Source organism: Streptomyces sp. NPDC003023 (assembly GCF_042888225.1).
Taxonomy (GTDB): Bacteria; Actinomycetota; Actinomycetes; order Streptomycetales; family Streptomycetaceae; genus Streptomyces.
On record NZ_JBIAPL010000015.1, the window covers coordinates 57,144 to 114,648 of the forward strand.

The 57,505-nt window shown below is 71.2% G+C and carries 50 protein-coding genes, 1 tRNA gene and 1 riboswitch (2 of these 52 only partly in view); of the genes, 33 read left to right on the forward strand and 18 right to left on the reverse strand.

What is annotated here, in order from left to right:
- The 11 genes from ACFYV1_RS32190 to ACFYV1_RS32240 all read left to right on the forward strand — a co-directional run.
- On the forward strand, positions 1–7,891 hold the 3' portion of the coding sequence (locus tag ACFYV1_RS32190) for a LamG-like jellyroll fold domain-containing protein (RefSeq protein ID WP_389399176.1). It extends 1,790 nt beyond the left edge of the window; 7,891 of the gene's 9,681 nt are visible here — the last part of the coding sequence; its start codon lies off the left edge, out of view; it ends in the stop codon at positions 7,889–7,891.
- Between the two features lie 12 nt (positions 7,892–7,903).
- Positions 7,904–8,194, forward strand: a complete 291-nt coding sequence (locus ACFYV1_RS32195) for a hypothetical protein (protein WP_389399177.1) — start codon at positions 7,904–7,906, stop codon at positions 8,192–8,194.
- 159 nt (positions 8,195–8,353) lie between these two features.
- Positions 8,354–9,004 carry a SurA N-terminal domain-containing protein gene (locus tag ACFYV1_RS32200; protein WP_389399178.1) on the forward strand — a complete coding sequence of 217 codons (651 nt, stop codon included), beginning with the start codon at positions 8,354–8,356 and terminating at the stop codon, positions 9,002–9,004.
- Positions 9,005–9,024: 20 nt separating this feature from the next.
- Positions 9,025–10,029, forward strand: coding sequence for a nucleoside triphosphate pyrophosphohydrolase (locus ACFYV1_RS32205; RefSeq protein ID WP_389399179.1), 1,005 nt, complete (start codon positions 9,025–9,027; stop codon positions 10,027–10,029).
- Positions 10,026–11,279, forward strand: coding sequence for a cytochrome P450 (locus tag ACFYV1_RS32210; protein WP_389399180.1), 1,254 nt, complete (start codon positions 10,026–10,028; stop codon positions 11,277–11,279). The genes ACFYV1_RS32205 and ACFYV1_RS32210 overlap by 4 nt, the downstream gene beginning before the upstream one ends.
- Before the next feature lie 207 nt (positions 11,280–11,486).
- Positions 11,487–12,425: a transglycosylase family protein gene (locus ACFYV1_RS32215; RefSeq protein WP_389399181.1), complete on the forward strand. Its 939-nt coding sequence runs from the start codon at positions 11,487–11,489 to the stop codon at positions 12,423–12,425.
- A gap of 270 nt (positions 12,426–12,695) precedes the next feature.
- Positions 12,696–12,874, forward strand: a riboswitch (cyclic di-AMP (ydaO/yuaA leader).
- A gap of 3 nt (positions 12,875–12,877) precedes the next feature.
- A complete protein-coding gene (locus ACFYV1_RS32220) occupies positions 12,878–13,540 on the forward strand; it encodes a transglycosylase family protein (protein WP_389399182.1) in 663 nt (220 codons plus the stop codon).
- 313 nt (positions 13,541–13,853) lie between these two features.
- Positions 13,854–15,140: a phosphopyruvate hydratase gene (gene eno, locus ACFYV1_RS32225; RefSeq protein WP_389399183.1), complete on the forward strand. Its 1,287-nt coding sequence runs from the start codon at positions 13,854–13,856 to the stop codon at positions 15,138–15,140.
- 100 nt (positions 15,141–15,240) lie between these two features.
- Positions 15,241–15,720 carry a septum formation initiator family protein gene (locus tag ACFYV1_RS32230; protein ID WP_389399184.1) on the forward strand — a complete coding sequence of 160 codons (480 nt, stop codon included), beginning with the start codon at positions 15,241–15,243 and terminating at the stop codon, positions 15,718–15,720.
- Positions 15,721–15,739: 19 nt separating this feature from the next.
- Complete coding sequence (locus tag ACFYV1_RS32235; protein WP_389399185.1) at positions 15,740–16,276, forward strand: DUF501 domain-containing protein; 537 nt, start codon at positions 15,740–15,742, stop codon at positions 16,274–16,276.
- Entirely contained in the window at positions 16,273–17,202 is a 930-nt protein-coding gene (locus ACFYV1_RS32240; RefSeq protein ID WP_389399186.1) for an exopolyphosphatase, read from the forward strand. Before ACFYV1_RS32235 ends, ACFYV1_RS32240 begins: the two co-directional genes overlap by 4 nt.
- A 17-nt stretch (positions 17,203–17,219) precedes the next feature.
- Here ACFYV1_RS32240 and ACFYV1_RS32245 read toward each other — a convergent pair whose 3' ends face one another.
- A complete protein-coding gene (locus ACFYV1_RS32245; RefSeq protein ID WP_389399187.1) occupies positions 17,220–18,026 on the reverse strand; it encodes a VOC family protein in 807 nt (268 codons plus the stop codon).
- A 110-nt stretch (positions 18,027–18,136) separates the two neighbouring features.
- A complete protein-coding gene (locus tag ACFYV1_RS32250) occupies positions 18,137–18,487 on the reverse strand; it encodes a winged helix-turn-helix transcriptional regulator (protein ID WP_389399188.1) in 351 nt (116 codons plus the stop codon).
- Between the two features lie 96 nt (positions 18,488–18,583).
- Between ACFYV1_RS32250 and ACFYV1_RS32255 the strand changes: the two genes are divergently transcribed.
- Positions 18,584–19,465 carry an NAD(P)-dependent oxidoreductase gene (locus ACFYV1_RS32255; protein WP_389399189.1) on the forward strand — a complete coding sequence of 294 codons (882 nt, stop codon included), beginning with the start codon at positions 18,584–18,586 and terminating at the stop codon, positions 19,463–19,465.
- Positions 19,466–19,560: 95 nt separating this feature from the next.
- Here the strand turns inward: ACFYV1_RS32255 and ACFYV1_RS32260 are convergent, their stop codons facing one another.
- Positions 19,561–20,724 (reverse strand): S8 family peptidase, encoded by a 1,164-nt coding sequence (locus ACFYV1_RS32260; protein ID WP_389399190.1) that lies wholly within the window; start codon positions 20,722–20,724, stop codon positions 19,561–19,563.
- A gap of 359 nt (positions 20,725–21,083) precedes the next feature.
- Between ACFYV1_RS32260 and ACFYV1_RS32265 the strand changes: the two genes are divergently transcribed.
- From ACFYV1_RS32265 to ACFYV1_RS32275, 3 genes are all read left to right on the forward strand, one after another.
- Positions 21,084–22,160 (forward strand): LuxR C-terminal-related transcriptional regulator, encoded by a 1,077-nt coding sequence (locus ACFYV1_RS32265; protein ID WP_389399191.1) that lies wholly within the window; start codon positions 21,084–21,086, stop codon positions 22,158–22,160.
- A 349-nt stretch (positions 22,161–22,509) separates the two neighbouring features.
- Positions 22,510–23,889, forward strand: a complete 1,380-nt coding sequence (locus ACFYV1_RS32270) for an NAD(P)/FAD-dependent oxidoreductase (protein WP_389399192.1) — start codon at positions 22,510–22,512, stop codon at positions 23,887–23,889.
- A gap of 570 nt (positions 23,890–24,459) precedes the next feature.
- Positions 24,460–25,749 carry a class I SAM-dependent methyltransferase gene (locus tag ACFYV1_RS32275; RefSeq protein WP_389399193.1) on the forward strand — a complete coding sequence of 430 codons (1,290 nt, stop codon included), beginning with the start codon at positions 24,460–24,462 and terminating at the stop codon, positions 25,747–25,749.
- 79 nt (positions 25,750–25,828) lie between these two features.
- Here ACFYV1_RS32275 and ACFYV1_RS32280 read toward each other — a convergent pair whose 3' ends face one another.
- Entirely contained in the window at positions 25,829–28,366 is a 2,538-nt protein-coding gene (locus ACFYV1_RS32280; protein WP_389399194.1) for an ABC transporter permease, read from the reverse strand.
- 114 nt (positions 28,367–28,480) lie between these two features.
- On the reverse strand, positions 28,481–29,251 hold the full coding sequence (locus ACFYV1_RS32285; protein ID WP_389399195.1) for an ABC transporter ATP-binding protein: 771 nt from the start codon (positions 29,249–29,251) through the stop codon (positions 28,481–28,483).
- 363 nt (positions 29,252–29,614) lie between these two features.
- Here ACFYV1_RS32285 and ACFYV1_RS32290 point away from each other — a divergent pair.
- A tRNA-Leu gene (locus ACFYV1_RS32290) sits at positions 29,615–29,696 on the forward strand.
- A gap of 165 nt (positions 29,697–29,861) precedes the next feature.
- A complete protein-coding gene (locus ACFYV1_RS32295) occupies positions 29,862–30,734 on the forward strand; it encodes a Bax inhibitor-1/YccA family protein (protein WP_389399196.1) in 873 nt (290 codons plus the stop codon).
- Between the two features lie 98 nt (positions 30,735–30,832).
- Here the strand turns inward: ACFYV1_RS32295 and ACFYV1_RS32300 are convergent, their stop codons facing one another.
- Entirely contained in the window at positions 30,833–31,063 is a 231-nt protein-coding gene (locus ACFYV1_RS32300; RefSeq protein WP_389399197.1) for a DUF4287 domain-containing protein, read from the reverse strand.
- A 98-nt stretch (positions 31,064–31,161) separates the two neighbouring features.
- On the opposite strand from ACFYV1_RS32300, the gene ACFYV1_RS32305 reads away from it, so the two are divergent.
- On the forward strand, positions 31,162–31,485 hold the full coding sequence (locus ACFYV1_RS32305) for a hypothetical protein (protein WP_389399198.1): 324 nt from the start codon (positions 31,162–31,164) through the stop codon (positions 31,483–31,485).
- Positions 31,486–31,549: 64 nt separating this feature from the next.
- Here ACFYV1_RS32305 and ACFYV1_RS32310 read toward each other — a convergent pair whose 3' ends face one another.
- The 3 genes from ACFYV1_RS32310 to ACFYV1_RS32320 form a co-directional block, all read right to left on the reverse strand.
- Positions 31,550–32,413, reverse strand: coding sequence for a hypothetical protein (locus tag ACFYV1_RS32310; protein WP_389399272.1), 864 nt, complete (start codon positions 32,411–32,413; stop codon positions 31,550–31,552).
- Positions 32,414–32,797: 384 nt separating this feature from the next.
- Positions 32,798–34,018: an acetyl-CoA C-acetyltransferase gene (locus ACFYV1_RS32315; RefSeq protein WP_389399199.1), complete on the reverse strand. Its 1,221-nt coding sequence runs from the start codon at positions 34,016–34,018 to the stop codon at positions 32,798–32,800.
- A 191-nt stretch (positions 34,019–34,209) separates the two neighbouring features.
- Entirely contained in the window at positions 34,210–35,220 is a 1,011-nt protein-coding gene (locus ACFYV1_RS32320; protein WP_389399273.1) for an SGNH/GDSL hydrolase family protein, read from the reverse strand.
- Positions 35,221–35,401: 181 nt separating this feature from the next.
- On the opposite strand from ACFYV1_RS32320, the gene ACFYV1_RS32325 reads away from it, so the two are divergent.
- Positions 35,402–36,787 (forward strand): cystathionine beta-synthase, encoded by a 1,386-nt coding sequence (locus ACFYV1_RS32325; RefSeq protein WP_389399200.1) that lies wholly within the window; start codon positions 35,402–35,404, stop codon positions 36,785–36,787.
- Positions 36,788–37,179: 392 nt separating this feature from the next.
- Here ACFYV1_RS32325 and ACFYV1_RS32330 read toward each other — a convergent pair whose 3' ends face one another.
- Entirely contained in the window at positions 37,180–37,599 is a 420-nt protein-coding gene (locus ACFYV1_RS32330; protein WP_389399201.1) for a hypothetical protein, read from the reverse strand.
- A gap of 147 nt (positions 37,600–37,746) precedes the next feature.
- Here ACFYV1_RS32330 and ACFYV1_RS32335 point away from each other — a divergent pair, with 147 nt between their 5' ends.
- From ACFYV1_RS32335 to ACFYV1_RS32345, 3 genes are all read left to right on the forward strand, one after another.
- On the forward strand, positions 37,747–38,145 hold the full coding sequence (locus ACFYV1_RS32335; RefSeq protein WP_389399202.1) for a glyoxalase: 399 nt from the start codon (positions 37,747–37,749) through the stop codon (positions 38,143–38,145).
- A gap of 83 nt (positions 38,146–38,228) precedes the next feature.
- Positions 38,229–39,065: a MurR/RpiR family transcriptional regulator gene (locus tag ACFYV1_RS32340; RefSeq protein ID WP_389399203.1), complete on the forward strand. Its 837-nt coding sequence runs from the start codon at positions 38,229–38,231 to the stop codon at positions 39,063–39,065.
- 102 nt (positions 39,066–39,167) lie between these two features.
- Positions 39,168–39,728 (forward strand): hypothetical protein, encoded by a 561-nt coding sequence (locus ACFYV1_RS32345; RefSeq protein WP_389399204.1) that lies wholly within the window; start codon positions 39,168–39,170, stop codon positions 39,726–39,728.
- 10 nt (positions 39,729–39,738) lie between these two features.
- Here ACFYV1_RS32345 and ACFYV1_RS32350 read toward each other — a convergent pair whose 3' ends face one another.
- The 6 genes from ACFYV1_RS32350 to ACFYV1_RS32375 form a co-directional block, all read right to left on the reverse strand.
- Positions 39,739–40,110 (reverse strand): hypothetical protein, encoded by a 372-nt coding sequence (locus ACFYV1_RS32350; protein WP_389399205.1) that lies wholly within the window; start codon positions 40,108–40,110, stop codon positions 39,739–39,741.
- 133 nt (positions 40,111–40,243) lie between these two features.
- Positions 40,244–40,630, reverse strand: a complete 387-nt coding sequence (locus ACFYV1_RS32355; protein WP_389399206.1) for a roadblock/LC7 domain-containing protein — start codon at positions 40,628–40,630, stop codon at positions 40,244–40,246.
- Positions 40,631–40,709: 79 nt separating this feature from the next.
- Positions 40,710–41,483, reverse strand: coding sequence for a transcriptional regulator (locus ACFYV1_RS32360; protein ID WP_389399207.1), 774 nt, complete (start codon positions 41,481–41,483; stop codon positions 40,710–40,712).
- Positions 41,480–41,890 (reverse strand): hypothetical protein, encoded by a 411-nt coding sequence (locus tag ACFYV1_RS32365; RefSeq protein WP_389399208.1) that lies wholly within the window; start codon positions 41,888–41,890, stop codon positions 41,480–41,482. Before ACFYV1_RS32365 ends, ACFYV1_RS32360 begins: the two co-directional genes overlap by 4 nt.
- 138 nt (positions 41,891–42,028) lie before the next feature.
- Positions 42,029–43,408, reverse strand: a complete 1,380-nt coding sequence (locus ACFYV1_RS32370; protein WP_389399209.1) for an APC family permease — start codon at positions 43,406–43,408, stop codon at positions 42,029–42,031.
- 213 nt (positions 43,409–43,621) lie between these two features.
- Positions 43,622–44,938, reverse strand: a complete 1,317-nt coding sequence (locus ACFYV1_RS32375; RefSeq protein ID WP_389399210.1) for a diaminopimelate decarboxylase — start codon at positions 44,936–44,938, stop codon at positions 43,622–43,624.
- 109 nt (positions 44,939–45,047) lie between these two features.
- On the opposite strand from ACFYV1_RS32375, the gene hutU reads away from it, so the two are divergent.
- The 4 genes from hutU (at position 45,048) to hutI (ending at position 50,666) form a co-directional block, all read left to right on the forward strand.
- The gene (gene hutU / locus ACFYV1_RS32380) at positions 45,048–46,709 is read left to right on the forward strand and encodes a urocanate hydratase (protein WP_389399211.1); all 1,662 of its coding nucleotides are present in this window, start codon (positions 45,048–45,050) and stop codon (positions 46,707–46,709) included.
- Between the two features lie 122 nt (positions 46,710–46,831).
- Positions 46,832–48,022 carry an allantoate amidohydrolase gene (locus tag ACFYV1_RS32385; RefSeq protein WP_389399274.1) on the forward strand — a complete coding sequence of 397 codons (1,191 nt, stop codon included), beginning with the start codon at positions 46,832–46,834 and terminating at the stop codon, positions 48,020–48,022.
- Positions 48,013–49,401, forward strand: coding sequence for a formimidoylglutamate deiminase (locus tag ACFYV1_RS32390; protein ID WP_389399212.1), 1,389 nt, complete (start codon positions 48,013–48,015; stop codon positions 49,399–49,401). The genes ACFYV1_RS32385 and ACFYV1_RS32390 overlap by 10 nt, the downstream gene beginning before the upstream one ends.
- Positions 49,402–49,418: 17 nt before the next feature.
- On the forward strand, positions 49,419–50,666 hold the full coding sequence (hutI, locus tag ACFYV1_RS32395; RefSeq protein ID WP_389399213.1) for an imidazolonepropionase: 1,248 nt from the start codon (positions 49,419–49,421) through the stop codon (positions 50,664–50,666).
- 410 nt (positions 50,667–51,076) lie between these two features.
- On the opposite strand, the gene ACFYV1_RS32400 is transcribed toward hutI, so the two are convergent.
- Positions 51,077–51,949, reverse strand: coding sequence for an NAD(P)H-binding protein (locus tag ACFYV1_RS32400; protein ID WP_389399214.1), 873 nt, complete (start codon positions 51,947–51,949; stop codon positions 51,077–51,079).
- Positions 51,950–52,049: 100 nt separating this feature from the next.
- Here ACFYV1_RS32400 and ACFYV1_RS32405 point away from each other — a divergent pair, with 100 nt between their 5' ends.
- On the forward strand, positions 52,050–52,187 hold the full coding sequence (locus tag ACFYV1_RS32405) for a hypothetical protein (protein WP_389399215.1): 138 nt from the start codon (positions 52,050–52,052) through the stop codon (positions 52,185–52,187).
- Positions 52,188–52,243: 56 nt separating this feature from the next.
- Here ACFYV1_RS32405 and ACFYV1_RS32410 read toward each other — a convergent pair whose 3' ends face one another.
- Positions 52,244–53,137, reverse strand: coding sequence for an RNA polymerase sigma factor SigF (locus ACFYV1_RS32410; protein WP_389399216.1), 894 nt, complete (start codon positions 53,135–53,137; stop codon positions 52,244–52,246).
- A gap of 317 nt (positions 53,138–53,454) precedes the next feature.
- Here ACFYV1_RS32410 and ACFYV1_RS32415 point away from each other — a divergent pair, with 317 nt between their 5' ends.
- The 6 genes from ACFYV1_RS32415 to ACFYV1_RS32440 all read left to right on the forward strand — a co-directional run.
- The gene (locus ACFYV1_RS32415; RefSeq protein WP_389399275.1) at positions 53,455–53,823 is read left to right on the forward strand and encodes an STAS domain-containing protein; all 369 of its coding nucleotides are present in this window, start codon (positions 53,455–53,457) and stop codon (positions 53,821–53,823) included.
- 171 nt (positions 53,824–53,994) lie between these two features.
- A complete protein-coding gene (locus ACFYV1_RS32420) occupies positions 53,995–54,507 on the forward strand; it encodes an ATP-binding protein (protein WP_389399217.1) in 513 nt (170 codons plus the stop codon).
- A gap of 131 nt (positions 54,508–54,638) precedes the next feature.
- Complete coding sequence (locus ACFYV1_RS32425; protein ID WP_389399218.1) at positions 54,639–55,319, forward strand: peptidase; 681 nt, start codon at positions 54,639–54,641, stop codon at positions 55,317–55,319.
- Between the two features lie 2 nt (positions 55,320–55,321).
- Positions 55,322–56,083, forward strand: a complete 762-nt coding sequence (locus ACFYV1_RS32430; RefSeq protein ID WP_389399219.1) for a hypothetical protein — start codon at positions 55,322–55,324, stop codon at positions 56,081–56,083.
- 2 nt (positions 56,084–56,085) lie between these two features.
- Positions 56,086–57,201, forward strand: a complete 1,116-nt coding sequence (locus ACFYV1_RS32435; RefSeq protein WP_389399220.1) for a hypothetical protein — start codon at positions 56,086–56,088, stop codon at positions 57,199–57,201.
- Positions 57,202–57,215: 14 nt separating this feature from the next.
- Positions 57,216–57,505, forward strand: the 5' end (the start) of a protein-coding gene (locus ACFYV1_RS32440) for a hypothetical protein (protein ID WP_389399221.1). It continues 1,114 nt past the right edge of the window; 290 of the gene's 1,404 nt are visible here — the first part of the coding sequence; the start codon lies at positions 57,216–57,218; its stop codon lies off the right edge, out of view.

Consider the following 57,505-nt stretch of genomic DNA (forward strand, 5'->3'; position numbering starts at 1 on the left):
TACGTACCTGCTCGACTTCACCATGGTGCGCACCGGCGGCAAGGTCTTCACCGACGAGCAGGTGCCGCCCGGCCGGCTCACGCTCCAGGTCTTCGACATCGCCCCGGTGGTGAAGGAGCAGTTCCCGCCCAACGGTTACCAGGCGCAGACCCTCACCCCGCAGCTGTGGGCGAGCGGCGTCGACATCGACGCCCCGCCCGGCTCCACACTCCAGTACAAGTTCGAGATCTGCGAGGCGGACAAGGACGGCAGGCCGACCGGCTGCACCACATCCGCCTACCAGACCTCCTCGGCCCATCCGGTCCCCGCGGGGCGGCTGAAGTGGGGCACCACGTACCTGTGGCGCGCCTTCGTCAAGGACGCCACCAACGAGGTGCCCACCGCCCAGGTCGCCCTGGTCGCCGCCGTGCCGCAGCCCGAGATCACCTCCCGCCTGTCCGATGCGCCGGGCAAGGAGTTCGACCCGAACGTCGGCAACTTCACGTCCGCCGCGATCGACGCCTCCCTCACCACGGTCGGCCCGGACATGACCCTGGTGCGCACCTACAACAGCCTCGACCCGCGGCGCGACCTCGCGTTCGGAGCCGGCTGGACCACGCGGTACGACATGCGGCTCACCCCCGACGACGACGGCTCCGGCAACGTCGTCATCCGGTATCCCGACGGGCAGGACGTCCGCTTCGGCAAGAACCCGGACGGCGGCTTCGCCCCGCCGTCCGGCCGGTTCGCGAAGCTGACCCATGACGCGACCGCGGGCACCTACCGCCTCCAGGACAAGTCCGGCACGAGCTACGACTTCTCCACCAGCGGCCTCCTGGTGAAGATCACCGACAACTCGTCCAACGTCGTCACCCACACATACTCCGGCGGCCGGATCCAGAGCGCGAGCCATGCCCGCAGCGGCCGCTCACTCACCTTCACCTGGACCGGCTCCCATGTCACCAAGGTGTCCACGAACGCGATTGACGGCGCCCCGCTGAGCTGGACCTACACCTACACGGGCGACGTACTCGACAGCGTCTGCGACCCGCACTCCGGCTGCACGCGGTACGGCTACGGCACGGGCAGCCACTACGCCACCACCGTCCTCGACTCCCGGCCCCAGTCGTACTGGAAGCTGGGCGAGGACGAGGGCACGGCCGCGAACAGCGCCATCGAGGCCAACCTCGGCAAGGACCGCGGCACCCACAGCGCCGTGACACTCGGCGCGGCCGGCGCGATCACCGGCGACCCGGGCACCGCCGCCACCTTCAACGGCACCACCTCCCGGGTCGACCTGCCGTCCGGCACCCTCAAGAAGAGCAGGGACGCGGCCGTCGAGGTCTGGTTCAAGACGCCCGCCACCGGGGCCGGCGGTCCGCTGATCGGCTACCAGAACAAGGCCTGGGGCACCGCGCCCGGCACCGGTGTCCCCATGCTGTACGTCGGCAACGACGGCAAGCTGCGCGGCCAGTTCTGGACCGGATCCGTCTCACCGATCACCGACATCACCAAGAACGTCAACGACGGCAACTGGCACCACGCCGTGCTCTCCGTGTCCGGCTCCACGCAGAGCCTCTACCTCGACGGCAGGCTGTCCGGAACCCTGACCGGCAAGCAGCTCACCGGCACCGACCTCACCCACAACCAGATCGGCGCCGCGCACGCCTCCACACCGGCCTCCTGGCCCGGCTGGGGCACGACCGGGGCCCGCTCCTTCGCGGGCACCATCGACGACGTGGCCGTCTACCACCACCCCCTCGGCCCGGCCGCGGTCACCGCCCACCACCGCGAGGGCACCCGCGCGGCCACCCCCCTGACCAGGACCACCCTGCCGTCCGGCCGGATCGCCTCCGAGGTCTCCTACGACACGGCCCGCGACCGGGTGAAGGAGTACACCGACCGCAACGGCGGCACCTGGCAGATCGGCACGCCCGCCGTCTTCGGCGACGACAACGACCTGCGCCGCACCGTCGAGGTCCACGACCCGGTCGATTCCCCGTACTTCTACGAGTACGACGGCCTGACCGGGTGGATGCTGCGCTACGGCGAGCCCATGGCGCTCGGCGCCCGCGAGCCCGAGCCCTCGCCCAGCCCCTCCGGCAGCGAGCCGCCCGGCGAGGTGTGCACCGAACCCGACCCGGGCGACCCGGCGTTCTGCACCAACCCCCCTGGCGACGGGGGCGGCGAACCCGACTTCATCCGGCACCCCGCCGACGGCGTCGCCATCCGGCTCTTCGAGTACGACGACAACGGCTTCCAGACCGGGATCATCAGCGAGAACGGCGACAAGGTCACCCTCGGTCACGACGACCGCGGCAATGTCACCAGCCGGACGACCTGCCGGGCCGCCGGGGACTGCCAGACCTCGTACACCACCTACCCGACCCCGGCCGGCGACTTCGACCTGAGGGCCGACCAGCCGACCGAGACCCGCGACGGACGCTCGTCGGGACCGACGGACAACAGGTACCGCACCCAGTACCAGTACAACGCCGACGGTCAGTTGACCGTCCAGACGGCGCCCGACGGCGGAACCGTCAGGAACGCGTACACCACGGGCGCGGAACCCGCCCTGGACGGCGGAAACACCCCGACCGGACTCCCGCTGTCCACCACCGACCCACGCGGCAAGATCACCCGGTACCAGTACTTCAGGTCCGGTGACCTGGCCCGCATCACCGAACCGTCCGGCCTGGTCACGAAGTTCACCTACGACGCCCTCGGCCGCAAACTCACCGAGACCACCGTCTCCGACGCACAGCCCGCCGGAGTCACCACGACCTTCGCCTACGACAAGCTGTCCCGGCTCGTGTCCACCACCGACCCGGCCACCACCAACGCCGTGACCAGCGCCCGGCACCAGCAGAGGACCGTCACGTCCTACGACGCCGACGGCACCACGGTCGGCACCGAGGTCTCCGACATCCTCGGCGGGGACCTCCCGCGGACGATGACGTTCGAGATCGACGGCCACGGCCGCCCGGAGAAGGCGATCGACGCCGAAGGCAACGAGACCAGCTACACCTACGACGCTCTGGGCAACCGGACGTCGATGGTCGACGCCAACGGAAACCACTTCGACTACCTCTACACAGCGCGCAACATGATGGCCGAGACCCGGCTGCGCGACTGGGAGGACGACGGCGGCGACGAGGACCACACGGTGCTCCAGTCGTACGCCTACGACATGGGCGGCCGCCTGGTGCGGCACACCGACTCCATGGGCCGAAGCCTCGTCTACGAGTACTACGGTGACGACCTGGTCAAGTCCATCACCCTCAAGGACTTCCACAACCCGGACGGCACCACGCGCGACATCGTCATCGAGTCCAACACCTTCGACGGCGCGGGCAACGTCCTCACCGAGCGCACGTCAGGCGGCGCGCTGCTCACCGAGTACACCTACGACGCCGTCGGCCGTGTGAAGAGCGAGGTCACGGACCCCGCCGGGCTCGCCCGCCGCACCACCTACACCTACGACCTCGCCGGCAACGTGGACACCGTCGCCTCCAGCGGCGCGCCTTCCAACGTGCCATGGCCCACCGGCGTCACCCCGGAGACGGTCCGCTACCTGTACGACAACGCGGGTAACGCGGAGAAGGAGATCGTCCAGAACGGCACAGAGACCAGCACCACCGTCTACGCCTACGACCAGCGCGGCCTGGTGAAGTCCCGCACCGAGCCCGGCGGACACGTCACCGACTACACGTACGACGAGATCGGCCGGTCCGTGTCCGCTCTCGCGCCGCAGGTGCGGACCGAGTCGAACGGCGCCGCTCCGGTGGCCTCCCGGCCCACCACCTGGACCGGGTACGACACGTTCGGCGCGGTCACCGAGTCCGTCGACGCGCTGGGCAACACCAACCGCACCACCTACGACCGGCTCGGCCGGGTGCGCACCTCCAGCGCACCGTCGTACACCGCGCCGGGCTCCGACACGACCGTCGCCCCGACCGTCAGCAACACCTACGACCCGCTCGGCAACGTGACCGAGTCCACCGACCCGCTGGGCCGGGTCACCAAGTACACCTACGACCGCCAGAACCGGCTGATGGCCAAGGACGTACCGGTCGGCACCGGCGACGCCCGCGCGCAGTGGAAGTACACCTACACCCGCACCGGCAAGATCCTCTCCGCCACCGATCCGAACGGCGCCCGCGCCGAGACCACCTACGACGACCTGGACCGCCCGGTCACCAGCACCCGGATCGAGCGGAAGCCCCTGCCCGCGGCCTTCACCACCCGCAACGAGTACGACGACGCGGGCAACGTCGTGAAGCAGACCGCGCCCGGCGGCGGCGTCTCCACCTTCACCTACGACGCGCTCGGGCAGCTGCTGCGGATGACCGACGCCGGCGGTGTCGTCGACCAGTTCGGCTACGACATGAGCGGCCGTGAGGTCCGCCGCACCGACGGCCTCGGCCGCACGTCGGCCAAGGTGTACGACGCGATGGGCAGGCTGCTCCAGGACACCGACCTCGACGCCGCGGGCAGCCAGCTGCGGAAGGTCGCCTACGGGTACGACGAGGCCGGGAACCTCACCTCGTCCACCGACCCGCTCGGCCGCACCACCACCTACGCCTACGACGCGCTGCGCCGGCTCACCGGCCAGACCGAGCCCGTCTCCGACACGAAGTCGATCACCACGTCCTTCGGCTACGACGCGCTCGGCAACCGCACGCGCTACACCGACGGCCGCGGCAACAGCACGATCTACACCACCAACACCCTCGGCCTGCCCGAGTCGGTGATCGAACCGGCCACCGAACGCGACCCGGCCCCCGGGGACCGCACCTGGACCAGCGGCTACAACGCCATGGGACAGGTGGAGAAACTGACCGCGCCGGGCGGTGTGGTGCGCACCCGCGAGTACGACAGGGCCGGACAGCTCGTCCGCGAGACCGGGACCGGCGCCGAGGTCGCCACCCCTGAGAAGACCTTCGGATACGACCAGGCCGGCCGGCTGACCCGGGCCACCTCCCCCGAGGGCGACGACGTCTACGAGTACGACGACCGCGGACTGCTGCTGCGGGCGAGCGGCCCGTCGGGCGAAGCCACCTACGAGTACAACAACGACGGTCAGCTCACCAGCCGCACCGACGCCGCGGGCACCGCGAGCTTCGGATACGCCAGGCAGCAGCTCACCTCCGCCACCGACCCGCTGACCGGAGCCGCCCAGAACTACCGCTACGACGGCGCCGGCGCGGTCAAGCAGATCGACTACGGGGCGGGCCAGCGGCGGACGTTCGCCTACGACGACCTGGGACGGCTCGACAGCGACACCGTCAGCGCCTCCGGCGGCACCACGATCGCCTCGACCGACTACGGGTACGACTCCGACGACCACCTGAAGTCCAAGACGACGACGGGCGTCGCAGACGCCGGCGAGAACACGTACGGCTACGACGACGCCGGCCGACTCACCTCCTGGACCGGCCCCGACGGCACCACCACCGGATACGAGTGGGACGACAGCGGCAACCGGATCCGCAACGGCGACAAGACATCCACCTTCGACGAGCGCAACCGGCTGCTGTCCGACGGCGACTACACCTACGACCACACCCCGCGCGGCACACTCGCCACACGGACCAGCTCGGGTCTGACGGAACAGTTCACCTTCGACGCCTTCGACCGCCTCACCAAGGCGGGCGAGTCGGGCACGGCGTACACGTACGACTCCCTCGACCGCGTCGCCACCCGCAACACGGCGGACTTCACCTACGCGGGCTTCGCCCCCGACCCGGTCAAGGACAACAACTCCACCTACGGACGGGGCGCGGCGGACGAACTGCTGTCCGTCGCCGAGGGCACGGGACCGGCGCAGCTGACGGTCACCGACAAGCACGGCGACGTCGTCGGCGACATGTCCGCCACCGACGGCACGGCCACCGCCCTCACCTCGTCCGCGTCCTTCGACCCCTTCGGCCAGGTCGCCGAGGGCTCCGGCACGGCGGGCAACGCGGGCTACCAGGGCGACTGGACCGACCCGGACACCGACCAGGTCAACATGGGCGCGCGCTGGTACGACCCGGCGACCGGTGCCTTCGACTCCCGCGACTCCTACACCTACGCGTCCGGCGCCTCGATCCTCGCCAACCGGTACACGTACGGCGCCGGTTCACCGATGGACTACAGCGACCCGGACGGCCACTGGCCGAGCTGCGACTGGTGCAAGAAGAAGTGGAACGGCTTCGTCAAGAAGGTCAAGCAGAACAAGTACGTCCGGGCGACGGTCAAGACCGCGAAGAAGGTCGTCAGCGCGGTCTCCTACGCGGTCCGCCACCCGCGCGCGGCCTTCAACCGAGCCCTCGACTTCGTCGGCCGGGCAGCCAACTACATCTACCGGAAGTCCGGCCTGAAGACGGTCGTCGACGCCGTGGTGCGGGTCACGGTCCGGGCAGCCGCGGGGGCCACGCGCGCGGTGGGCGAATGGGCCAGGCAGAAAGCCGCGGAGGCCCGCCGGATCTACTACGAGGCCAAGGCGACCGTGACGCGCAAGGCCCGTGAGGCAGCCGCGTACGTCGCCAAGCACAACCCGATCCCGGACATCGTCGCCGCGGCCAAACCTCTGATAGCCGTCGCCAAGGCGGTCGTCACCGCCGACCCCAACCTCCCGGCGATCATCGTCGGCGCGGCCCGTGACGTGATCGCCGACGTGGCGAAGGCGACGGACGCGATCCGCGAAGCCGTCGTCGAACAGGTCGGCGCGGTCGTCGAGACGGTCAGCGAGGCCGTCGACTGGGGCGCCGTCTGGGACGGCGTCAAGACCGTCGGCAACGTCGTCGCCGAGGTCACCGGCTACAACGACATCAAGAACTGCGTCACCAAGGGCGACATGGAGGCCTGCGCCTGGGCCGTCGCGACGGTCGCGGGCGCGGCACTCGGCGGCGTCGGCGCGGGCGCGGTCCGAGCGGCCAAGGCCGGCCGGATGGCGGCCAAGGCGGCCAAGTACGCGGACGACATCGGGAAGGCGGCGAACCGTGTCGACGACACGGTCGACCGCGTCGAGTCGGCCGTGGAATGCGCCACCCTCGCCTCCGACCTGCTGGGCAACAGCTTCGTGCCGGGCACAGAGGTCGTCATGGCCGACGGCAGCCGCAAACCGATCGAGAAGGTCGAAGCCGGCGACGAGGTGCTGGCCACCGACCCGACGACGGGCGAGACGTCCGGTCAGGAGGTCACCGCGACGATCAAGGGCAAGGGCCAGAAGAAGCTGGTCCGCCTCACCATCGACACGGACGGCGACCGCGGCGAAGCCACCGACACCATCACCGCGACCGACGGCCACCCCTTCTGGGTGCCCTCGCTGAACAAGTGGCTCGAGGCCGGCGAACTGAAGCCCGGCCAGTGGCTCCGGACCGGCAGCGGCAGCTGGGTCCAGATCGACTCGGTCCGCGCCTGGACGCAAGCCGCGACGGTCCACAACCTGAGCGTCGACTCCGCCCACACCTTCGTGGTCGCCTCGGGCGCGGCGACGGCCCTCGTCCACAACTGCGGCACCGGCAAGGGTGCGTCGGCCGATCTCCTGGGTTACGCGGACTTCCTGCGCCCGCACGGTGGCAAGAAGGGCGTCAAGTTCGTGGCCAAGTACACATCGCCTTCGGGACGCAGCTACTTCGGCTACAACAAGCACGGGTTGAAGGCAGAGCCTGGTGGCCGCCTGGATCGAGCCTTCGCCATGTTGGGCAAGCGCGGTCACGACAATTGCGCCGAGGCGATGTGTTTGATCCTCGCCGAGAAGGCCGAAGGCCCGGGCGGACTGCTCGGGGGGAAGATGGAGGCGGTCAGGGTACGAGGCCTGAAATCCGGTGGGGACGCACACGGGTCCGAGGCCACCCCCTGCCGAGAGAGCTGCATGCCACGCCTGGACTCGATGGCGATCGACTATCGGGACGAAGTGCCGTAGGGAGGGGCCCGAGTGACGAAATGGACCGGTATCCGGGACGAACAGGCGTTCCGGGAGGCAGCACGCCGCGTCGTCGACCTGGTGCTGACGGACGACGACGTCTACCTCGACGCTCTTCCTGACGCTGTGGAGATCGAGATCGTGACGCCCCTGTCCATGGTCGCGGACGTCCTGGAGGACGGACACACCTTGGACGAGCTGCGCTCGGCAGTCCGTGTCTTTCTGAGTGCCGCCGCCGCGGTGGCATCCCAGATGCCGAACGATCTGGCAGAGATGGTCAGCGACCTGAGGACAGCGAGGTGACCCGGGGTGGGGCGGTGCTGCGGTCCGGCACCACTCCCACCGCATCCGGACCGTTCGGCGAATCGTTTGGCGAATCAGTGGCCCACACCACTGAGACTGCCTAACATCGATCACCGCAAGGCCTTGTGCACCGAAGCACAATCACGCCAGGAGGCTCCTTTGCACCGCCGTCGTCGCACCGCGCTCACCGTCTCCGCCGCGCTCATCGCCGCCGCGCCGCTCCTCGCCGCCTGCGGCAGTCAGGCCCACCCGGGGGCCGCCGCGGTTGTCGGCGGAGAGCGGATCGAGGTGTCCGCCGTCCAGGCGAAGGTCCAGGACGTGCGCGACGCGCAGCAGGCCTCGCCGCAGTCCGCGCAGTTGATCAGGGACACCGGACAGCTCGGCCGCGCCAAGCTGTACGACCTGATCGTCGACCGTGTCGTGCAGCGCGCGGCCGACGACGCCGGGGTGAGCGTCAACCGCCGGGAGATCCAGGACGAGCGCGGCAAGCTGGTGGAGCAGGCGATGGGCGAGGAGCAGCTCGCCGCCATGTACCTCCAGCAGCGTGGCATCGCCCCGGACCAGCTCGACGCCGCCGTGCGCCGCGACATCCTGGTCGGCAAGATCGCGACGGCGATCGGCGCGGAGAACAGCCCCGAGGGCCAGCAGAAGCTGAACGAGACGTTCACCGCCGCGGCCAAGTCCCTGGACATCGACGTGAACCCGCGTTACGGCGCCTGGGACGACCAGAAGCTCGAGCTCGGTGCGTACAAGGCGCCCTGGATCACACAGGTGTCCCAGGGCGAGGAGCCCGCCCCGGCCGGTGCGTAGCGCGCTGTAGGTTCGGGGGTGTGACCACTGAAGCACCCGCCGCCGGCCGTATCGTCCTGCTCACCGCCAGCCACCGCGTGGCGCCCGGACTGCTGTCCTGGCCCGCGTGGCGGACGCTGCACGCCGCGGACCGGGTGGTGTGCGGCGACGCCGCCCACCGGCAGCTGTCGTACCTCCGTGACGCGGGTATCACCGTGGAGCACGCGGAGCCTGGCGCGCAGGAGCTCGTGGACTACTGCGCGGAGGGCGGCCGCACGGTCGTGGTGCTGGCCTCGGGGGAGGGCGAGACGACACTGACCGACGGCCTGGCCCGCCTCGGCGGCTCCGGCCGGGTGCGGATGCCGGACCTGGAACTGCTTCCCGGCGCGTACGACCTGCCGGGAGCCCGGCTGCTCGACCTCGTGGAGGTCATGGACCGCATCCGGCGCGCCTGCCCCTGGTCGTCGCAGCAGACGCACAAGGGCCTGGCCAAGTACGCCATCGAGGAGGCGTACGAGCTCGTCGAGGCCATCGAGGACGGTGACCGCGACGAGCTGCGCGAGGAGCTGGGCGATGTGCTGCTCCAGGTCGTCTTCCACGCGCGCATCGCGGAGGAGGGCCGCCCGGAGGACGGGGCGGAGCCGTTCTCGGTCGACGACGTGGCGGGCACGATCGTGGAGAAGCTGATCCACCGGCACCCGCACGTCTTCGGCGAGGAGACCGCCTCCACACCCGAGGAGGTCAAGGCGCACTGGCTGCGCACCAAGGCGATCGAGAAGCAGCGCGAGTCGGTGACCGACGGCGTCCCGCTCGGCCAGCCGGGCCTCGCCCTCGCGGCGAAGCTCGCGTCCCGGGTCCGTACGGCGGCCTTGGACGTCCCCCTCCCCAAGGGCGGGGGCATCGGTTACGAGCTGCTCGCCCTCGCCGCCCGCGCGGAGGCGGACGGCGTCGACCCCGAGGCGGCGCTGCGGGCCGCGGCCCGCGCGTACCGTGACGCGATCCGGGCGACGGAGCGGCAGGACGCGGCCGGTAACGTCGAGGGGTGAACGCCCCGAACGACCCGAACCCGGCCCCCGAACTCTTCACCTGGGAGTTCGCGACCGACCCGTATCCCGCCTACGCCTGGCTGCGCGAGCACTCGCCCGTGCACCGGACCCGGCTCCCCAGCGGGGTGGAGGCGTGGCTGGTGACCCGTTACGCCGACGCCCGGCAGGCGCTGGCCGACCAGCGGCTGTCGAAGAACCCGGCGCACCACGCCGAACCCGCGCACGCCAAGGGCAAGACGGGCATTCCCGGCGAGCGCAAGGCAGAGCTGATGACGCATCTGCTGAACATCGACCCGCCGGACCACACCCGGCTGCGCCGGCTCGTCTCCAAGGCGTTCACGCCACGCCGGGTGGCCGAGTTCGCGCCGCGCGTGCAGGAGCTGACGGACCGGCTCATCGACTCCTTCGCGGAGAAGGGGACCGCGGACCTGATCCACGAGTTCGCCTTCCCGCTCCCCATCTACGCGATCTGCGACATGCTCGGCGTCCCGCCGGAGGACCAGGACGACTTCCGCGACTGGGCGGGCATGATGATCCGGCACGGCGGCGGGCCGCGCGGCGGGGTCGCCCGCTCCGTGAAGAAGATGCGGGGATACCTCGCGGAGCTGATCCACCGCAAGCGGGAGCAGCCCGGCGACGACCTCATCTCCGGCCTCATCAAGGCGTCCGACCACGGCGAGCACCTCACGGAGAACGAGGCCGCCGCGATGGCCTTCATCCTTCTCTTCGCCGGCTTCGAGACCACCGTCAATCTCATCGGCAACGGTGTCTACGCGCTGCTGCGCAACCCGGAGCAGCGTGAGCGCCTGCAGACGTCGCTGGCCGCGGGGGAGCACGGGCTGCTGGAGACGGGTGTCGAGGAACTGCTCCGCTACGACGGGCCGGTGGAGCTCGCGACCTGGCGGTTCGCCACCGAGCCGCTCACCGTCGGCGGGCAGCGGATCGCGGCCGGCGATCCCGTGCTCGTCGTGCTCGCCGCCGCCGACCGTGATCCGGAGCGCTTCGACGCGCCGGACACGCTCGATCTGTCACGGAGCGACAACCAGCATCTGGGGTACGGGCACGGGATCCACTACTGCCTCGGCGCACCGCTCGCCAGGCTCGAGGGGCAGACCGCGCTGGCCACTCTGCTCCGCAGAATGCCGGACTTGCGGCTTGCGGGTGATCCGGCCGATTTGAGGTGGCGTGGGGGGCTCATCATGCGCGGATTGCGCACTCTGCCCGTTGAGTTCACCATCCAAACAAACTGACGCCTCGTCAATTCTGTGACTTTCACGTGATCTCCGCTGCATCGACTTGTGACTCGCGTTCGAATGCGACTACGTTCACCGTCGACTCGGCAGGCGTCAGCAGGCCGACGGGTCCACCGCTGTCACGTGAAAGGCAACCGCATGCTCTCCGGGAACGGACGACACCGCCGACCCCGCCAGGCTCCGGCCCTCATCGTCGCGGCAGGGGTGACCGGTTCGGCAATCGCCATTCCGCTGCTCGGCGCGGGTGCGGCATCCGCGGCGGACGCCAGCACCTGGGACCGCGTCGCGGAGTGCGAGAGCGGAGGGGCCTGGAGCGCCGACTTCGGCAACGGCTTCTACGGCGGACTCCAGTTCTCGCAGGAGACCTGGTCCGCCTACGGCGGCACCGCGTACGCGCCCAGCGCCGACCTCGCGAGCCGCTCGCAGCAGATAGCGGTCGCCGAGAAGGTGCTCGCCGCCGAGGGGCCCGCGGCGTGGCCCGCCTGCGGACCGCTCGCGGGGCTGCAGGACGACGGCATGGACACCGGTGTCGACCCCGGCATCCTCCCCCTGCCGCAGGAGAGCGACGCGCCGTCCGGCGAGCCGTCGACGGACCCGTCGCCGACGGCCGGGCCGACCGGCACGGAGGACGGCGGGACCGCCGACGACACCGCGGACACGTCGGGCGAATCCGGCACTCCGGACGCGGACGCCTCGCAGCCGTCCGATGACGCCACCGCCGAGCCGGCGCCCAAGGATGGCGACGCGGCCGCCCCGGTCGAGCCCACCGCTCCCGGCGCGGACGACGGCACCTCGGGGACGGCGCCTGCGGACGAGGCGACGGACGAGGTGACGGACGGCACCGGCAGGCACCGCGGCGCACCGGCCGGGGACGAGACGGAAACCGGCAATGCGGGCGAAGAGCGCGACAACGGTCGTCATGCCTCACGCAGTGACAGTTCCGGGCGCACCGGGGTGGACGGGGTGACGGATCCCGGTGTCTACACCGTTCAGCCCGGCGACAACCTGTGCGACATCGCCGCCGAGAACGGGGTGACCGGAGGCTGGCCGGCCCTGTACGAGGCGAACGAGGCGACGGTCGGCGCCGACCCCGACCTCATCCTGCCCGGTCAGAGCCTCGATCTGGGTCTGAACCAGGGATAGTTCGCGGGTGGTTTGATCGCCATATGTCCGTTCTGTTCGAGTGAGACAAGGGTCTCTTTGTCTCAACTGGAGCAAATCGCCCGGCGAATTCGGCCACTCCGCCCCCCACCTGCGAAAACGGACATCTTGGAGTGTCCGGTTCGAGTACTTTCTCCCCGATGTTCGACTTTGAACATCGGGGAGCGGTGCGTTTACGGTCTGAACCGCTCGCCACCGCGGGCACCGTCGACCGATACGCCGAATCCTGCCGTCGGTCGGGGGGAACACTCGTCGCTCAGAGCGCCGAAGGCAGGAGCGGGGGACCCAAGGTAAGCGCCGGCGCCGGACGTTCGGATCGAGAAGACCGAAGCACCGGAACCGGCTGGGGGTTAAGTCGCGCGGGACCGCGCGGCCGGGCACTCACGGCCCGAACCCGACAGCTCACCTCGCAGGCGTCGGTGAGGAGAAGTTCCATGCTGCGTTCCACCGGCAAGGCCAAGCACCGCCGCCCGTCCAGGATCACCCGTCTCGTCGCGCTCGCCGGTGTCGCCGGCGCCGCGATCGCCGCCCCGGTCCTCGGTGCCGGCTCCGCGTCCGCCGCGACCGTCTCCGAATGGGACGCGGTCGCCCAGTGCGAGTCCGGCGGCAACTGGTCCATCAACACCGGCAACGGCTACTACGGCGGCCTGCAGTTCTCCAGCTCGACCTGGGCCGCGTTCGGTGGCACCGCGTACGCCTCGAACGCCCACCTGGCGTCCAAGGCGCAGCAGATCGAGATAGCCGAGAAGGTCCTGGCGGGCCAGGGCAAGGGCGCCTGGCCGAGCTGCGGTGTCGGCCTGTCCAACGCCACCCCCGCCACCGGCTCCGCCGACGCCGAGCCCACCCAGCCGGCCCAGAAGCGTGCCGAGGCGCCCACCACGCGCTCCGAGCGCGCCGAGGCCCCGGCCCCGGAGAAGAAGGCGAAGTCCTTCCAGAAGGGCGACGGCGAGTACACGGTCGAGGCCGGCGACACCCTGAGCAGCATCGCCGAGGCCGAGAAGGTCAAGGGCGGCTGGGAGAAGCTGTTCGAGCTGAACAAGGACATCGTCGAGGACGCCGACGTGATCCACCCGGGTCAGCGGCTCCACCTCGGCTGACACCCCCTCCGCGGTCCGGCGGCCGCGGAGTCACCCCGCCCGTGCGAAACGGGATCCGAGCACCCCGGTCCGGCGTACCTTCCCCCGTACACGCCGGGCCGGGGCTCGGTCCGTAGCGGGCCGGAACGGCCCAAGAGCGGTTACCCGCAGGTAGGTAAAGCCCTGTTTGTCCGGCCGCGGGAGTCTTGATGCCCTTTTTCGTCCCAGCGGGCGGGCATCGGCCGGCCTTTGCCCCCGAGGCGGTTAGGCTCTTGCCGCAAGGCCAAGCAGACCTCTGCACTTTTCTCGCGTCACATCCCAGAAGGAGATGCTCGTGCCGTCCATCGACGTCGTCGTAGCCCGGGAAATCCTGGACTCCCGAGGCAACCCCACGGTCGAGGTCGAGGTTGGCCTCGACGACGGCAGCACGGGTCGTGCTGCAGTTCCGTCCGGCGCATCCACCGGTGCGTTCGAGGCTCTCGAGCTCCGCGACGGTGACCAGAACCGCTACCAGGGCAAGGGTGTCGAGAAGGCGGTCCTCGCCGTCATCGAGCAGATCGGCCCGGAGCTCGTCGGCTACGACGCCACCGAGCAGCGCCTGATCGACCAGGCGATGTTCGACCTGGACGCCACGCCGGACAAGTCCTCCCTCGGGGCCAACGCCATCCTCGGTGTCTCCCTCGCCGTGGCGCACGCCGCCGCCGAGGCCTCGGACCTGCCGCTCTTCCGCTACCTGGGCGGCCCGAACGCGCACCTGCTGCCCGTTCCGATGATGAACATCCTGAACGGCGGCTCGCACGCCGACTCCAACGTGGACATCCAGGAGTTCATGATCGCGCCGATCGGCGCCGAGTCCTTCTCCGAGGCCCTGCGCTGGGGCACCGAGGTCTACCACACCCTCAAGAAGGTCCTGAAGCAGAAGGGCCTCTCCACCGGCCTCGGCGACGAGGGCGGCTTCGCGCCGAACCTCGACTCCAACCGCGCCGCCCTGGACCTCATCCTCGAGGCCATCAAGGAAGCCGGCTACGCCCCGGGCAAGGACATCGCGCTCGCGCTCGACGTCGCCGCGTCCGAGTTCTACAAGGACGGCAGTTACGAGTTCGAGGGCAAGTCCCGCTCGGCCGCCGAGATGACCGAGTACTACGAGGAGCTCGCCGCCTCCTACCCGCTGGTCTCCATCGAGGACCCGCTGTTCGAGGACGACTGGGACGGCTGGAAGGTCCTGACCGACAAGCTGGGCACCAAGGTCCAGATCGTCGGCGACGACCTCTTCGTCACCAACCCGGAGCGCCTCGCCCGCGGCATCGAGGACGGCGCCGCGAACGCCCTGCTCGTCAAGGTCAACCAGATCGGTTCGCTGACCGAGACCCTCGACGCCGTCGAGCTCGCCCAGCGCAACGGCTTCAAGTGCATGATGTCCCACCGCTCCGGCGAGACCGAGGACGTCACCATCGCCGACCTGGCCGTCGCCACCAACTGCGGCCAGATCAAGACCGGCGCCCCGGCCCGCTCCGAGCGCGTCGCCAAGTACAACCAGCTGCTCCGCATCGAGGAGATCCTCGACGACGCCGCGGTGTACGCCGGCCGCAGCGCCTTCCCGCGGTTCAAGTACGAGGGCTGAGCGAAGGCGATCTCCGGCTGACGCCCTGTCGTACGTACGTCCCCGGCCGCGGTCCCGTACCGTGTCCGGGGACGTAGGCATGTGAAGGGGAGGCGAGAGGATGGCGCGCAGGCCGGAGGCCGACCGGTTCTCCACCGCGACCAGGCTGCGGCTGCTCGGTGAGCAGACCGCCGCGCGCGTCTACCGGTCCCAGAACCGCCGCCAGGCCCGCCGCTCCCGGCTCACCGGACGTGCCGCCTTCCTCGCCCTCGTCGTGTGCTCGCTCGTCGTCGCACTCGCCTACCCGATGCGCCAGTACGTCTCCCAGCGGGCGGACATCGCCGAGCAGGAACGTCTGATGGACGAGGCGCGCCGGGAGGTCGAGCGGCTCAAGGACGAGAAGGCGCGTCTCCAGGACGACATGTACATCCGGCGGCTGGCCCGCGAGCATCTGCACTACGTGCTCCCGGGGGAGACCGGCTACACCGTGATCGACTCCGAGGCCGCCGAGCAGCAGCGCGAAGAGGGTGGCGCGGCCGACCGGCCGTGGTACTCCAACGTATGGACCGGCGTGGATCACGCCGACGAACCGCAGAAGTAAGTCAGCGAACAAGGCAGGCATGGAAACCCCTCCTCCCACCACCGAACCCACCGAGCCGACGGACGCGGACATCGCCGCGTTCAAGGAGCAGCTCGGCCGGCCGCCGCGCGGTCTGCGCGCGATCGCGCACCGCTGCCCGTGCGGGCAGCCCGACGTCGTGGAGACCGCACCGCGGCTCCCCGACGGCACCCCGTTCCCGACGCTGTACTACCTGACGTGCCCGCGGGCGGCCTCCGCGATCGGCACGCTCGAGGCGAACGGCGTCATGAAGGAGATGACCGAGCGCCTGGCCGCCGACCCGGAACTGGCCGCCGCCTACCGGGCCGCCCACGAGGACTACATCGCCCGCCGTGACGCCATCGAGGTGCTGGAGGGCTTCCCCAGCGCGGGCGGCATGCCGGACCGGGTGAAGTGCCTGCACGTCCTGGTCGGCCATTCGCTGGCGGCCGGACCCGGCGTGAACCCGCTGGGCGACGAGGCGATCGCGATGCTGCCGCAGTGGTGGGCCAAGGGGCCGTGCGTGTCGCCGTGCGCACCGGGGAAGGACGCCGAATGACCCGCGTCGCCGCCATCGACTGCGGCACCAACTCCATCCGCCTGCTCGTCGCCGACGTCGACCCCGCCACGGGGAAGCTCGTCGACCTCGACCGCCGGATGACCATCGTCCGCCTCGGGCAGGACGTGGACCGTACCGGCCGCCTCGCCCCTGAGGCACTCGAGCGGACGTTCGCGGCCTGCCGCGAGTACGCCGCCGCGATCAAGGAGCACGGCGCGCACCGCCTCCGCTTCGTGGCCACGTCCGCGTCCCGTGACGCCGAGAACCGCGACGAGTTCGTCGCCGGCGTCCGCGACATCCTGGGTGTGGAGCCCGAGGTGATCAGCGGTGACCAGGAGGCCGAGTTCTCCTTCACCGGTGCGACGAACTCCCTCGACGGCCGCTTCGACCTCGAGCGGCCCTACCTGGTCGTGGACATCGGCGGCGGGTCCACCGAGTTCGTGGTGGGCGAGGACCACGCCCGTGCCGCCCGGTCCGTCGACATCGGCTGCGTACGGATGACCGAGCGGCACGCGCCGGGCAGCCCGGCGACGCCGGAGCAGATCGCCGCCGTCACCGCCGACATCGAGGCCGCCCTCGACGATGTCGAGAAGACCGTGCCCATCGGGCAGGCCCGCACCCTCGTCGGGCTCGCCGGCTCCGTGACCACCGTCGCCGGGATCGCGCTCGGCCTGGAGGCGTACGACTCCGAGGCCATCCACCACTCGCGGATCTCCTACGAGCAGGTCGAGGAGGTCACCACCATGCTGCTGAACTCCACGCACGACGAGCGCGCGGCGATCGGCGTGATGCACCCCGGCCGGGTCGACGTGATCGCGGCCGGGGCGCTCGTACTGCTCACGGTCATGCGGCGGGTCGGCGCCCGCGAGGTGGTCGTCAGCGAACACGACATCCTCGACGGCATCGCGTTCAGCGTCGCCGGCTAGGCGTCCGGCGTCGCCGGTCAGGACGCGGCGGGGGGAGCCGGGGAGGGGGTGAGGACGACGAACTCCGCCCCGGCCGGGTCCGTGCACACCGCCAGCCTGCCGACGCCCTCCGCGTCCTCGGGACCCATCGAGACCGAGCCGCCCTTCTCCCGGACGAGGGCCACCGTCGCGTCGCAGTCCGCCGAGCCGAAGACGGGGTGCCAGTACGGGTGCGCCGGACCGGACGCGAACATGTCCGGAACCGCCATGACGCCGCCGAACATCCGCTCGGGGGGACAGTCCTCGGGCGTCAGCATCGTGTACGTGCCGCCGCCGCCCGGGAGCTCCATGTCCTGACCGGTCCAGCCGAAGACGGTGCCGTAGAAGCTCTGCGCGGCGGACGAGTCGGTGGTGTAGAGCTCGACCCAGCCGAGGCTGCCGGGGCCGTCGGCGGCCTGCATACCGGGGTAGCTGCCCGCCTGCCAGACGGCGAACTGGGCGCCCTGCGGGTCGGTGAGCTGTGCGAACCGGCCCTCCTCCGACACCTCGGACGGCGGGGTGCGGACGGAGCCGCCCGCCTGCTCGACGGCCTTGACGGTGGCCTCGATGTCCCGGGTGTTGAAGTAGATCATCCAGGCGGAGCGGGCGCCCTCCTCGGTGAGCCGTCCGACCGCTCCGACCGTCCTGCCGTCGAGGCGGAAGGCCTTGTAGTCGCTCATCTCCTCGTCGAAGGACTGGGCCTGCCAGCCGAACACGGCACCGTAGAAGTCGGCGGCGGCGTCGATGTCGGGAGCGCCGAGGTCGATCCAGGCGGGAGAGCCGGGGACGAAGTCAGTGGTGATCACGCGAATCCCTTTCTCCGGGTTTCCCCGGTTCTGTCCGGGGTGCTGCGTGTCAGCCTGTCACCGTGCCCGGGCCCTCGCGCGGTGACCCGGCCGAGCCCGCACCGTACGCGTCAGCCGACCGGTGTCGCCGCCGCAGAGCCGATGACGTGCTCCCGGCCCCAGGCGCCGAGCGGCGCCAGCGCCTCGTTGAGCGCCGTTCCCCGGGCCGTGAGGGAGTACTCGACGCGGGGCGGGACCTCGTCGTACTCCTCACGGTGCACGATGCCGTCCGCCTCCAGCTCCCGCAGATGCGAGGCGAGAACCTTCTCAGTGACCCCCCGCAGCCGCCGGCGCAGCTCGCCGAACCGGCAGGCCCGCTCGCCGAGCTCCCACAGGATCAGCACCTTCCACTTCCCGCCGATCACGTCCATCGCAGCGTCGATACCGCAGTGGTACGCCCCCGGCCTTCGCGCGGTCGTCATGTGCCGACCCTCCCGCCTGCTCGCTCACCCCTCGGTAACCACCCACTCGAAAGTGCGTACTTGATGGTCCTCGGGCCTCCGACAAGGCTAAACGCCATGACCGACAACACCACCCCGAAGCCGTCCCTGTCCGTTCTCGGGCTCGGTGCCATGGGCACCGCCCTCAGCCGCGCCTGGCTCGCCGCAGGACATCCCGTCACCGTCTGGAACCGCACTCCGGCCCGGGCGGAGCCGCTCGCCGCCGAGGGTGCCTCGGTCGCCGCTGCCGCCGCTCAGGCCGTCGCGGCGAACGATCTCGTCGTGATCTGCCTGCTCGACGACGCGTCCGTCGGCGAGGCACTCGCGGACGCGGAGCTGACAGGCAAGGACCTGGTGAACCTCACCACCAGCACGCCCGCCCAGGCCCGCGACCTGGCCGAGTGGGCGGGTGAGCGCGGGGCGCGCCTGCTCGACGGCGGCGTCATGGCCGTACCGCCGATGATCGGGGTGCCCGAGTCGGGCGGATACGTCTTCTACAGCGGGTCACGCGACGTCTTCGACACCCATCGGGAGACCCTCGCAGTACCGGCCGGCACGAGGTACGTGGGGGAGGACGCGGGCTTCGCCGCTCTGCACGACGTGGCGCTGCTCAGTGCGATGACCGGCATGTTCGCCGGGATGCACCACGCTTTCGCGCTGATCCGCAAGGAGGACATCGAGCCCAGGGGCTTCGCCGCGCTGCTCGCGGAGTGGCTGGTCGCCATGTCCAGGGCGGTCCACACGACCGGCGAGCGGCTGGAGAGCGGTGACTTCACCACCGGCGTGGTGTCCAACCTGGCCATGATGGTCACCGGCAACGCCACCCTGCGGAGCACCGCGGAGGAGCAGGGTGTCAGCGACGAACTGCTGGCCCCCTACATGGCGCTGATGACGCGTCATCTCGAGGACGGGCACGGCGACGAGGACGGCACCGGTGTGATCGACCTGCTGGTCCGCTGAGCCGGGCGCCGCACGAGGCGCGCCCGGCCCGGTCGGGGGCTCTCCGACCGGGCCGGGCGTCATCCGGCTCCCCCCCGCGCCTCCTCGCTGCCGGATCAGAGGGTGGACTTGAACAGCAGACGGTTGGGCGTGCTGCCGACGTTGCCGCTGATCACATTGGCGGTGCTGTTGTTGACCAGCCAGCTGTTGACGGTGCTGCTGGACGCGTCTCCGTACGCCGACTTGTAGAGGGCGGCCACGCCGGCGACGTGCGGCGAGGCCATCGAGGTGCCGCTCAGCGAGGCGGAGCCGCCACCGGGACGGGCGGACGTGATGCTCACACCGGGCGCGTACAGGTCGGTGCAGCTGCCGTAGTTGCTGAAGCTCGCCTTGCGGTCCGAGGAGTCGGAGGCGGCGACGCTGATCGCGCCGGGGGCGCTGGCCGGGGACACGTTGCAGGCGTCCTGGTTCTCGTTGCCCGCGGCGACCGCGAGATGCACGCCGGAGTTGGCGAGGTTGGTGGCCGCGTTGTTCAGCGAGGACGAGTAGCCGCCGCCCAGCGAGGCGTTGGCCACGGCGGGCTTGACCGCGTTCTGCCGGACCCAGTCGAAGCCGGCGATGATGCCGGAGAACGAGCCGGAGCCCTCGCAGTCGAGCACGCGCACACCGCGCAGCTGGACTCCCTTGGCGACGCCGTACGTCGTACCGCCGACGGTCCCTGCGACGTGGGTGCCGTGTCCGTTGCAGTCCTGCCCGTTGCCGCCGAAGGCGTCGAAGACGTTACGGGCACGGCCGCCGAAGTCGGCGTGGGACGTGTCGATGCCGGTGTCGATGATGTACGCCGTCACACCGGAGCCGTTGCGGTTGTACGTGTAGGTGCCGTTGCGGCCGGTGCGCTGGTCTATTCGGTCCAGGCCCCACGGCGCGTTGCTCTGGGTGGCGGTGGAGGTGACCTTCTGGTCCTCCTCGATGGCGAGCACCCGCGAGTCGCCGCGCAGCGACTTGAGCTGGCCTGCGGTCAGCTCCGCGGCGAAGCCGTTGAGCACGTCCTCGTACAGGTGGCGGGTCTTCACCGACTTGGCCTTGGCGACGGCCGCCGGGTCGGCGTCGGCCTTGAGGGTCACGATGTAGCGGCCCTTGATCTCCGTGGCGGCGGGAGCCTCCGCCACCTTCAGCAGCGGCGCGGGCGCCGGCTCGACGACGGGTGCGGCGGAGCCGACGGCGGGGACCAGGGCCAGGGGAACTGCCAGGACCAGGGCGCCGATGTGGGTTTTGCGCATGGAGAAGCTGACACCTTTCGTGGTACCGGCCGGGACCGGTGAGTGGGGGAGCGCTCCAGGGCCCTTCTGGACGGCGAGTGCCGTCCTGTGGGGAGGCCGGATGGGGCGCGGAAGGTGGAACAGCGCGTCGCGCGGCGAGGCCGCGCGACGGTGTGGCGGGCGCACCGGAAGGACGGCCTGCGAACGGGATCGCCGCTCGCCGGGCCGGCGTCACTGCCGGGGCGCGGCGAAAACATACTTGCGGTAACTGCCCGTTCACCAGGGCCGAATCAGGCGTGACCGTTAGTGGACAGGGTCAGTCGCGTGATCCCGGACCTGGCCATGGCCAAGGCGCCTCCGGCGGTTCTAGGGTCTGGATCATGTCAGCGGAGCAGGCCCCTCACCCGCAGGCCGTACCACCGGCCGTCGGCACGCAGCACGACCTCGGCGCCCCGGCGCCCGCCGGTCCTTCCCCACGCCCGTCGGACGCGGCCGGCGATGTCGCCGACGAGGCGCGTGGCGCCTACACGGCACTCGTCGAGGGGCCGTGGCAGGACCCGGCACGCGCCGGCGACGGTTGCGCGCTGCCCAGGGACGTACGGGACTGGCTCGGTGAACGGCGGCTGCTCAGCGGCCGGGACCGGATCAGTTCCCCCGAACGCGCCCTGCACGACCTGCTCGCCGAGCACCGCGAGCGCCTCGACCGGTCCTGGGAGGAGCTGCGCAGCGGCCTGGAGGCGGTCGACGACGTCCTGCGACTGCTCCCCGGCGTGCGGCACGCGGGGCGCGAAACGGTGGAGGCGGAGTTCTTCGACGACCGGACCCGGTTGCGCCAGCGGATCGACGACCTGGACGTGCTCTGCCGGGACGAGGTCCTCGGTCTGCGCAGGACCTTCCCCGCCCCGGAGCTGCTGGAGGACAGCCTGGGCGGGGATCTGCGGATGCTGGACCGGGGCGTGTCGGTGCGTCTGCTGGTGTCCATCCGGGCCGCACGCCGTCCGGGCGCCGCCCGCTATCTCTCCGTGCTCGTGGAGCGCGGCGGGCAGGTACGGGTGACCACGACCGTGCCGCTGCACCTGAACATCGTCGACCGCGCGGTGACGGTTCTCGCCCTCGGGCCCGTGGACGGAGGGGAGGTCGCGTCCGGCGACGTCATCCTGCACAGTGCCCGGCTCGCCAAGTGCTTCGCCCAGGTCTTCGAACACCACTGGGGAGTCGGCCGCCCCTGGCAGGCGGTGAGGCCGGGCAGCGGCGGCTCGGCGTGCGACTGGTCGCAGCGGGAACGCGAGGTCCTGGCCCTGCTCGCCTCGGGGGCGAAGGACGAGGCGATCGCCCGCAGGCTGGGTTGTTCGGAGCGGACGCTGCGACGTCTGCTGACCGCGCTCGTCGCCAAACTGGGTGCCGAGAGCCGCTTCGCGGCAGGGGTGCAGGCCGCCCGGCTGGGCCTGCTGGACTGACCTGGCGGGGGTCCCGCGAGAAAGTTCGTGAACTTCTTCACAAGGAAAACCGTCCGGACTGGTCCGTCGGAGCCCCGAAAGCCCCTTTGTGCCCGCCTGTTGGTGCTGGAGGACCACATTCGAAGGCGTGCGGAGGCTGGTGCTCCCAGAGAGGAAGGGTGGGTGGTTCAACCGCCATCAGGCCCTAGGTGCCAGCTCAGAGGGGTGATCAACGTTTCCCGTCGCGCAGTGGTTCCCTCTTGGCGTCATGACCTCGGTCACGCGGGCCGCGCAGTGTAGCAGAGTGGGAGGAACACCTTGTGAAGGGGCTCACGAGCGCCCCCTCCGAGGGGGGTGGATACTCGATGGCATGAGCACCACGGAGCGTCCCAGGATCCTCGTTGTAGGCGGTGGGTACGTAGGCCTGTACGCAGCTCGGCGCATTCTCAAGAAGATGCGCTACGGCGAGGCGACCGTCACGGTCGTCGACCCGCGGTCGTACATGACGTACCAGCCCTTCCTCCCCGAAGCTGCCGCCGGCAGCATCTCGCCTCGGCATGTCGTCGTCCCGCTGCGACGCGTGCTGCCCAAGGCCGAGGTTCTCACCGGCAGGGTCACGACCATCGACCAGGACCGCAAGGTCGCGACGGTCTCGCCGCTCGTCGGCGAGGCGTACGAGCTGCCCTTCGACTACCTGGTGATCGCCCTCGGCGCGATCTCCCGCACCTTCCCGATCCCCGGCCTCGCCGAGCAGGGCATCGGCATGAAGGGCATCGAAGAGGCCATCGGCCTGCGCAACCACGTTCTCGAGCAGCTGGACAAGGCCGACTCGACGACCGACGAGGACGTCCGCCGCAAGGCGCTCACCTTTGTCTTCGTCGGTGGCGGCTTCGCCGGCGCCGAGACCATAGGTGAGGTCGAGGACCTGGCCCGCGACGCGGCCAAGTACTACAACAACGTGAAGCGCGAGGACATGCGCTTCATCCTGGTCGACGCCGCCGACAAGATCCTCCCCGAGGTCGGCCCGAAGCTGGGCAAGTACGGCAAGGAGCACCTCGAGGGCCGTGGGGTGGAGGTCTACCTCTCCACCTCCATGGACTCGTGCGTCGACGGCCGCGTCGTGCTCAAGAACGGCCTCGAGGTCGACTCCAACACCATCGTGTGGACGGCCGGCGTGAAGCCGAACCCGGCGCTCGCCCGCTACGGTCTGCCGCTCGGCCCCCGCGGCCACGTCGACTGCGCCGACACCCTCCAGGTCAACGGCACCGACTACATCTGGGCCGCCGGCGACAACGCCCAGGTCCCGGACATGGCCGCCCGCAAGGCCGGCGTCGAGAACGCCTGGTGCCCGCCGAACGCCCAGCACGCCCTGCGCCAGGCCAAGGTCCTCGGCGACAACGTGATCTCCGGGATGCGCGGCTTCCCGCAGAAGTCCTACGAGCACGCGAACAAGGGTGCGGTCGCCGGTCTCGGCCTGCACAAGGGCGTCGCGATGATCGTCATGGGCAAGGTCAAGATCAAGCTCAAGGGCCGGCTGGCCTGGTACATGCACCGTGGCTACCACGGCATGGCGATGCCGACCTGGAACCGCAAGATCCGCGTGTTCGCCGACTGGACGCTGGCGATGTTCCTCAAGCGCGAGGTCGTCTCCCTCGGCGCGATGGAGACCCCGCGCGAGGAGTTCTACGAGGCGGCCAAGCCGGCGCCTGCCGTCGCGAAGCCCGAGGCCGAGAAGGCCAAGGCCTCCTAGCGGTACCCACCGCCCTGTCGAAGGGGCCGCCCGCCATCCGTGGTGCGGGCGGCCCCTTCGGCGTTTCCCCGTCCCGGACGCCGTCCCGGACCGGTCGCGGACCCCGTCCCTGGGCGGTCCCTGTCCTGGTCCCGTCCCGGACCGGTCACGGACCCCGTCCCGGCCCGGTCCCGGAACCCCGCCCCGACCCCGTCCCGGAAGGGCCCGGGACCCCTCCCGGTGTCGGACGGCCCGAGGCCCGGGCCGTCCTCTGTCCGGAGCCCGGGCGGCGGGAACCGGCCCCGGACGGCGGGCGCCGACCGGGAACCGGACGCCCGCCCCGGCCCCCGGCCCCTGACGGCGGGTTCCGGACATCGGACGACGGGTGCCCGGCCGCCGCCTCGATCTCGTCGTGAGGCCCGGCGCCGCCCCGTGCCGCCCCGTGCCGCCCCGTTGCCTTTGCCTGTGCATTGCGTAGTGACGGGAAGCACACACGGTGCTCGTGTTGTTGACGGAAGTGCGCCGTGCAGCCCCGCCGACGCGGGGGCGGCACGGGAGTTCGTGGGAACCACCGTCACGGAGGTGTGCGCCATGGCCGATGCCGCACTGCGGCTGAGTACTCTTGCACAGGACCTGCTGGGAGACCCGCTCCCGGTACGCATCCGCGCCTGGGACGGCAGCGAGGCCGGGCCGCCCGGCGCGCCCGTCTTCGTCGTACGCCACCGGCGCGCCCTGCGGCGGCTGTTGTGGCGGCCGGGAGAGCTGGGGCTCGCCAGGGCCTGGGTCGCCGGGGAGATCGACGTCGACGGCGATCTCTACGAGGCCCTGGGCCTGATCGCCGGGATCGTCTGGGAGCGCGGCGACGACCGGAAGACCGCTTTCCACCCCGTACGCGACCCGCGAATCCGGGCGGCCGCCCGCGGCCTGCTGCGGCTCGGCGGCGTCCTGCCGCCCCCGCCCCCGCCGCCCGAGGAGGTGCGCCGCCGCACCGGCCCCCTGCACACCAGGCGGCGGGACAAGGAGGCCGTCAGCCACCACTACGACGTCGGCAACGACTTCTACGAGCTCGTACTGGGACCGTCCATGGTCTACTCCTGCGCCTACTGGGACGAGGCGGGCACCCTCGAGGACGCGCAGCGCGACAAGCTCGACCTGATATGCCGCAAACTCGAGCTCGAGGACGGGGACCGGCTCCTCGACGTGGGCTGCGGCTGGGGGTCCATGGCCATCCACGCCGCCCGCCGGTACGGAGCGCGGGTCACCGGCGTGACCATCTCCCGTGAGCAGGCCGCCTACGCCCGCAAGCGCGTCGCGGACGAGGGCCTCACCGACCGGATCGAGATCCGGGTCCAGGACTACCGCGACGTCAGGGACGGCCCGTACGACGCCGTCTCCTCCATCGGGATGGCCGAGCACGTCGGGCGCGTCCGCTACCGCGAGTACGCCGACCAGCTGTTCTCCCTCCTCGTGCCCGGCGGACGGCTGCTCAACCACCAGATCTCCCGCCGCCCCGAGACGGACGAATCCGCCTACCACGTCGACGAGTTCATCGACCGGTACGTCTTCCCCGACGGCGAGCTCGCGCCCCTGGGCCGTACCGTCGCGACCCTGGAGGAGGCGGGCTTCGAGGTCCGCGACGTCCATGCCCTCCGTGAGCACTACGCCCGCACGCTGCGCGCCTGGGTGGCCAACCTGGAGGGCGCGTGGCCGCGGGCCGCCCGGCTCACCTCGGCCGGCCGCGCCCGGGTCTGGCGGCTCTACATGGCCGCGTCGGCGGTCTCCTTCGAGCGCAACGGGATCGGCGTCAACCAGATCCTCGCCGTACGGACTCCGGACAGCGGCAGCTCGGGAGTGCCGTTGCGGACCGGTGGCTGGCGCTGAACCCTGAACGCCGAAACGGGGGAGGCCGCGTGGAGCGTGCTGTGCATGCTCCACGCGGCCTCCCTGCGGGCCTCGGCCGCTACTCCGTCTTGATCGCCGTCAGCATGTTCAGCTTCGCGGCGCTCCGTGCCGGCCACATCGCGGCCAGCACACCGACCACTCCGGCCAGCAGCAGGAAGACGCCTATCCGGTCCCACGGCATGACCAGCACGTAGCCGGGGATCTCCTTGCGGATCGTCTCGCCGATCGCCCAGGCGAGGAACGAGCCCAGGCCGATGCCGACGACCGCGCCGAAGACCGAGATCACCACCGCCTCGAGCCGGATCATCCGCTTCACCTTGCCGCGGTCGAGACCGATCGCCCGCAGCATGCCGATCTCCTGCTGACGCTCGAAGACGGACATGGCCAGGGTGTTGATGACACCGAGCACCGCGATGATCAGGGCCATCGCCAGCAGCCCGTACATGATGTTCAGCGCCGTGTTGATGAACCCGCCGAACATGTTCCGGATGTCCTGCTGGTCCATGATGCTCATCGCCGGGTTGTCGCCCAGCGCGTCGACCAGCGCCTGCTCGTTCGCCGCGGTCGCGCCGCCGTCCATCTTCACCCAGATCTCGGGGATGTACGGCTTGGGCTCGTAGGGCGCGACGACGTCGGTGGAGACCAGGATCGGGGAGAGGAACTCGTTGCCCTTGTAGACGGCGCCGACCGTCAGGTTCCTCGTCTCCTTCCTGCCCTCCTCGCCGAACTCGGCGGGCAGCGTGTCACCGGTCTTCCAGCCGTTCGACTTCGCGGTGTCCTCGTCGACCACGATCTGCCCCTTGGCGAGCGTGGCGAGCGAGCCGGAGACCGTCTCCAGGTCGAAGACCTTGCTCACGTCGCCCGGGGTGACCGCCGACGCCGAGTGCCACTTGCCCTTGATCTCCATCGAGGAGGCCTGCTGCGGGGAGACGGCGCTGACGCCCTTCGCCTTCTCGATCGCGTCGAGCGCGGACTTGTCCACGGCGCCGCCGCCGGCCATCGAGACCATGTAGTCGGCGCTGATGTTGTCCGTGGTCATCTGGTCCACGGCCCGGCCCAACGTGGCACCGAGCACCGAGATCCCGGTGACCAGCGTGAGCCCGATCGCCAGCGCGGACGCCGTGGCACCCGTACGGCGCGGATTGCGGACCGCGTTCTGTCCGGCGAGCTTGCCGGAGACCCCGAAGACACCCGTGAGCAGCGGTCGCACCAGTGCGATCACCGGGCGGGACAGCAGCGGGATCAGGACGATGATGCCGACCAGCGCCAGGAACGCGCCGCCTCCGATGATCATTCGGCCGTCGGAGCCCGCCGCCGCACCGGCCACGATCGCGGCCGCGCCGAGCAGGGTCAGCACACCGCCGATGGTGTTCCGCAGCACCAGCGACTTGGTCGTCGCCACCGCGTGCACGCTGCTCATCGCCGCCACCGGCGGGATCTTCGCGGCCCTGCGGGCGGGCAACCACGCCGCCAGCACCGTGATCAGCACACCGACGCCCAGGGCGGCGGCCATCGCGGTGGGCGAGACGACCAGGGGCCCCGCGGGGACCTTCGCGCCGAACGTGCTCATCGCCGACCGGAGGCCCGTGGCGAGACCCAGGCCGAGCACGAAACCGACGACGGAGGCGACCGCGCCGACGACCAGCGCCTCGAGGATCACCGAGCGCTTGACCTGCCTGCGGGACGCGCCGACGGCACGCAGCAGCGCCAGCTCCTTGGTGCGCTGGGCGACCAGCATGGTGAAGGTGTTGGCGATCAGGAAGACACCGACGAAGAGCGCGATGGCCGCGAACGCGAGCAGCATCGTGTTCAGGTTCGACAGACCGCTCTCGATCTCCTTCGCCTGGTCGGCGGCCAGCTCCTTGCCGGTCTGCGCCTCCGCGTCCTTGGGGAGCAGCGGCTCGACGGCGGCGAGGATCTTCGCGTCGGAAGCACCGGCCTCGGAGGTCACGGTGGCGTCGGAGAAGTAGCCCGGCTGCAGGTACAGCTGCTGGGCCACGGCGGTGTCGAAGAGGACCAGACTGCCCCCCGCGTTGACCGCGCCGTCCTCGGTGGTGAAGACACCGGCGAGGGTGTACTCCTTCACCGGCCCGTTCGTGGCGACCCGTACGGTGTCGCCGACCTTGTAACCGCCCTTGGTCGCGGAGTCCTTGTCGAGGGCGATCTCGGCGTCCTCGCGCGGCCCCTCGCCGGCGGTGAAGGCGTAGGCCGCGTCCTTGCCGTCCTTGCCGGGGGCGAAGTTCGCGCCGGTGTTGGACCAGCCGTTGCCGATGAGCTTGCCGTCCTGGTCGGCGACACCTGCGAAGCCGGAGACACGGCCGGTGGCGGTGGCCACCCCGTCGACGCCCCGGATCCGCTCCAGGGTCTTCTCGTCGATCCCGGCGTCCTTCTCCGCGTCGCTCGGGTCGATGTAGGTCGTCACGGCGACCGCGACGTCGTCGTAGCTCTTGGCGGACTGGTTGCGGTAGGCGTTGCCGAGGGTGTCGGTGAAGACCAGGGTGCCGGAGACGAAGGCCACGCCGAGCATCACGGCGAGCACGGTCATCAGCAGCCTGGCCTTGTGCGCAAACACATTGCGCAAGGCGGTACGGAACATGTGGGTGTCCTGGAAGTGGGCGTCGGGGCGCGACGGCGGGCCCGGCGGGCCGGCCGTGGCCGACGGGAAGAAGATCTGGGGAGTGGGCGCGGGGCGGCGTGGCCCCCGCGCGCGTCAGCTCGTGCGGCCCTTGGCGTCGAAGGCCTTCATGCGGTCGAGCACGCCGTCCGCGGACGGGCTGTGCATCTCGTCGACGATCGCGCCGTCCGCCAGGAAGATCACCCGGTCGGCGTAGGACGCGGCCACCGGGTCGTGCGTCACCATCACCACGGTCTGACCCAGCTCGCGCACGGAGTTGCGCAGGAAGCCGAGGACCTCGGCGCCCGAGCGGGAGTCCAGGTTGCCGGTCGGCTCGTCACCGAAGATGATCTCCGGCCGGGACGCCAGGGCGCGGGCGACGGCCACGCGCTGCTGCTGGCCTCCGGAGAGCTGCGTCGGCCGGTGACCGAGCCGGTCCCGCAGACCCACCATGTCGATGACCCGCTGCAGCCACTCCTGGTCGGGCTTACGGCCCGCGATGTCCATGGGGAGCGTGATGTTCTCCATCGCCGTCAGCGTCGGCAGCAGGTTGAACGCCTGGAATATGAAGCCGATCTTGTCGCGGCGCAGTTGCGTCAGCTGCTTGTCCTTGAGGCTGCCGAGTTCGGTGTCGCCGATGCGTACGGAACCGGAGCTGAAGCTGTCCAAACCGGCGACGCAGTGCATCAGCGTCGACTTGCCGGAGCCGGACGGGCCCATGATCGCGGTGAACTCGGCCTGCCGGAAGTCGACGCTCACCTGATCCAGCGCGACCACCTGGGTCTCGCCCTGTCCGTACACCTTGGACAGGTCCGTGGCGCGGGCCGCCACTGCGGTGGCGCGGTGAGCGATGGGGGTGGTGGTCACGAGAAGGGCTCCTGTCGGATGTGCTGCGGTAACAACACCATCCTTCCCGGCCCCGCGCCGCGGATCGTCAGTCCCGATGCCCGTTCCCGGGGCCCTCTCGGGTCGGACCGCGAGGCTCGTCCCTCCTCCTTTGGGATGACGGTGTCCCCGACGACGCGTGGGGGGCCCGAGGGCGCTTTTACGTCATTCCCGACCGTGCCGGGCAGCGGCCGCAGGCGGTACGAGGAGGGTACGAATACCCTCTTAACTGGTCTGACGCTCCCTCAGGAGCCGCTGGAATAAGACAAGATCGGGCCATCGCCCCCCTGGTGGAGTGATCCGCACCGATAGGCTCGGGGTGCCAACGCGGAGCCCTCGCGCCACGCCCGGGTGGTGGAATGCAGACACGGCGAGCTTAAACCTCGCTGCCCCTCGGGGCGTGCCGGTTCAAGTCCGGCTCCGGGCACCTCGACGCCCATCCGCCTGCCCACCGCCCACCCCGTCCGGACCACGCGAGACGCATCCCTGTGTCACGATCGCGGAAAGATCCTCCCCGAGCACTAGGGTGTTCTCTTTGCTTCCGCATTACTCTTGACTTCTAGGCCGCGCACGGTGGCCAAGGAGGAGTGAGATGAGGAGCAGCAACCCGGTCTTCTCGCGACGGGGGTTCAGCCGCGACAACGGCTACGCCGGCTACAACGCGCAGCAGCCGCAGGCCGGGGGCCCCGCCGTAGGTACCAACCCCTACGCACAGGGCGCCGGCAACCCGTACGCGACCAACCCCTACGCCCCGGCGGACACGCAGTACGGCGCCCCGGCGCCGGTCCGCACGGACGCCATGACGATGGACGACGTCGTCACGCGCACCGCCATGACCCTGGGCACCGTGATCGTCGGTGCGGTCCTCGCCTGGGCCGTCCTGCCGGTGTCGCCGACCAGCTACGGGATCGCCATCGGCTCGGCCCTGGTGGCCTTCGTCCTCGCGATCGTCCAGTCCTTCAAGCGGACGGCCTCGCCCGCGCTGATCCTGACCTACGCGGCCTTCGAGGGCATCTTCCTCGGCGTGATCAGTGAGATGTACAACAGCCAGTGGAGCGGGGCGCCGTTCCAGGCGGTTCTCGGCACCATGGCCGTCACCGGCGCCATGCTGTTCGTGTACAAGCAGCGCTGGATCCGGGTCACCGCCCGGTACGCCCGCATCGGCATGACCATCGCGCTCGCCTTCATCGCCGTGATGGCGGTCAACCTGCTCCTGGTCGTCTTCGGCGGCGTCGAGGACGGCGGCCTGCGCAGCTTCGGCCCGCTGGGCGCGATCGTCGGCATCCTGGCCATCCTGATCGGCTGCTTCTTCCTCACCTTGAACTTCAAGGAGATCGAGGACGGCATCACCTACGGCGCGCCGCGTCAGGAGTCCTGGCTGGCGGCCTTCGGTCTGACCGTGACGCTGGTCTGGATCTACCTGGAGATGCTGCGTCTGGTGGCGATCTTCAGCGGCGACGACTAGTCGCCCGAGGCCCGGCCCCGTGGCCGGGTGAGCTCACGCACGAAGGGCCCGCAGGCACTGCCTGCGGGCCCTTCCGTCGTGTGCGGCACCTGAAGCGCTCAGAGCAGCTTGCGCGCTGCGCGCCTCAGGTCGTACTCGTGGATGATCGCTTTCGCATGTCCGTAGGCGAGGTTGTGTTCGCCCCGGAGCCAACTGACCTTCTCCTCGAAATTGAAGAGAGACGGCCCTTCGTCGACGGTGCGGAGCCAGTCGGAAACGGCACGACCGGTGCACTCGGGGATTCGGGAGAGCAGATTTCGGTGGGTCTCTTCGGAGAAGACTTGGGACATCGGCGCCTCCGGACGCATTGCGCGTGTGCTCTTCACGCCACCGTGCCTGAGCGTTGGCGTATTGGCAACAGCCCCGGGAGGGCGCGTAGGGTCGCGGGGTGCTTGATACGACGGAACTGACCGCCGCGGCGGACCGCTTCGCGGACCGTCTGCGGGCCGCCCCGCAGAGCCGCCTGCAGAGGGGCGCCGCGGCGGAGGCACTGGCCCTGGCCAGGGAACTGGCGGTCCGGGCCCAGCGGATCGAGGAGCCGGACCGGGAGCCGAGGATCATGCCGGACGCGGGGGTCTTCGCGGTCGCCGACCAGGTGTCGGTGGCGTCGCACGATTTGGCCGAGGCATTGCGTTCGGTTCCGGTGGAGTCACGCGCGGTTGACGAGGCTGCGGCGCTGGTGCGGTCGGCGGCGGAGCGGGCGGGGCTGTAGCCCCTCGCGCCGGTCCTTGCCGGGCGCCTGCGGGGCCCGGGCGGGGCCGTGGGTAGTAGGGGCGTCAGTGGGACGCGATGACGCGGTCCGCGAGGATGTACACGCTCTCCTCGCCGCACGAGAACGTCAGGGTGTACGCACCGGACACCCCGGACCCGCCGAGCAGCACCGGCGCGGTCCCCGCGCGCAGCGCGTCCGCCAGCCGTTCCGCGGTCTCGCGGTGGCCCGGGGTCATGCACAGGGTCGTACCGTCGGCGAAGACGTACACGTCCAGCGTGCCCAGCGGGCCCGGTCGGACGTCGGCCAGCTCGGTGCCGGTCTCCGCCAGCTCCTCGAGCTTGGACACGGTGCGCTCGTGATCGGTGACGACCGGGGTCTGCACCGGCACGAAGTCGGGGTGGGAGGGGTGCCGGCGGCGGGCGGCCGCCAGTTCGGGGGAGTCCTCCGCGAACTCGGTCACCTCGGGGAGGTCGGCCATGTCGTCCAGGCCGTCGATCGCGTCCAGATCCATCGACCCCAGCGGCTCCAGCGGCTCCAGGCCGGCGAAGTCGGCCTGCCGAGGGACGTAGAACGGCGGCATGTCGTCACCGATGCCGGACAGGCCGCCCAGCACGGAGGCGGAGCCGTCGCCGGGGTAGCGGGCCGAAGCGTCAGCGGCGTCGCGCGCTTCCTGCGCGGCCCAGAAGGCCCGCGCCTCTGCCAGCTCGCGCTCCCGCTCCTCGGCGAGCGCCTCGGCGACGGCCGCGCGTATCTCGGCGGCGTCACTGCTGCGGGCCTGGGGCACGGAGGCGGTGGGGGCGGGCACGGACGACGCGGCGAGCTCGGCTCGCAGGGCCGTGACCTGCTTACGGAGCCCGTGGGCGGCGTGCAGGGCAGCGGCGCCCACGGCCGTGGCGGCGGCCGTGGTCAGCAGCAGGGCAAGAGGCATGGCGCTCACTGACTTACTCCCGGTTTCAATCGGATCCCCCCGACTTCTACATCAGCTTGCGATGAACCGGCGCCACCTGTCAGTGCATTACGTCACGAATTGGACAGGTCTTTGTGCCCGGCGTTTAACCATGGGACGGCTGTGACCTGCTAAAAGGGTCTCCCCCAGGAGATAGGTCACATCCTGGGGGAGATTCAGTCACGAACTGAGATCCGTGCCGGGCGGAGGGCCTGTGCGGCAGGTGCCGCCTTCGTTCCTCAGGCGACCCCTACCCTCCGCTCCGGATCGGCTCAGCCGCTCGCTTTGTTGGTCGCGTTCGCTTCGCCACCGCTGCGGGCAGGTGCCGCCTTCGTTCCTCAGGCGACCCCTACCCTCCGCTCCGGCTCAGCTCAGCCGCTCGATGACCATCGCCATGCCCTGGCCGCCGCCCACGCACATCGTCTCGAGGCCGAACTGCTTGTCGTGGAACTGGAGGCTGTTGATGAGCGTGCCGGTGATCCGCGCGCCGGTCATGCCGAAGGGGTGGCCGACCGCGATCGCGCCGCCGTTGACGTTGACCTTGTCGAGGTCGAAGCCGAGGTCGCGGTACGAGGGGATGACCTGCGCCGCGAACGCCTCGTTGATCTCGACCAGGTCGATGTCCGAGGTGGACAGGCCGGCCCGCTTGAGCGCCTGCTTGGACGCCTCGACCGGGCCGAGGCCCATGATCTCGGGGGACAGGCCGGAGACGCCGGTGGAGACGATCCGGGCCAGCGGGGTCAGGCCGAGCTCGCGGGCCTTCGTGTCGCTCATGATGACGAGCGCGGCGGCGCCGTCGTTCAGCGGGCAGCAGTTGCCGGCGGTGACGAGACCGTCGGGGCGGAAGACGGGCTTGAGGCCCTGCACGCCCTCGAGGGTGACGCCGGCACGCGGGCCGTCGTCCTTGCTGACGACGGTCCCGTCGGGGGTCGTCACCGGGGTGATCTCCCGCTCCCAGAAACCGTTCTTGATGGCTTCCTCGGCGAGGTTCTGCGACCGGACACCGAACTCGTCCATGTCCTGGCGGGTCACGCCCTTGCTGCGCGCGAGGTTCTCCGCGGTCTGCCCCATCGCGATGTACGCGTCGGGAACGAGACCGTCCTCGCGGGGGTCGTGCCACGTCGAGCCCTCGGTCTCCGCGACGGCGGCCGTGCGGGCCTCCGCGTCGGCGAAGAACGGGTTGTGCGTGTCCGGCAGGCTGTCGGAGTTGCCCTTCACGAACCGGGACACCATCTCGACGCCCGCGGAGATGAAGACATCGCCCTCGCCGGCCTTGATGGCGTGCATGGCCATGCGGGAGGTCTGCAGCGACGAGGAGCAGTAGCGGGTCACGGTGCAGCCGGGGAGGTGGTCCATCCCCATCTGTACGGCCACGATGCGGCCGAGGTTGTTGCCCTGCTCGCCACCGGGCAGGCCGCAGCCAAGCATCAGGTCGTCGATGTCACGGGGGTCGAGCTCGGGCACCTTGGCGAGCGCGGCCTTGATGATCTCGGCGGTCAGGTCGTCGGGACGGATGTCCTTGAGCGAGCCCTTGAAGGCCCGACCGATCGGGGAACGGGCGGCAGAGACGATCACGGCTTCGGGCATCACGGCTCCATGAGGGAAAGGTCCGGAAGGGCTGGTTGGGAAGTTACCTGTACGTACCGCTCGGGTCACCGTACGGATGGTGTGATGCGGGACTCTTTTCTAAGCGGGCGCTTGCTTATGCCCCTGTGGAGGTGGCTCCTCCCCACCCGGCCCCTCCCCGAAACCGCCCGGGCCCAGCCCCGGGCGGGGCGTCAGGCCCGCCCCGCGCGGCCCTTCGCGGGCTCCGTGGCCGGGGCCGCGGGCGACGTGGCCTCCGACGCGGGCAGGCGGCGGCGTCGGCGGTGCTTGAGAAGCGCCCACGGCGCCCGCGCCCCAGTGACCTCCGTGCCCGCCTCGGACGCGGCCGTCGCGGCCGCCCTGGCGACAGGAAGCATGTCCTCGTCGCGGTCGGCGTCCAGCGCGTCCGTCTCCGGCCACAGGCCGAGCACCGCGCACAGCGTCGGCAGCATCGCCATCGCCGCTGTCGCGTAGCCCTCCGCCGACGGGTGGTAGCTGTCCACCCCGAACATCTCGCGGGGATTCGCCGCGAACTCCGGGCCGAGCAGGTCGCCCAGCGAGACCGTGCGCCCGCCCTGCTCCACCACCACGATCGTCTGCGCCGCGGCCAGTTGCCGGCTCACCCGGCGGGCCACGTAGCGCAGCGGCTGGTAGACCGGCTCGATCGTGCCGAGGTCGGGGCATGTGCCGACGACCACCTCCGCGCCCGCGGTGCGCAGCCTGCGCACCGCGGAGGCCAGGTACCGCACCGATTGGGTGGGTGGCATGCGATGGGTGACGTCGTTCGCGCCGATCATGATCACGCAGACGTCGGGTGTGCGGGAGCGGTCCGCGAGAAGCTGCGTCACCTGGCGTTCCAGGTCGTCGGACCGAGCGCCCGGCTGTGCGATGTTACGGACCTCGACCGGGCGCTCGGCCACCGCCGCGAGGCCGGAGGCAAGCAGCGCCCCGGGCGTCTGGCCGGCTCTGCGGACGCCCTGGCCCGCGGCCGTCGAGTCGCCGATGATGCCGAGGTGCAGAGGGTTCTCACGGCCGAAGGTGAGCCCGTACAGACCGTCGCCCCGCGGCGGGACGGGGGCCCTGCCGTCGCCGACCGTGCGTTTCGCCAGATGGACCTCCGCCACTACCAGGCCGACCGCCGCCGCCCCGAGCAGTCCGATGCCGCCCCCGCCGTATGCCGCGCCTGCCGCGATGCGCCGCGCCACCCTCGCTCTCGACACAGCCCGAGCCACCTCCTCGCAACCCACGGGGCCGCGGCCTCGCGTGCCGCAGCCCTCGCCGGTCTCGTCGCCCTACAACAGCTAACTGCCCCGTAGCTACTGTCGCCCAATCCCATGTCCGCCCGCTTACGCTGGGCGAACCATCACGGAGACCCCGGAGAACATTGTGCGTATCCACAACTCGATGATCAGCCTCGTCGGCGACACCCCGCTGGTGAAGCTGAACAACGTGACCACAGGCATTTCCGCGACCGTCCTCGCCAAGGTCGAGTACTTCAACCCCGGCGGGTCGGTGAAGGACAGGATCGCGCTGCGGATGATCGAGGCGGCGGAGGAGAGCGGCGCCCTTCAGCCCGGTGGCACGATCGTCGAGCCGACGAGCGGCAACACCGGTGTGGGACTTGCCATCGTGGCCCAGCAGAAGGGTTACAAGTGCATCTTCGTCTGCCCGGACAAGGTGTCCACGGACAAGATCAATGTGCTGCGTGCGTACGGTGCCGAGGTCGTCGTGTGCCCCACGGCCGTCGACCCCGAGCACCCGGACTCGTACTACAACGTCTCGGACCGGCTGGTGCGTGAGACGCCGGGCGCCTGGAAGCCCGACCAGTACTCCAACCCCAACAACCCGCGTTCCCACTACGAGACCACCGGTCCCGAGCTCTGGGACCAGACGGACGGGCGGATCACCCACTTCGTGGCGGGTGTCGGCACCGGCGGCACGATCTCCGGCACCGGCCGGTACCTGAAGGAGGTCAGCGACGGCAAGGTCAGGATCGTCGGCGCCGACCCGGAGGGCTCCGTCTACTCCGGCGGCTCCGGCCGGCCGTACCTCGTCGAGGGCGTCGGCGAGGACTTCTGGCCCTCCGCGTACGACCGGACCGTCACCGACGAGATCGTCGCCGTGTCGGACAAGGACTCCTTCCAGATGACGCGCCGTCTCGCCAAGGAGGAGGGCCTGCTGGTGGGCGGCTCCTGCGGAATGGCGGTCGTCGCGGCGCTGCGCGTCGCGGAGCGGCTCGGTCCCGACGACATCGTGGTGGTGCTGCTGCCGGACAGCGGCCGCGGCTATCTGAGCAAGATCTTCAACGACGAGTGGATGGCCGATTACGGCTTCCTCGAGGGTGAGGGCGCGTCGAGCGTCGGTGACGTGCTGCGGGACAAGGAGCACGGCGGCATCCCGAGCCTGGTGCACATGCACCCGGAGGAGACGGTCGGTCAGGCCATCGAGGTGCTGCGCGAGTACGGCGTCTCGCAGATGCCGATCGTCAAGCCGGGCGCCGGCCACCCGGACGTGATGGCCGCCGAGGTCATCGGCTCCGTCGTCGAACGGGAACTGCTGGACGCGCTGTTCGCCCAGCGCGCGTCGCTGGGCGACCCGCTGGAGAAGCACATGTCGGCGCCGCTGCCCCAGGTCGGCTCCGGTGAGCCGGTGGCCGACCTGATGTCGGTGCTCGGCACGGCGGACGCGGCGATCGTGCTGGTCGAGGGCAAGCCGACGGGAGTGGTGAGCCGTCAGGACCTGCTGGCGTTCCTCGCCAAGGGCGGCAAGTAGCGGTCGGCGCCCGGCCTTTCGCGCAATCGGTACGCGCACGTCACGTTCGCGCAGCACCCGCTTAACACGCGTCCGGCACATTGGTCGATGTCGGCAGGGGGACCGGGCAGGTGCCCCGGCCGGCGCCAATGGCGGCGTCACAGGACTTCCGGAGCGGCTCCCGGACCTCCACGGACGCCCCGGACGCCGAGGCCGGTCCTGACCCGGTCGGCGTCCCTCGCGGGGACCGCTGTCGTCCCGGCTCCCGGCCTTCTGGGCCGGGGGTGCGGCGGTCCCCGCGCACCTCGTCCCACGGACCTGGTCCGTGGACCTTGGCCTGCGGGCCCGGCCTGCGGGCCCGAACCGGCGTCGCCCCGGCGGGAGTCGCTGCTCGCCGTCGGCCGGGCCCGGCGTCAGCCGTCCCAGTCGGAGCCGGTGTCACGGGACCGGCGCTGCCAGGGCCAGGCATGGGCGGCGTGGGCGACGTTCACGCCGACGATGCCGAGCCAGGCGACGATCAGCCCCGGCAGGTCGGCGTTGGCCACGCCGATCGCCGAGAGCGGGATCGCCAGGATCATGGTGACGATGCCGAAGCCGAAGCGCTCCCCGAAGTTGTCGGACGAGCCCGGCAGATGAGGACCGCCTCTGGCGGCAGCCATCTGCTCCTCGGCGAGCCGGCGCCGGACACGGCGGTCGACCGTGGTGTCGAGCCGTTCCTCGACCTTCTCAAGGAACGACTCGACGAGTGCCGGCTCGTACTCCTCGCCCAGTTCGCGGCGGGCGTGGAGGGTGGCGTCGAGCTCCTTCTTGAGCTCTGGGTCGCGGGCTTCCATGGGACAGAAGCTACGGCCGGTGCCGCCCTCGCGTCAGTGGGGTTAGCCCCCGTCTTCGCCCCCTGGACAGCAGGAGTCCGCCGCCCCCGCTGTGCCAGGATGTGGCGTCGCGTGCCGTGCCGGGTGAGCCTCAGGGGGACGAGGAACATGAGCGCAGAGAACACCGCAGGCCACGCCTTCGGCGGCCTCCACCACGTCCAGCTGGCCGTACCGCCGGGTGCCGAGGACCTGTGCCGCGGCTTCTGGGGCGACGTGCTCGGGATGACCGAGCTGGAGAAGCCGCCGGTGCTGGCGGCGCGCGGCGGCTGCTGGTTCCGCGGTGGCGGTCTCGAGGTCCACCTCGGTGTCGAGCAGGACTTCACGCCCGCCCGCAAGGCACACCCCGGCATTCTCGTCCGCTCCCTGCGGAGCCTCGCAGAGCGGCTGGAGGCGCACGGCCACGAGGTGACGTGGGACGACGAGTTCCCCGGCCACGACCGCTTCTACGCCTACGACAAGGTCGGCAACCGGCTTGAGTTCATGGAGCCGCGCCCGGTTTCCGGGTGAGAGGCGGGTGCGCTTGCCGCGTCTGCATATCGTCATGCAGAGTTCTTGGTGACTGAATAAGTGAGCCGGACGAGGGGGATGGCATGAGCGACAGCCCTGCCGCGCGACTGCAGCTGCTGTTCGAGGGGCACCGGCTCACCCCGACCCAGCGCCGTATCGCGCACTGCATGGTGCGCCGAGCCGCGGACGTGCCGTTCCTGTCCAGCGTGGAGCTCGCCGAGCTCGCCGGGGTCAGCCAGCCGTCCGTCACCCGCTTCGCCGTCGCCCTCGGCTTCGACGGCTATCCGGCGCTGCGCCGGCATCTGCGCGAGATCGTCCCGCCTGAGGCGGCCGCCGGAGGCGAGACGTACAACGAGTACCAGCAGGCCGTGCAGGCCGAGATCGAGAACCTGAGCCACCTCGCCGCCATGCTCGCGGAGCCGGCGCCCGTCGAGCGGGCCGGCCGGCTCCTTGCGGCGTCGCGGCCGCTGCCGGTCCTGGGACTGCGGGCGGCGTCGTCGCAGGCCCGCGGGTTCGCCTACTTCGCCGCCAAGGTCCACCCCGACGTACGGCTCCTCGACGAGGGCGGCTCGATGCTGCCCGACCGGATCGACGCCGCCCGGCGGGCCGGCGCGAGCGCACTGCTGTGCTTCGCCCTGCCCCGCCACCCGAAGGAGGTCGTCGAGGCCCTTGCGTACGCCCGGTCGGCCGGTCTGACGGTGGTGACGGTCGCGGACTCGGCGTTCGCACCGGTCGCCGCCCACAGCGACCTGCTGATCCCGGCGGCCGTCGGCACCGGTCTGGCCTTCGACACGGCGTGCGCCCCGATGCTCCTCGGACGGGTCCTGCTCGAGGCGATGTGCGACGGCCTGCCGGATGCGCAGGCCCGGCTGGAGGACTTCGACGCGCAGGCCGCCGAACGGGGCCTCTTCGCCGAGTAGCCACTGCCCGGCCAGGGTGGCGTGCCGTTTTCTCAGACGGCGCTCAGATACGGCCGCTAGCCTCCGCGCCCACAGCATCGATCTCTCGGAGGGAGTACGGACGTGGGGCGCGGGACGCAGTCGCTGGCGCGAGTGGCGGTGGTCGTGAGGGCGGGGGCGGCGCCTCTGTGGTGGCTGGGGGTGCTCGCCGCCGGGACCGGGCTGGTGATGCCCGGGCTCACGGGGCGCCGCATCGGGGTCCTGGCCGGGGCGGCGCTGTTCCTGGTGACCGCGGCCGTGGTCGCCCTCGCGCGCCGTCGCCGATACACACACCTCGCGGGATGCGCGACGCGTGCCGGCCGGCACGACGTGCTGCAGGACCGGCGGGTGACGCTGCGGGTGGCGCGGCGGCCGTGGCGCTGGTGGCTGCTGTGCGCGTTCCTGGCCGCCGTCGCCGGCTCGCTGGTGCTGCCGGCCGCCGGCGGGGCGGTGCTCGCCGGTGCGGGGACCGGCCTGTGGCTCAAGGCCGTATGGCTCGGCAGGCTTGAGCGCACCGAGGAGACGCTGCTGTGGCTGCGTACGGACTGGCCGGCCAAGGGCCCGGTGGGCAAGCAGGTCAAGGGCTTTCGCACCACCGGGATCGCCGCCGGTGACGCCGCGCCCGGAGGGGCGCGGCGCCGCTGAGCGGAAGGGATCAGACCTCCAGTTCGCTCTCGATCTTCTTGAGCTGGTGGCGGGCCATCGCGAGGTTCGCGCGCTCCTTGTCCAGGGCGAGGTAGAGGAACAGCCCGCCCGCGCCGCGGCTCTTCATCAGGCGGATCAGGTGGTACTGCGAGCCGAGGGTGATCAGGATGTCCTCGATCTCGTCCTTGATGCCGAGGTGCTCCATCGTGCGCACCTTGGCGCGGACGACGTCGGTGTTCCCGGCGGCGGCGACGGTGAGGTCGAGATCCTTGCCGCCGCCGACGGTGCCCAGCGCCATGCCGCTGGTGTAGTCGACGAGCGCGGCGCCGATGGCGCCCTCGATGGTGGTGGCTTCCTTCAGCGCGGTTTCGGTGTTGGCCATGGCAGGCGCACGTTCCTTCCGTCGGTTGGTTGTCGCTGTCGCGGTGGTCTCGGCGGTGCGGGCGGATCGGGGCGTTCTCGGGGTGCCGGTGGCCCGGCTCGTTCGTGGGGAGGGGTCCGTGGAGGCAGCCATGTCAGGCGTCCTGGGGTCGTTCGAGGGCGGCGTCGACCAGCTCCCCGACACGGGCGCCGGCCCGGCGGGCCTCGAGATGGAGCCGGCCCACGTTGACGCGGGGCTCGGCGAGTACCGTGAGCACGGCCGAGGAGCCTGCCGCGTAGGTGGCGACGTAGCCCGCCTCTCCGCGCACGAGCAGCTCCTTGAAGCCGCCCTGCCCGGTCGCCTCGGTCAGCCGCAGCGCGACCCCGAGAGCGGCGGCGGTGAGCGCGGCGACGCTCTCGGCCTCCGCGGTGTCCGACGCCAGGACCAGACCGTCGACACTCGCCGCGAGCACGCCGGTCAGCTGGGGCACGCGGGCCCGCAGCCTCTTCAGTTCGCCGAGTACTTCGGTTTCCGCCGTCATGAGTTGTCTCCTCTCGGCGCGCAGCCTCAGGGCGCGCCTCATGACGGTGTGCGCGGGGCCCGGTGGGTCGTGCGGTGGGTCACAGGCTTGCCTCCAGAGCGTCGCGGAGTCGGCGTAGCAGGGCGATGTCCGGGTCGGCGGGAAACTCGGCGACCCAGCCGGGCAGCGGGGAAGGATGGTGCGCGGTCGGCTCCGACGGTGTCTCGACGAGCCCGGCCGCGGCCATCCGCCGTACCTCGATCAGCGTGTTGAAGGCGGGCCGGCCGACGGCCCGGGCGATCGCCGACGGGGTGCGCACGCCGTCGGCGAGGTCCAGCAGGGCCCGCTGTCGGGGGGTGGCCGCCGCCCCGTGTTCGGGCGGACGGCGGCGCAACGGCGCGGTGTCGACCTCGGGGTGCGGCCATACGGAGTCGAGCAGCCCGCGCCGTCGGCGGGCCTCGCGGGCGACGGCCGCGGCGGGTACGGGACGTACCGTGCCCATCCAGTGGGCGACGCCGTAGCGGAAGCGGGTCGGCCCGCTGCCGGGTGCCAGCGCGAAGAACGCGGCGTCGTGCAGGGCGCCCAGGTGGCAGATCTCCATCTCGCCGTCGGCGACCTGTCCGCTGTCGACGAGGAAACGCGCCACCTCGCGGCGGGCGCCGGCCGCGGCCACCGCCTCCTGCCAGCCCTCGGGCGCCAGTCGGCCGCCGGCGGTCAGCAGGACGTCGAGACCGGGTGCGGCCGGGCTCTCGGCGTGCACGACCTGCCCGTCGGCCAGGTAGAGGGTGCCGTGGTCACGGACGAGGACGCCGGTGGCCCTCTCCTTCGCCAGTCTGGCCAGCATGGGGGAGACGGCCGTCGCCGCTGCGGTCATCCGAGGACCAGCCGCTCGGCGAGGTCCGCGAGGCGCAGCCGGGCGAGGGCCAGATTGCCGGTCTCCCGGTCGAGCCAGAGATGCAGGAACACACTGCTGTCGAACGTGGTCTCCACGAACCGCACCACGTGGTACCCGGTGCGGGTGGTGACGATGAGGTCCTCGACGGGTAACCCCTTGGCCTCTCCGTCGCCCTCGGCGGCCGGGGACTCGTCGGGCGCGAACGAGGGGTACTCCGCCGCCATCCTGGCCAGTTCGGCCGTCTCGGCCGCGGTCGCCTCGTGGTCGCCGCCCGGTGTCTCCCCGACGTAGCCGAGGGCGAGCCCGCTGGTCCAGTCCACGATGGAGGCCCCGCGGGCCCCGGGCACCACCATGGCCTGCAGCAGACACTCGTCGATTCCGGGCACGCGGACTCCCCTCCCCGCCTTGGAGTGCCGCGCACGAACGCAGCAGTGACGGAGAGGTTACGCAACGTGTCACCCTCAGGGGCGAGTTCTGGCATTTTCCAACGGAACATGCGGGTGCCCGATAAGGTCCGGCCCGTCCTATCCGTCGTGTGCGTCTGCCTCCTCCTCGCGGCGCACCTTCATCACCACTTTGTTGACACCCCACAGCACGATGCCGATGGCGACCAGTACGCCGGCCCTGATGTAGACGTCCGCCGCCCGGTCGGCCATCGGACTGGCGAGGACGAGCGCGGTGATCGCGCCCAGGACCGGCAGCACCGTCGGCGTACGGAAGTGCCGGTGTTCCACGCGGTCCCTGCGCAGGACGAGCACGGCCACGTTGACGACCGCGAAGACGCAGAGCAGCAGGAACGCGGTGGTGTCACCGAGCCCGGCGATCTCGCCCGTCGACACCAGTCCGATGGCGAGCAGGGTCACGAACACGATGCCGGTGATGGGAGTGCGGCGTTTGCGCAGCACCTTCCCCATGGCGCGCGGCAGGACCCGCTCGTTGGCCAGCCCGTAGCAGAGCCGGGAGGCCATCATGATGTTGATCAGTGCGGAGTTGGTGACCGCGAACAGGGCGATCAGCGCGAAGAGTTTCGGCGGGAAATCGACCCCGCCGGCCTTCACGACCTCCAGCAGCGGACCGCTTGACCCCTCGAGCGTGCGGTAGTCGACGAGGAGCGACGACACCAGCGCGACGAGCACGTAGATGGTGCCGGTGACGGCGACACCGATGAAGATCGCCCGGGGGAACGTGCGGACCGGGTCGTGGGTCTCCTCCGCCATGTTGACCGAGTCCTCGAATCCGACGAAGGCGAAGAAGCCCAGTGCCGTGGCCCCGAGCACGCCGGTGATCAGCGCGTATCCGGTGCCGGACGCCTCGAACTCGCCCAGCCGGGACGGCTCCCCCTCGCCGGTCAGTACCGCCCAGGCGCCGATGCCCAGGATCACCATGAGACCGGTCAGCTCGACGACGGTGAGCACCACGTTCGTCTTCACGGACTCCGACACGCCTCGCAGCGCCAGTCCCGCGAGGACGACGATGAAGACGATCGCGATGAGCGTCGGCGGGATCGCGTCGGTGAACTCCTGGAAGTAGTCCCCGCTGAACGCGCGGGCCGCCGCGCTCGCCGACGACAGGCCCGAGCACATCACCATGAACGCGACGATGAAGGTCAGGAAGGGGACCTTGAAAGCCTTCTGGGTGTACAGCGCGGCGCCGGCGGCCTTCGGATACTTCCCTACCAGTTCGACGTACGAGGCCGCCGTCAGGATGGCGACCACGAAACCGATGGCGAACGGGAGCCACAGCGCCCCGCCGACCTTGCCCGCCACTTTGCCCGTGGTGGCGTAGATGCCCGTGCCGAGGATGTCGCCGATCACGAAGAGGATCAGCAGCTTGGGTCCGATGGCCCGCTTGAGGGCCGGTTGCCCGTCCGGTGACTGCGCGGGCGCCGATGCGGATGTGGCCATGAAACCTCTCCCGTGGTCGGATGGGAAGTTTCCTGCCCCTTTGTGTTCCGTGTGATGCGGCATGCGCCCCGTGTGCTGCGCGCAGGCCGCTCACGGGCGCCCCGCCTCGCACGCGGCTCCTCGGGCGCTGCCGCCCGGGTCTCGGTGACCGGGCCCGCTGCGTGCCGCGTGCTCGGGGTGCGTGGGGTGCGTGGGGTGTCGGGGCGCGGTGCCTCAGCCGAGCAGTGCGTCCCGTTGCGCTCCGCCGGACTCCGCGACGATCGCCTCCATGCTCTGGGCCTCCCGTACGGTGGCGAACCGCACCGTGCCGTCCGCCTTGGTGGTGAAGCCGTGGACGGCGGTCCTCGGCAGGCTGTTGTAGCCGTAGTGGCTGGCGAAGTAGTACGCGCCCGTGTCGAGCGCGGCGATCACGTCGCCCGCCTCCAGCAGCGGCAGCGAGCGCTTCTCCGCGAGCAGGTCACCGGCGAAGCAGGCGGGCCCCGCGATGTCCTGCTCGACACCGGGCCCCGCCTTGGGCAGACCCTTCGCGTCGTACGCGGCGATCCGCAGCGGCCAGGAACGGGGGTCGTAGACGGTACGGGTGGCGACCTGGACGCCGGCATGGGTGACCGCGATCGCCCGGGACCCGGCGGACTTGGCGTACTCGACCCGCGACAGGACGGTGCCGTGCTTGGCGAGCAGCGAGCGCCCGAACTCGGTGACGAGGCCGTACCGGCCGTCGAACAGTCCGGGGACGTGTTCCGCGAGGAGCGAGGCGTACTCGCCGAAGGCGGGGGTGTGCTCGTCGGAGGAGAAGTTGACCGGCAGGCCGCCGCCGATGTCGATGGTGTCGACCTGCTGCCGGCCGGCCGCCGTGTTGATCTCCTCCGCCAGCTCGTACACCGCGAGGACGCCCTCGGTCATCCGGGTCAGCGCCATGCCCTGGGAGCCGGAGTGGGTGTGCAGCCGGGTCAGCCAGGGCCGCTCGAGGTACGCGCGGACGACCTGCGCGCGGGCGCCCTCGTCGCGCAGGGCGACACCGAACTTGGAGGTCGGGGTGGCGGTCGAGAGCGCTCCGATGGAGCCGCCGCCGACCTGCGGGTTCACTCGCAGGCCGATCGGCGACCCGGTGGGTCCGGCGGCGACGAGAGCGTCGACGCGGGCCAGCTCCTGCCAGTTGTCGGCGTTGACGGCGATGCCGAGGCCGAGCGCCTCCCTCAGTTCGGCGACGGTCTTGGCGGGGGAGTCGAGCACGATCAGGTGGGGCGGCAGGCCCGCCGCACGGGTCAGTGCCAGTTCGCCCGGGCTCGCGACCTCCGCGCCCAGGCCCTCCTCGTGCAGCAGCGCGAGGACCGGTACCAGTGGGGCGGCCTTCACGGCGAAGGCGTGCAGCACCCGCGCGTCGGTGACGGCGGCGAAGGCGGCCCGCAGCGCCGCCGCGGACGCGCGGATACCGGCCACGTCCAGGAGGGCGGTGACGGGCTGTTCCTCGGTGAGAAGTCCCTGTTCCACGGCCGCTCGTACGGCCAGGTCCCGGCGGTCGACAGTCATGTCCGCCAGCCAATCATCCGGCGAGTCGTGCCGCAGCTGTTGACTACAACTATTCAGAAGGTGAGTATGTGAATAGAAAATCGACACATCATCGCGAGGAGGCACCGCCATGTCAGGACCCCGCCCCGTACGGGCAGCGCGCGGCAGCGAACTGAGCGCCCTGGGATGGCAGCAGGAAGCAGCCCTGCGCATGCTGCAGAACAACCTCGACCCCGAGGTCGCCGAGCACCCCGACAAGCTCGTGGTCTACGGCGGCACCGGCAAGGCGGCGCGGGACTGGCGCTCCTTCGACGCGATGGTCCGCACCCTCAAGACGCTCAAGCAGGACGAGACCATGCTCGTCCAGTCGGGCCGCCCCGTCGGCGTCATGCAGACGCACGAGTGGGCGCCGCGCGTCCTCATCGCCAACTCCAACCTGGTCGGCGACTGGGCGAACTGGGAGGAGTTCCGGCGCCTGGAGGCCCTCGGCCTCACCATGTACGGGCAGATGACCGCCGGATCGTGGATCTACATCGGCACCCAGGGCATCCTTCAGGGCACGTACGAGACCTTCGCGGCCGTCGCGGCGAAGAAGTTCGACGGGACACTCGCGGGGACGATCACCCTGACCGCCGGCCTCGGCGGCATGGGCGGCGCCCAGCCGCTCGCCGTCACCATGAACGACGGCGTCGCCATCTGCATCGACTGCGACCCCCGTGCCATCGAGCGGCGCATCGAGCACCGCTACCTGGACGTGCGCGCCGACTCCCTCGAGCACGCGCTGTCCCTCGCCGTCGAGGCCCGGGACGCCCGCCGGCCGCTCTCCATCGGCCTCCTCGGCAACGCCGCCGACCTGCTGCCCCGCATGCTCGCCGAGGGCGCGCCCATCGACATCGTCACCGACCAGACCTCGGCCCACGACCCGCTGTCCTACCTGCCGGCCGGCGTCGACTTCGACGACATGGCCTCGTACGCGGCGAAGGACCCGGCCGGCTTCACCACCCGCGCGCGTGAGTCCATGGCCCGGCACGTCGAGGCGATGGTCGGCTTCATGGACGCCGGCGCCGAGGTCTTCGACTACGGCAACTCGATCCGCGGCGAGGCACAACTGGCGGGATACAGCCGCGCCTTCGACTTCCCCGGCTTCGTACCGGCCTACATCCGGCCGCTGTTCTGCGAGGGCAAGGGACCGTTCCGCTGGGCCGCGCTCTCCGGCGACCCGTCGGACATCGCCAAGACCGACAAGGCGATCCTCGACCTCTTCCCGGAGAACGAGTCCCTGCACCGCTGGATCAAGATGGCCCGCGAGCGCGTCCACTTCCAGGGCCTGCCCGCACGCATCTGCTGGCTCGGCTACGGCGAGCGCGACCGCGCCGGTGAGCGCTTCAACGACATGGTGGCGAGCGGCGAGCTGGCCGCCCCGCTGGCCATCGGCCGCGACCACCTCGACTGCGGCTCCGTCGCCTCCCCCTACCGCGAGACCGAGGCGATGCTCGACGGCTCCGACGCCATCGCCGACTGGCCGCTGCTGAACGCCATGGTCAACGTCGCCTCCGGCGCGTCGTGGGTCTCCCTCCACCACGGCGGCGGCGTGGGCATGGGCCGCTCGATCCACGCGGGCCAGGTGTCGGTTGCCGACGGCACCAAGCTGGCGGGCGAGAAGATCCGCCGCGTCCTGACGAACGACCCGGGCATGGGCGTGATCCGCCACGTCGACGCGGGCTACGACATCGCGGAGTCGGTCTCCGACGCCAAGGGCGTCCGCATCCCGATGCGCGAGGGTGACGCGTGACCTCGCTCCCCGGCGCCGCCGGTTCCCCGAACGGCCCGCACTCCGGGGCGGCGCCGGAAACCGCCGCCCCGGCGTCCGGGAACGGTGAGGGAGCGGGGCAGGGCCACACCTCCTTCCACGAGATGTGGCACGACCTGCGCGCCATCGGCCGCAACGCGGACACCGGCGGCTACCGCCGGTACGCGTGGACCGCCGCGGACCAGGACTGCCGTGCCTGGTTCCGGGCGCAGGCAGAGGCCCGCGGGCTCGCCCACGAGGTCGACCGCAACGGCAACCAGTGGGCCTGGCTCGGCGATCCCACCGCCGGCGACGCCGTCGTCACCGGCTCGCACCTCGACTCCGTCCCCGACGGCGGAGCCTTCGACGGGCCCCTCGGCGTCGTGTCGTCCTTCGCCGCGCTCGACGAACTCCGTCGCAGGGGAGCGGAGTTCCACCGGCCGTTCGCCATCACCAACTTCGGTGACGAGGAGGGCGCCAGGTTCGGGCTCGCCTGCGTCGGCTCCCGGCTCGCCGCCGGGCAGCTGACGCGGGAGAAGGCGTACGAACTGACCGACGCGGACGGGACCAGCCTCCCCGAGGCCATGGAGGCCGCCGGCCACGACCCGGCCGCCATCGGCCCCGATCCCGAACGCCTCGCCCGTATCGGCGCGTTCGTGGAGCTGCACGTCGAGCAGGGGCGCGCCCTCGACCTCACCGGTGACGCCGTCGGCATCGCGTCCGCGATCTGGCCCCACGGCCGCTGGCGGTTCGACTTCGCCGGCGAGGCCAACCACGCCGGCACCACCCGTCTCGTCGACCGGCGCGATCCGATGCTGACGTACGCGGAGACCGTCCTCGCCGCCCGCCGTGAGGCGGAACTCGCGGGCGCGGTCGCCACCTTCGGCAAGATCTCCGTCGAGCCGAACGGCGTCAACGCCATCCCGTCCCTCGTCCGCGGCTGGCTGGACTCCCGCGCCCCCGACCAGGCGACGCTCGACACGGTCGTCGCAGCGGTGGAACAGGCCGCCCGGGAGCGCGCGGAGCGCGACGGCGTGGACCTCTCGGTCGTGCGGGAGTCGTTCACGCCGGTGATCGAGTTCGAGCACGCCCTGCGCGACGAGCTGAACAAGATCCTCGGCGGGGCCGTCCCCGTGCTCGGCACGGGCGCGGGACACGACGCGGGAATCCTCTCCACGTCCGTCCCGACCGCCATGCTGTTCGTACGCAACCCCACCGGCGTCTCGCACTCCCCGGCCGAGTCGGCGGCCGAGGACGACTGCGTGGCCGGGGTGATCGCACTCGCCGACGTACTGGAGGGTCTGGCGTGCAGGTGACGACGTACTGGCTGGAGCACGCCTGGCTCGGCGACCGCGTCGAGCCGGGCGTGGCCCTGGACGTGCGAGGCGGCCGCATCACCGCCATACGCGAAGGGGCCGGTGCCCCGCCGCCGGGCGCGGAGGTGCTGCGCGGCCTCACACTTCCCGGCCTCGCGAACGCCCACTCACACGCCTTCCACCGTGCGCTGCGCGGCACGGTGCAGGTCGGATCAGGCACCGGACCGTCCCCGAGTGGGCGGGGAGCAGGCGGCGAGCGGGCGCCTGATTCATTCTGGGCATGGCGCGACGTCATGTACGACGTGGCGCAGAGACTCACCCCCGAAAGCTATTACTCGCTCGCGCGCGCGACGTACGCCGAGATGGCGCTCGCCGGCATCACCGCCGTCGGCGAGTTCCACTATCTGCACCACGCGCCGGGCGGTGTCCCCTATGCCGACCCCAACGCAATGGGCGAGGCACTGATCGCGGCCGCCGGCGAGGCGGGCATCCGGATCACGCTCCTCGACACGGCCTACCTGTCGGCCGGATTCGGACAGCCTCCCAACCACCACCAGTCGCGCTTCTGCGACGGCACGGCGGACGCCTGGGCCGAGCGGGCCGACGCGCTCAAGGACGGCGACCACGTACGGATCGGGGCCGCGATCCACTCCGTACGCGCCGTCCCCGCGGACCAGTTGCCGACGGTCGCCGCCTGGGCATCCACCCGTGAGGCACCCCTCCACGTCCACCTCTCCGAGCAGACCGCGGAGAACGACGCCTGCCTGGCCGCCCACGGCCGCACGCCCACCAGGCTGCTGGCCGACCACGGCGTGCTCGGCGCACGCACCACCGGCGTCCACAACACGCACCTCACGGACGACGACATCGCGCTGCTCGGCGGCACGGCCACCGGCACCTGCATGTGCCCCACGACCGAACGCGACCTCGCCGACGGCATCGGCCCCGCACCCGCCCTCCAGGCCGCGGGCTCGCCCCTCTCCCTGGGCAGCGACAGCCACGCCGTGATCGACATCTTCGAGGAGGCGCGGGCGATGGAACTCGACGAGCGCCTGCGGTCCCGCACCCGCGGCCACTGGACGGCGGCCGCCCTGCTGCGGGCCGCCACGGCCGACGGCCACGCCGCGCTGGGCTGGCACGAGGCGGGCCGCCTGGAACGCGGCGCGCTCGCGGACTTCACCACCCTCGCACTGGACACCGTCAGGACAGCGGGGCCACCGCCGCGTCTGGGAGCCGAGACAGCGGTATTCGCCGGGTCGGCAGCGGATGTGCGCCATACGGTCGTGGGCGGCCGCCATGTCGTACGGGACGGGGTCCACACGACCGTCCCGGACGTACCCCGAGCCCTGACGGACGCGATCGCCGCACTGCACGGCTGAAGGAGACACCCCGCATCATGAACAGCGGTCCCGAGACGACGAACAACGCCCCGGCGACGCCCGCCCCCGCGACGACGAACAGCGCCGTCGCGGCGACGGCCACCGTCATCACCAACATCGCCAGCCTGGTCACCAACGACCCCTCCCTCGGTGACGGATCCCCCCTCGGACTGATCCGGGACGCGGCCGTCGTCATCGACGGCGACCGCGTCGCCTGGATCGGTGAGAACAGCAAAGCACCCGCCACTGACAACCGGCTCGACGCCGGAGGCCGGGCCGTGATCCCCGGTTTCGTCGACTCGCACTCCCACCTCGTCTTCGCCGGCGACCGCACCGCCGAGTTCAACGCCCGGATGTCCGGGCAGGCCTACGCCGCCGGCGGTATCCGCACCACCGTCGCCGCGACCCGTGCCGCGACCGACGCCGAGCTCGACGCCAACGTCGCCCGCTACCTCGCGGAGGCGCTGCGCCAGGGCACCACCGTCATGGAGACCAAGTCCGGCTACGGCCTGACCGTCGAGGACGAGGCCCGCGCCCTGCGGATCGCCGCGCGCCACACCGACGAGGTCACGTACCTCGGCGCGCACATCGTGTCCCCCGACCTCGCCGACGACCCGGCGGCCTACGTCGCCCTCGTGACGGGCGAGATGCTCGACGCCTGCGCCCCGCACGCCCGCTGGGTCGACGTCTTCTGCGAGAAGGGCGCGTTCGACGGCGACCAGGCCCGGGCGATCCTCACCGCGGGCAAGGCGAAGGGCCTCACCCCCCGCGTCCACGCCAACCAGCTCACCTACGGCCCCGGCGTGCAGCTCGCAGTGGAACTGGACGCCGCCTCCGCCGACCACTGCACCCACCTCACCGAAGCCGACGTCGACGCGCTCGCGCACAGCGCGACGGTCGCGACGCTGCTCCCCGGAGCGGAGTTCTCCACCCGCGCCGAGTGGCCCGACGCCCGACGCCTCGTCGACGCGGGTGTGACGGTCGCGCTGTCGACGGACTGCAACCCCGGCTCGTCGTTCACGTCCTCCGTCCCGTTCTGCATCGCCCTGGCCGTACGGGACATGGGGATGACCCCGGACGAGGCCCTGTGGTCCGCCACGGCCGGCGGCGCGGCCGCCCTGCGCCGCACCGACGTCGGCCGTCTGCGCCCCGGCGCCCGCGCGGACCTCGTCGTCCTCGACGCCCCGAGCCACGTCCACCTCGCCTACCGGCCGGGTGTTCCGCTGGTGCGCGAGGTGTGGCGGGCCGGCCGCCGCGTGGTCTGACCGTCCGGCGCACAGCCGTCGCAGCCGTCGCAGCCGTCGCAGCCGGAGGGGCCGTTCCGTTCGGCCGAGCCGTACCGCCCTGCCCGCGCCGTGATCGCGAGGTCCCGGCGCCGGGAGCCGAACTCGGCCCGGGCGCAGGTGTGTGCGTCATTGCCGTGTCCAGCGGGACGCGGAGATACCCACCGGTCGCGGCGTCGGTGAGCCCGCGGGGGGCCAGGCGCATGATGTCCGGCTCCCTGCGGCGCGCGGTGCTCCACGGACGGGCGGCGGCCGGTCGTTCGGAGGGTGGCGAGTGGTGGTCGGCCGGTGGTCGGCGAGTGGTGGTCGGCGAGTGGTGGTCGGCCGGTGGTCGGCCGGCGCGGCGGCCGGACCGTGAGCGGACACCGCCCGCCGGCAACGCCCCGCCCGGCCTACGGCAGCAGGTGGCGCCAGCCGGCCGGGTGGGCGGCGAGGTAGTCGCGCAGGCCCTGGGCCGGGTGGCCGGTCAGACGGGGGACGGCGTCGGACACGGTGGCCATCTCGCCGACCGCGATGGCCTCGTACGAGCTGACCCAGCCCGTCACCTCCCACTCCTGCGCGCCGTACCCGGCCCGTGAGGCGTACGCCTCGTCGCGGGACTCCAGGTGGTAGCGCACGGTGCGCCCGGTGACCTCGCCGAGCGTCTCCGCGGCCTCCGTCAGCGTGAACGCGACCGGGCCGGTGAGGTCGTACACGACCCGGTCGTGGCTGCGGGTGCCGTCCAGCAGCACCGTGGCCGCCGAGTCGGCGATGTCGTCGTGGGCGACGGCGGCGACCCGCCCCTGCCCGGCCGGGCCGCGCAGCACACCGTCCTTGCCCGTCATGGCGGGAATCGCGCTCAGGTAGAAGTTGTCCCGCAGGAAGGTGTGCCGTACCCCGCAGGAGCGGATGTACTGCTCGGTGTGCCAGTGGTCGCGGGCGAACGTGAACGTCGCGTCAGGCGCGGCGCCCGTGAACGACACGTACACGATCCGCTCGACGCCGGCCGCGACCGCCGCGTCCACGGCCGTGCAGTGGTCCTTCTCCCGGCCCGGCGCCTCGTGCGCGGAGACCAGGAAGAGCGTCTCCGCGCCCTCCAGGGCCCGCCGCATCGCCTCGCCGTCGCCGTACTCGGCGGGGCGGGCGGGTACCGCGCCCGGCAGTTCCGGCAGTCGTGTCGGGTCGCGGCCGATCAGCCGGGTCGCGGTGCCCGCATCGGAGAGACGGCGCGCCACCCGGCCGCCGACGCGGCCGCTCGCTCCGGTGACTGCGATGACTGGGGGCATGACGTTGTCCTCTCCTGCGGGCGGCCGGTGCCGGGCCGGGTCCGCCCAAGTCTCGTCAATCGCTCCGGGTTCGCCGCCCGCGACATGCGACAGTGGCCGCATGCGAACCATCGGCCTGCTCGGCGGCATGAGCTGGGAGTCCAGCGTCGATGCTCCCGTCGTCCGCCGGCAGCGGGGGCCTGCACGGGCCCTGGGGCGGGACCGCCCGGTCAACGACGGGGAAGGGCCCACTCCTTGACGGAATGGGCCCTTACAGGTCCGCTGCGGCAGACCCCCGCGGCAGGGGGAGCCGGGTCACTCCTCGAGCGTCAGGCCCTTGCGGAGCCTGCGCAGCGTCCGGGACAGCAACCGGGACACGTGCATCTGCGAGATGCCGAGTTCTTCGCCGATCTCCGACTGCGTCATGTTGGCGACGAACCGGAGCGAGAGGATCTGGCGGTCCCGCGGCGGAAGGCTCGCGATCATCGGCTTGAGCGATTCGACGTACTCGATGCCCTCGAGCCCGTGGTCCTCGTAGCCGATCCGGTTGGCGAGGGCGCCCTCGCTGTCGTCGTCCTCCGGCTGGGCGTCCAGCGAGCTGGCGGTGTACGCGTTGCTCGCCGCCATGCCTTCGACGACCTCGTCCCTGCCGATCTCGAGACGCCGGGCGAGCTCGTCGACGGTGGGTGCGCGGTCCAGCTGCTGGGACAGCTCGTCGCCGGCCTTCGCGAGGTCCAGCCTGAGCTCCTGCAGCCGGCGCGGCACCCGCACCGACCAACTGGTGTCGCGGAAGAAGCGCTTGATCTCGCCGATGATGGTCGGCATCGCGAAGGTGGGGAACTCGACACCGCGGCTGAGTTCGAAGCGGTCGATCGCCTTGATCAGACCGATCGTGCCGACCTGGACTATGTCCTCCATCGGTTCGCTGCGGGTGCGGAACCGGGAGGCGGCGAACTTGACCAGCGCGAGGTTCAGCTCGACAAGGGTGTTGCGGACGTACGCGTACTCGTGCGTGCCCTCCTCGAGGGACGCGAGGCGCGAGAAGAGCGTCTTGGACAGCTCTCGGGCGTCGAGCGCTCCCACCTCGCCGAAGGGCGGGATCTCCGGCAGGCCCTCGAGGCCCTGAGGGGCCGCGGCCTGTTCGTCGGTGGGGGTGGACGTTGTCGACGGCGCGTGGGGGGTACGCGGTTCGTCGAGCCGGGGTGACATGGTCTCCTCCATCGTTCTCGGCATATGGCTGCCGAAGCCCATACATGCTGCTGCGGTGAGCGGCGCCTCCAAAGCCGGCCGTGTTGGTTGTGTCCCTACTAGCCCTACCGGGTCGGCCAGGTCGATCGCAAGTGGCATATGCGACAGGTGTCCGTATTGTCGGTTAGTTCGGCTACCGGAGTGCGCGGGGAGGGCGTAGGGTTCGACGGGCTCAGTGCCGCCTGTGCGCGGTGGCTGATGTGATGTACGGCACGGTGGACGACGCAGTGGACGATGCAGTGAACGACGCAGTGAACGACACGGCGAAAAGGGACGGCATGGACCGCGAGACGGTCGGCAGCGTAAATCGGGGCCGCCTTCAGGTCGAGGTTCGGACCGAGGGCCGCAGCGAAATCGTGAAACCGGTGGGTGAGCTGGATCACCACACCGCCGAATTGCTGCGTGCGCCCTTGGAGGAGGCGATCGAGCAGGGTCGCGTACGCCTGGTCGTCGACTGCTCGCAGCTCGAGTTCTGCGATTCCACCGGACTCAATGTTCTGCTCGGCGCCAGGCTGAAGGCCGAGGCCGACGGGGGAGGGGTTCACTTGGCCGGGATGCTGCCTGTGGTGGCCAGGGTCTTCGAGATCACCGGGGCCGAGGCGGTCTTCACCGTCCATGACTCTCTCGAGGACGCCCTCGTCCACTGAAGTGCCCCCTGTTGCCCGCATCACGCGGGCCGGGTCGATCGTGTGGGTGTTGTCACGATTCGGTCGGGCAGGAGTACCCCCGCAGAACGTTGAACGCCCAGCACTCTGCGTATTGAGACCAATGAGAACTGGCGAACTGGTGATTCGGTGAATCGGTGAGGTGAAGCGCTGATGAGCACCACCCGGCAGCAGCAGCCGGGCGACCTCGGCCCTGAGCCGGGTGGCGCCGGCGCGGCACCGGCCGTACCCGCCCCCGGGGCCACGGGTGCCCCTGGCGGCTCCGTGCGCAGGCTTGCCCTGGGCGCGGCCAGCGGCATTGTTCCCCTTGCCCGCGACTTCACGAGGCAGGCCCTCCACGACTGGGGCTGGCTGCCCGCGGCGACAGCCGACCGGAGGGCTGCCGCGGAGGACGTCCTTCTCGTGGTCTCCGAGCTGGTCACCAATGCCTGCCTGCACGCGGAGGGTCCGGAGGAACTGCGCGTCGGCTGCGACGGCAAGGTGCTGCGCCTGGAGGTCGCCGACCGCGGCACCGGCCAACCGGCGCCGCGCACCCCCCACCGCGCCGGGCGGCCCGGCGGGCACGGCATGTTCATCGTCCAGCGGCTCTGCATGGACTGGGGGGTCGTCAGGACCCCGGGCTCGCCGGGCAAGACGGTGTGGGCGGAGCTGTCCGCCCCGGCCTGAGCGATTCCGGAACCTCTTTGTGGAGCACGTCGATACGGCGTGCTCTTTGTCTTCCCTCCCCAAGGCCTCGGGCGTACCTTGAGCGCCCGATCTGATGTGTCGTCAGTTAAGTGCGGCCGAGGGGATCCGACGTGTCGTACCAGAAACGAACAGCTCTCGCGCTGGCAGCAGCGGTAGTGGCCCCGGCGGCCTTGATGACCGCCGCCCCCGCCGCGCACGCCACCGTCGTCGACGTCGACTACCGGTGCCAGACCCCGATCGGCCCGAAGGGCGCGGTCTCGCCGATCGACATCACCGCCGTGAAGAACGGCAGCGCCTACAAACTCACCATGTCCTTCAAGAAGGGCGTCTCCTCCAGCCCCGTCGAACTCGGCAAGGGCGCCATGAAGCCCAGCGCCGTCATCGAGCTGGGTGGCGCGGAGACGGGGAAGGTGCAGGTGTCCGGGCCGTCCAACGCGGCGGCCGTACCCGCGAACACGCCGATCAGGATCAGCGACCTGTCCGGCACCTACACCCCGAGGAAGAGCGGCAAGGTCACCTTCACGGCGGGCGTGCTGACCATCAAGGCGCTCGGCACGACCACGACCTGCACGCCGAACAACAGCCCGCGTCCCTCCCTCGAGCTCGACGCCACGGCGACGGGCGGCAGCACGGGGTCGCAGTCCGCGCCCGAACTCCCGAGGACCGGCCCGCTGGACTCGGCGATGGCGCTCGGCACGTTCGGTGGAACGGTTGTGCTGACCGGCGCGGCCGGTGTCCTCTGGCTGACCCGACGCGGCGCCGCGCGCGGCGGCGGCCGGACCGCGGGCTGACCGTGCGGGCCGCGCTCGCCCTCGTGCTCGCCGTGCTCGGCGCACCGGCCCCGGCCGCACCGCCGGAACCCGGCTGGGCGCTGGGTCGGGCCCAGGTGTATCTGGAAGGCGGCCCCGGCGCGGTGCTCGAGGACCGTGTCGCCGTGACGAATCCGGGGCCGGAGGCACTCACGGTGGACATGCGCACGCCACGCGCCCCGTCACCGTGGATCGCCCTCGCCGCCGACGAGGTGACGATCCCGGCCCGCACCCGGGCGGAGATCCCCTTCACGGTGACCGTCCCCACCGACACCCCGCCCGGCGAGCGGACGGCGACGATCACGGCGGCGGCCGGCGGCAGCGAGAAAGCGGTCCGCGTACGACTGCGTGTGAGCGGCCCCGAGGTCGCGGCCCTGACGGTCGAGGACGTGTCCATCTCCGACGGGTCCGTCCACTACACACTCGTCAACCGCGGCAACACCACCCTGTCGCCCCGCGTCTCCCTGCGCACCGACGGCCTCTTCGGCGCACCTGTCGCCCGCCCGGCCCGCGACCTCGATCGGCTCCCGCCGGCGCGACGGGTGTCGCTGACGGAGCGATGGGACCCGCCGGCGCTGGACCGCGTCGACTTCCGGCTGGACGTGACGGCGGCGGGCGGCGTCCGCACCGGGGCCACGGTGACCAGGACGTTCGTGCCCTGGCCCGCCGTACTGCCACTGCTCCTGCTTCTGCTCCTGCCCGTCCCTCTGTGGCTCCGCCGCCGCGCCGAGAAGACAGGAGGCTGACAATGCCGGGCCCCTTCCCCCGTCTTCTCTCCGCCGTCCCCGGCCTGCGTGCGGCCGGGCGGGCGCGGGCAGGCGCCACCGGGCCGCGGCAGAGGGGACCGCGCCGCGCGTCGGCCGTCGTCGTCGCCGTCCTGTTCGTCCTCTCCGCTGCCGCTGCCGCTGCCGCTGCCGCTCCCCCTGCCCCTGCCGCACTCGCGCTCGCTGCCGCACCTGCCCCGCCCGGCCCCGACGTGCGTCTCTCCGCTCCGCAGGCCGGCAAAGGCGGCGACCTCACCGTCACTGGCACCGGCTGGCGGCCCGGCACCCTGCTCATGCTGCTCGTCTGCGGCCGGGCCACCCCCGTCGACGGTGTCATCGGGGGCACCAACTCCTGCGCGAACGCGGACGGCCGCGCCGTCACCACCGACTCCGAGGGCTCCTTCAGCAAGAAGCTGCCGGTCGCGGAGCCGCCCGTACCGTGCCCCTGCGTCGTGCACGTCGCCACCGTCACGGGCGAACAGCAGGTAGTCGACGCCGAGTTCGCCGTCGCGGGCCACCCCGTCGCACCGCTGCCCGAGCAGACCGGCGGCGGCAGACTGGCCGTGCTCTCCACGACACGGCTCGAAGGCGGATCGGGCCTCCTCGTGATCTTCGGCGCACCTCCCTCGCGCACCCTGGAGTTCACCGTCGGCAACCTCGGGACCGGCCCCGTGAAGGATCCGGTCTTCCAGATCGGCACGGCCCACGGCGTGTTCGCCCCGCAGTGGGAGGAGCAGCAGTGGCGCGGCACGATCAAACCCGGAGGCAAGGCACGGATCACGCTGCCCGTGCAGCTCTCGGCCGGTGCGCACGGGGACTACTCGGTCTCGTTGAAGTACGGCAGCAAGGTGCTCGCCGAGCAGCCGTGGGGCGTTCCGTGGCCCTGGGGCGTGACGGCCTTCTGGATCCTGTTGGCTCTGGTCGTACCGGCCGCCCTGTTCCGGATCGGGATGGCCGTCGTCGACCGGCTCCGGCCCCCCGGGCCACGCCACGCCCTCCGCGCGCCCGGGGGGAAACCCGTGGCGGCACCCCCAGCGGCACCCCAAGACCCTGACTCCGCACCGTCAGAGAACCGGCCCACGACGAAGGGACATTCGTGAGTACGCAACGGAGGATGAGCGCGGCCGGAGTCGCGCTGATGCTCGGCGGCGCGGGGATCCTGCTGGCGGCGAGCCCCGCCCAGGCCGCCGAGGTCTCGTACGCGACGGAATGCGTTCCGCCGCCCATCTCCGGCCTTCCGCCCGTGCAGGGGACCACCAAGGTGCAGATCACCGCCCCCGCGGAGGCGAAGGTCGGCGACAAGGTCGAGGTGGTCTGGAAGACCGTGGAGGCGGCGTCGAAGAACCCGGACATCCTCGACCTGGAAAAGGACACGGTGAAACCGACCGGCACGATCACGCTGGG

Bases quoted from the DNA above. Each gene is read 5' to 3' on its own strand.
- ACFYV1_RS32220 (WP_389399182.1), top strand. From the start codon at position 12,878: ATGCTGCGTTCCACCGGCAAGGCCAAGCACCGCCGCCCGTCCAGGATC.
- ACFYV1_RS32230 (WP_389399184.1), top strand. From the start codon at position 15,241: ATGGCGCGCAGGCCGGAGGCCGACCGGTTCTCCACCGCGACCAGGCTG.
- ACFYV1_RS32235 (WP_389399185.1), top strand. From the start codon at position 15,740: ATGGAAACCCCTCCTCCCACCACCGAACCCACCGAGCCGACGGACGCG.
- ACFYV1_RS32240 (WP_389399186.1), top strand. From the start codon at position 16,273: ATGACCCGCGTCGCCGCCATCGACTGCGGCACCAACTCCATCCGCCTG.
- ACFYV1_RS32250 (WP_389399188.1), bottom strand. From the start codon at position 18,487: ATGACGACCGCGCGAAGGCCGGGGGCGTACCACTGCGGTATCGACGCT.
- ACFYV1_RS32255 (WP_389399189.1), top strand. From the start codon at position 18,584: ATGACCGACAACACCACCCCGAAGCCGTCCCTGTCCGTTCTCGGGCTC.
- ACFYV1_RS32260 (WP_389399190.1), bottom strand. From the start codon at position 20,724: ATGCGCAAAACCCACATCGGCGCCCTGGTCCTGGCAGTTCCCCTGGCC.
- ACFYV1_RS32265 (WP_389399191.1), top strand. From the start codon at position 21,084: ATGTCAGCGGAGCAGGCCCCTCACCCGCAGGCCGTACCACCGGCCGTC.
- ACFYV1_RS32270 (WP_389399192.1), top strand. From the start codon at position 22,510: ATGAGCACCACGGAGCGTCCCAGGATCCTCGTTGTAGGCGGTGGGTAC.
- ACFYV1_RS32275 (WP_389399193.1), top strand. From the start codon at position 24,460: ATGGCCGATGCCGCACTGCGGCTGAGTACTCTTGCACAGGACCTGCTG.
- ACFYV1_RS32280 (WP_389399194.1), bottom strand. From the start codon at position 28,366: ATGTTCCGTACCGCCTTGCGCAATGTGTTTGCGCACAAGGCCAGGCTG.
- ACFYV1_RS32295 (WP_389399196.1), top strand. From the start codon at position 29,862: ATGAGGAGCAGCAACCCGGTCTTCTCGCGACGGGGGTTCAGCCGCGAC.
- ACFYV1_RS32300 (WP_389399197.1), bottom strand. From the start codon at position 31,063: ATGTCCCAAGTCTTCTCCGAAGAGACCCACCGAAATCTGCTCTCCCGA.
- ACFYV1_RS32310 (WP_389399272.1), bottom strand. From the start codon at position 32,413: ATGCCTCTTGCCCTGCTGCTGACCACGGCCGCCGCCACGGCCGTGGGC.
- ACFYV1_RS32315 (WP_389399199.1), bottom strand. From the start codon at position 34,018: ATGCCCGAAGCCGTGATCGTCTCTGCCGCCCGTTCCCCGATCGGTCGG.
- ACFYV1_RS32330 (WP_389399201.1), bottom strand. From the start codon at position 37,599: ATGGAAGCCCGCGACCCAGAGCTCAAGAAGGAGCTCGACGCCACCCTC.
- ACFYV1_RS32335 (WP_389399202.1), top strand. From the start codon at position 37,747: ATGAGCGCAGAGAACACCGCAGGCCACGCCTTCGGCGGCCTCCACCAC.
- ACFYV1_RS32340 (WP_389399203.1), top strand. From the start codon at position 38,229: ATGAGCGACAGCCCTGCCGCGCGACTGCAGCTGCTGTTCGAGGGGCAC.
- ACFYV1_RS32350 (WP_389399205.1), bottom strand. From the start codon at position 40,110: ATGGCCAACACCGAAACCGCGCTGAAGGAAGCCACCACCATCGAGGGC.
- ACFYV1_RS32355 (WP_389399206.1), bottom strand. From the start codon at position 40,630: ATGACGGCGGAAACCGAAGTACTCGGCGAACTGAAGAGGCTGCGGGCC.
- ACFYV1_RS32360 (WP_389399207.1), bottom strand. From the start codon at position 41,483: ATGACCGCAGCGGCGACGGCCGTCTCCCCCATGCTGGCCAGACTGGCG.
- ACFYV1_RS32370 (WP_389399209.1), bottom strand. From the start codon at position 43,408: ATGGCCACATCCGCATCGGCGCCCGCGCAGTCACCGGACGGGCAACCG.
- ACFYV1_RS32375 (WP_389399210.1), bottom strand. From the start codon at position 44,938: ATGACTGTCGACCGCCGGGACCTGGCCGTACGAGCGGCCGTGGAACAG.
- hutU (WP_389399211.1), top strand. From the start codon at position 45,048: ATGTCAGGACCCCGCCCCGTACGGGCAGCGCGCGGCAGCGAACTGAGC.
- ACFYV1_RS32385 (WP_389399274.1), top strand. From the start codon at position 46,832: ATGTGGCACGACCTGCGCGCCATCGGCCGCAACGCGGACACCGGCGGC.
- hutI (WP_389399213.1), top strand. From the start codon at position 49,419: ATGAACAGCGGTCCCGAGACGACGAACAACGCCCCGGCGACGCCCGCC.
- ACFYV1_RS32400 (WP_389399214.1), bottom strand. From the start codon at position 51,949: ATGCCCCCAGTCATCGCAGTCACCGGAGCGAGCGGCCGCGTCGGCGGC.
- ACFYV1_RS32405 (WP_389399215.1), top strand. From the start codon at position 52,050: ATGCGAACCATCGGCCTGCTCGGCGGCATGAGCTGGGAGTCCAGCGTC.
- ACFYV1_RS32410 (WP_389399216.1), bottom strand. From the start codon at position 53,137: ATGTCACCCCGGCTCGACGAACCGCGTACCCCCCACGCGCCGTCGACA.
- ACFYV1_RS32415 (WP_389399275.1), top strand. From the start codon at position 53,455: ATGGACCGCGAGACGGTCGGCAGCGTAAATCGGGGCCGCCTTCAGGTC.
- ACFYV1_RS32420 (WP_389399217.1), top strand. From the start codon at position 53,995: ATGAGCACCACCCGGCAGCAGCAGCCGGGCGACCTCGGCCCTGAGCCG.
- ACFYV1_RS32435 (WP_389399220.1), top strand. From the start codon at position 56,086: ATGCCGGGCCCCTTCCCCCGTCTTCTCTCCGCCGTCCCCGGCCTGCGT.